Annotated in this window: 41 protein-coding genes (2 of these 41 only partly in view); 26 read left to right on the top strand and 15 right to left on the bottom strand. The window is 36.8% G+C overall.

The window, feature by feature from the left end; genetic code table 11:
- Positions 1–797 carry the 3' portion of an SGNH/GDSL hydrolase family protein gene (locus V7S76_RS04170; protein WP_459508788.1) on the top strand. 22 nt of this gene lie to the left of the window's left edge, so only the last 797 of its 819 coding nucleotides appear in the window; its start codon lies off the left edge, out of view; its stop codon occupies positions 795–797.
- 8 nt (positions 798–805) lie between these two features.
- On the top strand, positions 806–1,708 hold the full coding sequence (locus tag V7S76_RS04165; protein ID WP_459508787.1) for a PIG-L family deacetylase: 903 nt from the start codon (positions 806–808) through the stop codon (positions 1,706–1,708).
- Here the strand turns inward: V7S76_RS04165 and V7S76_RS04160 are convergent.
- Positions 1,662–4,523: a sulfatase-like hydrolase/transferase gene (locus V7S76_RS04160; RefSeq protein ID WP_459508786.1), complete on the bottom strand. Its 2,862-nt coding sequence runs from the start codon at positions 4,521–4,523 to the stop codon at positions 1,662–1,664. The two genes, V7S76_RS04165 and V7S76_RS04160, sit on opposite strands and share 47 nt — an antisense overlap.
- A 146-nt stretch (positions 4,524–4,669) precedes the next feature.
- Here V7S76_RS04160 and V7S76_RS04155 point away from each other — a divergent pair, with 146 nt between their 5' ends.
- From V7S76_RS04155 to V7S76_RS04140, 4 genes are all read left to right on the top strand, one after another.
- Positions 4,670–5,023, top strand: a complete 354-nt coding sequence (locus V7S76_RS04155; protein WP_459508785.1) for a hypothetical protein — start codon at positions 4,670–4,672, stop codon at positions 5,021–5,023.
- Positions 5,024–5,084: 61 nt separating this feature from the next.
- Entirely contained in the window at positions 5,085–8,018 is a 2,934-nt protein-coding gene (secDF, locus tag V7S76_RS04150; RefSeq protein WP_459508784.1) for a protein translocase subunit SecDF, read from the top strand.
- A gap of 124 nt (positions 8,019–8,142) precedes the next feature.
- Entirely contained in the window at positions 8,143–9,591 is a 1,449-nt protein-coding gene (locus V7S76_RS04145; RefSeq protein WP_459508783.1) for an APC family permease, read from the top strand.
- 111 nt (positions 9,592–9,702) lie between these two features.
- A complete protein-coding gene (locus V7S76_RS04140) occupies positions 9,703–11,295 on the top strand; it encodes a peptide chain release factor 3 (RefSeq protein WP_459508782.1) in 1,593 nt (530 codons plus the stop codon).
- 524 nt (positions 11,296–11,819) lie between these two features.
- Here the strand turns inward: V7S76_RS04140 and V7S76_RS04135 are convergent.
- From V7S76_RS04135 to V7S76_RS04120, 4 genes are all read right to left on the bottom strand, one after another.
- Complete coding sequence (locus V7S76_RS04135) at positions 11,820–13,217, bottom strand: Gfo/Idh/MocA family protein (RefSeq protein ID WP_459508781.1); 1,398 nt, start codon at positions 13,215–13,217, stop codon at positions 11,820–11,822.
- Between the two features lie 64 nt (positions 13,218–13,281).
- Positions 13,282–15,726, bottom strand: a complete 2,445-nt coding sequence (locus tag V7S76_RS04130; RefSeq protein ID WP_459508780.1) for a glutaminase family protein — start codon at positions 15,724–15,726, stop codon at positions 13,282–13,284.
- 21 nt (positions 15,727–15,747) lie between these two features.
- Positions 15,748–17,046: a purple acid phosphatase family protein gene (locus V7S76_RS04125; RefSeq protein WP_459508779.1), complete on the bottom strand. Its 1,299-nt coding sequence runs from the start codon at positions 17,044–17,046 to the stop codon at positions 15,748–15,750.
- Positions 17,047–17,149: 103 nt separating this feature from the next.
- Positions 17,150–17,608, bottom strand: coding sequence for a DUF6174 domain-containing protein (locus V7S76_RS04120; RefSeq protein WP_459508778.1), 459 nt, complete (start codon positions 17,606–17,608; stop codon positions 17,150–17,152).
- A 120-nt stretch (positions 17,609–17,728) separates the two neighbouring features.
- On the opposite strand from V7S76_RS04120, the gene V7S76_RS04115 reads away from it, so the two are divergent.
- The 13 genes from V7S76_RS04115 to V7S76_RS04055 all read left to right on the top strand — a co-directional run bounded on the left by V7S76_RS04115 (position 17,729) and on the right by V7S76_RS04055 (position 35,385).
- Positions 17,729–18,673: an alpha/beta fold hydrolase gene (locus V7S76_RS04115; protein WP_459508776.1), complete on the top strand. Its 945-nt coding sequence runs from the start codon at positions 17,729–17,731 to the stop codon at positions 18,671–18,673.
- A gap of 363 nt (positions 18,674–19,036) precedes the next feature.
- A complete protein-coding gene (locus V7S76_RS04110; RefSeq protein WP_459508775.1) occupies positions 19,037–20,308 on the top strand; it encodes a flavin-containing monooxygenase in 1,272 nt (423 codons plus the stop codon).
- A gap of 6 nt (positions 20,309–20,314) precedes the next feature.
- Positions 20,315–21,097 (top strand): alpha/beta hydrolase, encoded by a 783-nt coding sequence (locus tag V7S76_RS04105; protein ID WP_459508774.1) that lies wholly within the window; start codon positions 20,315–20,317, stop codon positions 21,095–21,097.
- A 197-nt stretch (positions 21,098–21,294) separates the two neighbouring features.
- Positions 21,295–24,318, top strand: a complete 3,024-nt coding sequence (locus V7S76_RS04100) for a SusC/RagA family TonB-linked outer membrane protein (RefSeq protein WP_459508773.1) — start codon at positions 21,295–21,297, stop codon at positions 24,316–24,318.
- Positions 24,319–24,331: 13 nt separating this feature from the next.
- Entirely contained in the window at positions 24,332–26,008 is a 1,677-nt protein-coding gene (locus V7S76_RS04095; RefSeq protein WP_459508772.1) for a RagB/SusD family nutrient uptake outer membrane protein, read from the top strand.
- 105 nt (positions 26,009–26,113) lie between these two features.
- A complete protein-coding gene (locus V7S76_RS04090) occupies positions 26,114–26,944 on the top strand; it encodes a metallophosphoesterase family protein (protein WP_459508771.1) in 831 nt (276 codons plus the stop codon).
- 23 nt (positions 26,945–26,967) lie between these two features.
- A complete protein-coding gene (locus V7S76_RS04085; protein WP_459508770.1) occupies positions 26,968–28,620 on the top strand; it encodes an amidase in 1,653 nt (550 codons plus the stop codon).
- Positions 28,589–29,497, top strand: coding sequence for a PIG-L deacetylase family protein (locus tag V7S76_RS04080; protein WP_459508768.1), 909 nt, complete (start codon positions 28,589–28,591; stop codon positions 29,495–29,497). Before V7S76_RS04085 ends, V7S76_RS04080 begins: the two co-directional genes overlap by 32 nt.
- An 8-nt stretch (positions 29,498–29,505) precedes the next feature.
- Positions 29,506–30,813, top strand: coding sequence for an ethanolamine permease (gene eat / locus V7S76_RS04075; protein ID WP_459508767.1), 1,308 nt, complete (start codon positions 29,506–29,508; stop codon positions 30,811–30,813).
- A gap of 5 nt (positions 30,814–30,818) precedes the next feature.
- Entirely contained in the window at positions 30,819–32,174 is a 1,356-nt protein-coding gene (locus V7S76_RS04070; RefSeq protein ID WP_459508766.1) for a glutamine synthetase family protein, read from the top strand.
- Between the two features lies 1 nt (position 32,175).
- Positions 32,176–33,324, top strand: a complete 1,149-nt coding sequence (locus tag V7S76_RS04065; protein ID WP_459508764.1) for an iron-containing alcohol dehydrogenase — start codon at positions 32,176–32,178, stop codon at positions 33,322–33,324.
- Between the two features lie 2 nt (positions 33,325–33,326).
- Positions 33,327–34,019: a gamma-glutamyl-gamma-aminobutyrate hydrolase family protein gene (locus V7S76_RS04060; protein WP_459508763.1), complete on the top strand. Its 693-nt coding sequence runs from the start codon at positions 33,327–33,329 to the stop codon at positions 34,017–34,019.
- A 1-nt stretch (position 34,020) separates the two neighbouring features.
- A complete protein-coding gene (locus tag V7S76_RS04055) occupies positions 34,021–35,385 on the top strand; it encodes an aldehyde dehydrogenase family protein (RefSeq protein ID WP_459508761.1) in 1,365 nt (454 codons plus the stop codon).
- 117 nt (positions 35,386–35,502) lie between these two features.
- On the opposite strand, the gene V7S76_RS04050 is transcribed toward V7S76_RS04055, so the two are convergent.
- Positions 35,503–36,633: an acyltransferase family protein gene (locus tag V7S76_RS04050; protein ID WP_459508760.1), complete on the bottom strand. Its 1,131-nt coding sequence runs from the start codon at positions 36,631–36,633 to the stop codon at positions 35,503–35,505.
- A 323-nt stretch (positions 36,634–36,956) separates the two neighbouring features.
- Here V7S76_RS04050 and V7S76_RS04045 point away from each other — a divergent pair, with 323 nt between their 5' ends.
- Positions 36,957–38,345: a hypothetical protein gene (locus tag V7S76_RS04045; protein ID WP_459508759.1), complete on the top strand. Its 1,389-nt coding sequence runs from the start codon at positions 36,957–36,959 to the stop codon at positions 38,343–38,345.
- A 12-nt stretch (positions 38,346–38,357) separates the two neighbouring features.
- Here V7S76_RS04045 and V7S76_RS04040 read toward each other — a convergent pair whose 3' ends face one another.
- Positions 38,358–38,651 carry a hypothetical protein gene (locus tag V7S76_RS04040; RefSeq protein ID WP_459508758.1) on the bottom strand — a complete coding sequence of 98 codons (294 nt, stop codon included), beginning with the start codon at positions 38,649–38,651 and terminating at the stop codon, positions 38,358–38,360.
- 94 nt (positions 38,652–38,745) lie between these two features.
- Between V7S76_RS04040 and V7S76_RS04035 the strand changes: the two genes are divergently transcribed.
- On the top strand, positions 38,746–39,792 hold the full coding sequence (locus tag V7S76_RS04035; RefSeq protein WP_459508757.1) for a helix-turn-helix transcriptional regulator: 1,047 nt from the start codon (positions 38,746–38,748) through the stop codon (positions 39,790–39,792).
- A 5-nt stretch (positions 39,793–39,797) separates the two neighbouring features.
- Here V7S76_RS04035 and V7S76_RS04030 read toward each other — a convergent pair whose 3' ends face one another.
- Positions 39,798–40,307, bottom strand: coding sequence for a Rieske 2Fe-2S domain-containing protein (locus tag V7S76_RS04030; protein ID WP_459508756.1), 510 nt, complete (start codon positions 40,305–40,307; stop codon positions 39,798–39,800).
- Positions 40,308–40,355: 48 nt separating this feature from the next.
- Between V7S76_RS04030 and V7S76_RS04025 the strand changes: the two genes are divergently transcribed.
- From V7S76_RS04025 to V7S76_RS04015, 3 genes are read left to right on the top strand one after another with little or no spacing between them, the layout of a single operon-like run.
- Entirely contained in the window at positions 40,356–42,143 is a 1,788-nt protein-coding gene (locus tag V7S76_RS04025; protein WP_459508755.1) for a DUF1800 family protein, read from the top strand.
- A gap of 1 nt (position 42,144) precedes the next feature.
- Positions 42,145–44,253, top strand: a complete 2,109-nt coding sequence (locus tag V7S76_RS04020) for a DUF1501 domain-containing protein (protein ID WP_459508754.1) — start codon at positions 42,145–42,147, stop codon at positions 44,251–44,253.
- Entirely contained in the window at positions 44,250–44,966 is a 717-nt protein-coding gene (locus V7S76_RS04015) for a hypothetical protein (protein ID WP_459508753.1), read from the top strand. Before V7S76_RS04020 ends, V7S76_RS04015 begins: the two co-directional genes overlap by 4 nt.
- Positions 44,967–45,089: 123 nt before the next feature.
- On the opposite strand, the gene V7S76_RS04010 is transcribed toward V7S76_RS04015, so the two are convergent.
- The 4 genes from V7S76_RS04010 to V7S76_RS03995 all read right to left on the bottom strand — a co-directional run bounded on the left by V7S76_RS04010 (position 45,090) and on the right by V7S76_RS03995 (position 50,459).
- Positions 45,090–46,289, bottom strand: a complete 1,200-nt coding sequence (locus V7S76_RS04010; protein WP_459509053.1) for a PQQ-dependent sugar dehydrogenase — start codon at positions 46,287–46,289, stop codon at positions 45,090–45,092.
- Positions 46,290–46,890: 601 nt separating this feature from the next.
- Complete coding sequence (locus V7S76_RS04005; protein WP_459508752.1) at positions 46,891–47,127, bottom strand: hypothetical protein; 237 nt, start codon at positions 47,125–47,127, stop codon at positions 46,891–46,893.
- On the bottom strand, positions 47,085–48,296 hold the full coding sequence (locus tag V7S76_RS04000; RefSeq protein WP_459508751.1) for a BaiN/RdsA family NAD(P)/FAD-dependent oxidoreductase: 1,212 nt from the start codon (positions 48,294–48,296) through the stop codon (positions 47,085–47,087). The genes V7S76_RS04005 and V7S76_RS04000 overlap by 43 nt, the downstream gene beginning before the upstream one ends.
- 9 nt (positions 48,297–48,305) lie before the next feature.
- Positions 48,306–50,459 carry an alpha-galactosidase gene (locus V7S76_RS03995; protein ID WP_459508750.1) on the bottom strand — a complete coding sequence of 718 codons (2,154 nt, stop codon included), beginning with the start codon at positions 50,457–50,459 and terminating at the stop codon, positions 48,306–48,308.
- A gap of 65 nt (positions 50,460–50,524) precedes the next feature.
- Here V7S76_RS03995 and V7S76_RS03990 point away from each other — a divergent pair, with 65 nt between their 5' ends.
- Positions 50,525–51,256: an LOG family protein gene (locus V7S76_RS03990; protein ID WP_459508749.1), complete on the top strand. Its 732-nt coding sequence runs from the start codon at positions 50,525–50,527 to the stop codon at positions 51,254–51,256.
- An 11-nt stretch (positions 51,257–51,267) separates the two neighbouring features.
- Here the strand turns inward: V7S76_RS03990 and V7S76_RS03985 are convergent, their stop codons facing one another.
- Both V7S76_RS03985 and V7S76_RS03980 read right to left on the bottom strand, forming a co-directional pair.
- Complete coding sequence (locus V7S76_RS03985; RefSeq protein WP_459508748.1) at positions 51,268–51,861, bottom strand: gluconate 2-dehydrogenase subunit 3 family protein; 594 nt, start codon at positions 51,859–51,861, stop codon at positions 51,268–51,270.
- Between the two features lies 1 nt (position 51,862).
- Positions 51,863–53,590: a GMC oxidoreductase gene (locus V7S76_RS03980; RefSeq protein ID WP_459508747.1), complete on the bottom strand. Its 1,728-nt coding sequence runs from the start codon at positions 53,588–53,590 to the stop codon at positions 51,863–51,865.
- Between the two features lie 139 nt (positions 53,591–53,729).
- Here V7S76_RS03980 and priA point away from each other — a divergent pair, with 139 nt between their 5' ends.
- Positions 53,730–56,219, top strand: a complete 2,490-nt coding sequence (gene priA / locus V7S76_RS03975; RefSeq protein ID WP_459508746.1) for a replication restart helicase PriA — start codon at positions 53,730–53,732, stop codon at positions 56,217–56,219.
- Between the two features lie 896 nt (positions 56,220–57,115).
- Here the strand turns inward: priA and V7S76_RS03970 are convergent.
- A protein-coding gene (locus tag V7S76_RS03970) for a glycosyltransferase (RefSeq protein WP_459508745.1) crosses the window boundary here: on the bottom strand, positions 57,116–57,671 show its final stretch. The gene runs 1,271 nt beyond the window's last position; 556 of the gene's 1,827 nt are visible here — the last part of the coding sequence; its start codon lies beyond the right edge, outside the window — the gene reads right to left on this strand; its stop codon occupies positions 57,116–57,118.

The following is a 57,671-nucleotide window of genomic DNA, read 5'->3' as shown; positions in this document are numbered from 1 at the left end:
CCCTATTTTGGGGTATTCAATTTTCTTTTGTCGAGCCTAAAGATATTACTTGGGTGGCCATCGGTGATTCAATTACTTATTTAAATGATCATCCAAATGAAACAGGTAATCGAATTAGTAAAGGATATCTGACTCTTCTAACTGAGAAAATGCCCAATGTACATTTTTTGAATCAAGGCCATAATGGCTGGACAGCCATTAAAATTGCTACGGAAATTGAAAAATTGGGGATACAAAAAGCTGATGTGTACACCGTATTTCTTGGGACCAATGATTGGTGGGGAGGCAAACCTTTAGGGACTTTAGCTGATTATCAAAATAACACTGGAATAACGACCGTTAATGGAGCTTTTCGAGTGATTATTGATAAATTGAAAAGTTTAAATCCGAATGCGAAGATTATTTTAATGACACCCATGCAACGTGTTGATTTTGTGTACATCAATAATTTCAAAAACAATGCTTATGGGTCCTACAAAGACAAAAATGGACAATTTTTGGAAGATTTTGCCAATTCGATTGTTTCCATTGGAAAATCAGAGCAGATAGCTGTGGTAGACTTGTATCACAATAAGAAATTGAGCCATAAGAAATTGGTCAAATTTAAAAGATTAAAAAATCCACAAACAGGAGAGTACCAAAATTATCCTTATCCAGAATTTGTCAATATTCCGTTTGATCCAAGCAAAGACGAATATCCTTATCCAATCGAATCCATTCAAATGACATACGATGGTTTACATCCTTCAGATGAAGGATACCGAGTAATTACCAAAGCTTTATTAAAAGAATTTTAAATTCAAAAATGATGAAAACGAAAATTGCAATTGTAGGAATTTGCTTATTTTTCACACATATATTGTTCGCACAAGGCCCGAAGGTACTTGTCGTGACCGCCCATCCAGACGACGAAACGGGTTTTTCGGTTACGATGTTTAAGATTACGCATGAAATGAAAGGAATTGTGGACATGGCAGTCATGACAGATGGGGGAGGTGGATTTGCGGATTCACAATTGGGAGCCATGTATTATGGATTAAATTTGACAGATTCAGTGACTGCCCGAAATCATCTTCCTTTATTGAGAAAACAAGAAATTCTAAACGCAGGTAGGATTATGGGTGTCCGAAATATGTTTTATATGGAACAGCCTGACGATTGGTATTCGACTGATCCAACTCCCTATATTTCTGGCAAAAATTGGGATATACCCTATGTAGAAAGGCGTATGGATAAAATTTTGGATGATGGAGATTATGATTTTGTCATTACGATGCTTCCACACGTTGGGCAACATGGACATCATAAAACAGCGGTTTTGATGGCTTTGAGAGCAGTGAAACGTTTCAACGGTGCTAAAAAGCCTATTATTATTGCGGGTAGTCCAACGACATTACAGTCAAAACCAATGGAGTTTACCATGTTGGAAGGATTTCCAGAAACAAAAATCAAGAAGGATGCCCCACAATTTGTGTTGAATCGGGCATTTAAATTTAAGGAAAATGACAAAGTCAGTTATAAAATAGTTGCGGATTGGGTCATAGCAGAATACAAATCGCAAGGGGCGATTCAAGAGGGCGGAATTCACAAAACGGATTTAGAAATTTATCGCTATTTTGATATGAATGATGCCAGCGGAATTTCTAAAGTTCAAAAACTATTTAATGATTTAGCGAAGAGTGGTTTTGCAGCACCTCCCATTCCTTGATTTTTGCAGTTTGATGTTCTTTTGTGACGATTGCATCCAGTTGGGGAATTAATTCAGCATGTTTGGATGCAATATTCATACGCTCTTTCGGGTCAGTTTCTAAATTGTAAATTTCCCAAGGTGCATTTTTGTCTTTTTTGAGGTTGGATTTGACTGCTTTGAATTGGTTCAAGCGGATGGCGATTTGGCCAGATTTTTCCGGAAATTCAAAGTACAAGTAATCATGTAATTTTTGATTTTCTTGGTTAAGTAAACTGGGTAAAAAAGATAGTCCATCTGTTGGAGGGATGACTTGATTTGTTAATTCTGCCAATGTGGCAAGTACATCATATTGAGTAGATGGCTGGTGATTTATTTGTCCTCCAGGAATTACTCCTGGCCATCTGACAATCATAGGCTCTCTAATTCCGCCTTCATATAAATCTTGTTTTCTACCTCTTAGACCACCCGTGCTTTGAAAAAATTCGGTGTCTACACCGCCTACATCAAATGTGGCGCCATTATCGCTTGAAAAAAAGACGATTGTTTGATTATCTATTTTTTCTTTTTTTAATGTTTCTAGAATTTTACCCACTTGTAAATCCAGGTAGGATATCATTCCTGCGTAGGTCGCTTTGGGGTGTTTGGTTGGTACATAACCTTTTTGACCTAAATATACACTGTCTGGGAAGGCCGATAAGTAGGGTGTTAAGGCTTCTTCAGGAACTTGCAAAGAGAGATGAGGCAAGGGGAGTGGAAGATATAAAAAGAATGGTTGATGTCTATTTTGATGGATGAATTGGATGGCTTTTTCTGTCATTTTATCGACGACATATTCTTTACCTTTGAATTGGTCAAAATTCACTGAGACCATATTTTTTTTGCCTTGGTATTCATGAACATAGACATAATCATTTTTTAAGGTATCCCATTTTCCATTTTCCCAAAGGTGGGTTGGGTAATAATTATGTGCTTGTTTTTGGTCTAATAATCCATAGAAATAGTCAAATCCTTGTTTATTGGGATTTCCTGTCCCATTCGCCATACCCAAACCCCATTTTCCGATGGCGGCAGTTTGGTAGCCTGCATTTTTCATGAGGTGGCCAATGGTGAACGTGTTTTCTTCCAAGGGCATTTGTCCTTTTTCCATTTCGTCAGAAAATCCTCCCAATTCGAAATTTCCTCTAATTTGAGAATGTCCTGCGTGCTTGCCAGTTAATAGCATACATCTCGCAGGAGCACAAACCGGAGCTGAGGTATAGTGCTGAGTAAATTTAATGCCCTGTTTAGCCATAGCATCCAAAAATGGTGTTTTTATTAGCTTTTGCCCATATGCGCCTAATTCGCCGTATCCAAGATCATCCGCGTAAATGTACACCACATTGGGTCTTGCCATTCGGCCAATTTCTCTATTTTCTTTTCCTTTGATTTGTTTTAATTCATCCCCTAATTCTTTTCTGGCTTCGTCGGCTATTTGCAATAATTCCTGTAATTTTTCAGGGTACTTTTTTTGCACGTCATAGCGTTCTCCGGGATCTCTTCTTAGATCATATAAACCTTGGGGGACAGAGAAATTCTCATTGACCTCTCCGGCAAGTCCGTCATTGGCAGGTAAAAAACCTTCGTAGGTTCGTCCAGGATGGGGAAGTACTAATTTCCAATTTCCTAGTCGTACGGCTTCTAAATTATTTTTTCGATAATAGTATAAGAATTTTTTTCGAGGTTCGGCTTGATTATTTCCTGATAGGATGGGCCATAAATTCACACCATCAATTTTCTTTTGGGGTAGATAGGAATTTGTTAAATACGCTATTGTGGGTAAAATATCTATGTTTGCGGCCAATTTATTGGATAGTTGTCCTGCTTTAATCTTTCCTTTCCAATAGGCAATAAAGGGAACTCGTTGCCCTCCTTCGTAGGTAGTTCCTTTTCCTTCTCGTAAGCCACCACTAGAGCCCGCATGGTTTCCATAATTTAGCCAAGGGCCGTTATCACTCGTAAAAATAACTAGGGTATTTTCCTCTAAATGATGTTTTTTGAGCGATTTCATTATTTCACCAACCGACCAATCGATTTCCATTAGTACATCACCGTACAAACCTTGTTCGCTTTTTCCTTTGAATTTGGAAGAGGCATTGATGGGAACGTGGGGCATCGAATGAGGTAGGTAAAGAAAGAAGGGTTGGTTTTTATTTTTTTCAATGAATTGAATGGATCGTTCTGTTAGTGTTTGTGTGATTTTGGATTGGTCTTCTAGCGTGCGTAAGAAAATAGAAGGTTCATTGCCTTCATAGATGGACAAAGTCGGCAAATCTTGTTTATAGGCACCTAATTTAGTGATGGGTTTGCCTTCTAAATCCACTGGCCACATATCATTGGAATACGGAATACCGACATATTCATCAAAGCCATGTTGCAAGGGGAGAAATTCTTTTTTATCGCCTAAATGCCATTTACCAAATATCCCGGTCGCATAACCTTGTTTTTTAACTATTTCAGCGATGGTTTCTTCATGGGGATTTAATCCTACCGGAGAATTGGGAAATAAAGCACCTGAAATGCCGATTCGGTTTGGATAACATCCTGTAAGAATTCCTGCCCTAGATGCACTGCATACCGCCTGTGCAGATAGGAAATTCGTTAATTTGATGCCTTTATTGGCTAATTGATCAATTTCAGGAGTTAAATAATTCAATGCTCCGAATGAACTTAAGTCGCCATAGCCTAAATCATCCATAACTATTAAGACGATGTTGGGTTTTTTAGGTTGAGGTTTTTGGGCAGATACTAGGAACGACGAAAGCAGAATGCTGAAACAGTAGATCAGATTTTTCATTTTCAAATAGGTTGTCAAGTAAACGTTACGTTTAGAGGCACTTAAATTAAATAAAACAATCAAATAGTCAAATCTTTTAATTAATCGAATCGCTCAAAAACAAACATTTGTTATTTAATTAAAATATCCTATTTTTGCTATCCAATATGCAAAAGAAGATCAATATTTTTCGCCTAATCATGTTTTTGCCCGTCCTATTTTGGTTGGTCGCAAAGCCGATTACGGTATCTTCCATGCATGGGAAAGTAGTTAAAACGGAAAGTCATTCCAAATCGACAAAGCAAAAATCGGCTCCTCAAGCTACTTTTTATGCCGAGCAACAAGTTTATCAAGCCTGCGCTCAATTAAGTGTCGATTTTCCATCCGATTGGACTTTTAATCAAGTTGTTATTTCTTTCTTTTCAGAAAAGTTACATCAGATTAAATTGCCCGTTCCGATTCACAGAACTCAATTATTGAGCATTTTATTTACCCAATTTATCGCCACTCTGGCACCTTGATTTTGATTGATATTCTGATCAATCATTATTTCTTATTTTAAATTTCATTAATTTTTTCAAAATGCGTTACAAAAGTTTTATTGTATGGCTGAGTACAATTATTTCAGCACTATGTATTTTCTTCCTTTCTTTTACTTGGAAAGCGAGTGATTTAAGAGATCAAGCAGTTCAATATGCAACGGCAAAAGATGGCAAATATGATCCTGCCAAAAGATTACATTTTATTGATTCTTTGTGGAAGCAACCTGTTTACCTTGGATTTACCTTTCAAGAAGTAACAAATTATGCCTTACATAAAGGTCTAGATTTAGAAGGTGGTTTACATGCTGTTTTAGAGGTTTCTCCAGTTGAGATTTTGAGAGCACTTTCAGGAAAATCGAATGATCCAAATTTTGAAAAGGCATTGGCACAAGCAAGTTTAGCTCAAGCTACTTCGACAAAACCTTTCAATGAATTGTTTTATGAGGAATTTGCGAAAGTGGCACCTACTCAAAAATTAGCATCTGTCTTCGCTAATTCAGTGAATAGAGGAAAAATCAGTTCTTCTTCATCTGATTCAGAAGTTCAACGTGTGATTGATGCTGAAATTGATGGAGCGGTTGATCGTGTATACAAAATCATTCAAGCTCGTATTGATAAATTTGGTGTAGCGAATCCGAATATCCAACGTTTACCAGGTTCTAACCGTATTCAAGTGGAATTGCCAGGTGTAGATAATCCAGAGCGTGCACGTAAATTATTGTCAGGTGCTGCGAAATTGGAGTTCATCGAATGCTACGAATTGAATGAATATGGTGCAGGTTTGAACGTATTAGGTTCTATTTTAGAGCGTGAAGAAAAGCAGCCAGCTGTTCAGGCAAGTGCTGCCACGACGGCTGCTAAAGATACTACAGCTAATTCATTAGGAAATCAATTGGCTGGAGCTGCGAAGAAAGATTCGGGCAAAGCGAAAACAGATACTGCCGCAGGTTCTGCTTTAACTAAATTGTTTTTACCAATTGGAAATGGTTTAGGTGTATACAGAAAAGATACGGCGCGTGTCAATTCATTGTTCCGCCGTGCTGATGTGAAAGCATTATTTCCATCTAATTTATCATTTGCTTGGGCTGCGAAAGGTATTCCTGCTACCAATGGAGATGAAATTTTAACTTTAGAAGCTTTGAAAAAAGGAGAAGGTCAAAATGCTCCTTTGGAAGGTGATGTAATTACAGATGCTGCTCAAGATTATGATCAAGCAGGTCGTGCAGAAGTAACCATGTCAATGAATGGAACTGGCGCACGTATTTGGAAAAATTTGACAGGTGCAAACGTAGGTCGTCGTATCGCAATCGTATTAGATGGTTATGTGTATTCTGCTCCAGTAATCAATGGTGAAATTCCAGGTGGACGTTCTTCTATCTCAGGTAGTTTTACGGTTGAGGAGGCGAAAGATTTAGCGAATGTATTGAAAGCAGGTAAATTACCAGCTCCAACGCGTATTGTGGAAGATGCCTTCATTGGTCCATCATTGGGAAATGAATCCATCAATCAAGGATATATGTCGATGGGCTTAGGTTTATTGCTAGTCATTATTTTCATGATTGGTTACTATGGTTCACCAGGTTGGATGGCAAATTTATCGTTATTATTCAACGTATTCTTCATTGCGGGTGTGTTGGTGCAAATTCAAGCAGCCTTGACATTGCCAGGTATCGCAGGTATCGTTTTAACATTGGGTATGGCGGTTGATGCCAACGTATTGATTAACGAACGTATTCGAGAAGAATTACATGCCGGCAAGGGGCTATTAGATGCCATCAATGTAGGTTATGAAAAGGCTTTAAGTGCGATTTTAGATGGTAACATTACAACGGTTTTGGTTGGGGTGATTTTGATCATTTTCGGTTCAGGATCGGTTAAAGGATTTGGTGTTACGCTTTGTATCGGTTTGGTTACATCGGTATTTACAGCCGTTTATATTTCTCATATATTAATTGATTGGATGGCAAAACGTGCAATCAAAGCGGGTAAAGAGAAAGAAATGACTTTTGAAACATTTATTTCTAGAGATTTATTCAAAGGAATGAATTTTGATTTCATCGGAAAACGTAAATATTCGTATTGGTTCTCTTGGATTTTGATCGCAGTTGGTGCTATTGTTTTATTCATTCAAGGTGGATTTAATTTAGGTGTTGATTTCAAAGGTGGTCGTTCTTATGTTGTGGAATTTGCACAACCAGTTGAAGCAGGCAAAGTGAAAGACGCATTGAAAGATGATTTCAAAGGAGTAGGTTCAGAGGTTAAGACGTATAATGGTTTAAGTAAATTGAAAATTACGACTTCTTATTTAGTAGAAGACGAATCAATAACGGCCAATAATACAGTACGTACTGCCTTAGAAACTGGATTGAAAGAATTCTCTTCTTCATCTCCTAAAATTGTTTCTGAATCGAAAGTGGGAGCTACCATTGCGGATGATATTTTGACGCAATCATTCTTGTCTATTTTCTATGCGTTAATCGCGATCTTCATTTATATTTTGATTCGTTTCCGTAAGTGGCAATATTCCTTAGGTGGTATTGTAGCCTTGTTACATGATACTTTGGTCGTATTAGGTACGGTTGGAATTGCTCGTTTATTTGGATTTGAATTGGAAGTTGACCAAGTATTTATTGCAGCTGTATTAACAGTTATTGGTTATTCCATCAATGATACGGTGGTAGTATTCGACCGTATTCGTGAGGAAATCGGGGTGAATCCAGACTTAGGAAATAAAGAATTAATGATCAAAACCATCAATGAATCCATTAACCATACGATGTCTCGTACGGTCATGACGGCAACTACGGTATTCTTGGTAGTTACGGTATTATTGGTTTTTGGAGGTGATGTATTAAGAGGATTCTCTTTTGCCATGTTTATTGGTGTGGTATTTGGAGCTTATTCTTCTATTTTCGTAGCTGCACCTATCGTTATCGATTTTGGTACTTCTACTAAAGAGCAGAAGAAAAAATAATTATTTAGGTATTAGTTGTTAGTTATGAGTTATTAGTGATACATTTTCTTAATTGTATTTTTAATCATAACTAATAATTAATAACTAATAACTGATAATTAATAACTTATAACTAATAAAAACTATGAACAACAGTATTTGGAGAAAAAAACCGATGCATATGTTTGAGCAAGACATTCAAAAAAGTGAGCTCAAGCGTGTATTAGGTAAATGGAGTTTAACCGCAATCGGTATTGGAGCAATTATCGGTGGTGGAGTATTTGTATTAACAGGTACAGCAGCACATTTTCATGCGGGTCCAGCTTTGGCGATATCTTTTATCATTGCAGGTGTAGGCTGTATTTTTGCCGCGCTGTGTTATGCAGAATTTGCAGCCATGCTTCCTGTGGAAGGTAGTGCTTATGCCTATGCATATGGTACGGTTGGAGAATTATTCGCTTGGATTATTGGATGGGGATTGATTTTAGAATATGCCATGGGTGCCATGACGGTAGCTGTAAGTTGGTCGGGTTATTTTAATAAACTACTTCATCTCTTTGGGGTTCATCTACCTGAGAATCTTACAAATGATCCTGTATCCTTTGGAGGAGCTGCGGTTAATTTACCTGCTTTGCTCATTGTTTGGTTTGTAACTTGGATTTTGGTTAAGGGTATCAAAGAAGCAGCAAGTGCTAATAACATGATTGTAATTTTGAAAGTTGCAGTGATTTTGTTTGTCATCATCATGGGTGCCTTTTACATTGATGTCGCTAACTGGACTCCATTTATTCCTGAGCAAACATTGGTTGAACATGAAAATGGAGAAATGTTACCAGCTTATGGTTGGGGAGGTATTATTTCAGGTGCATCTGCTATATTTTTTGCTTATATCGGATTTGATGCAGTTTCAACCCAAGCGGGAGAAGCGATTAATCCAAAGAAAGATATGCCTTTTGCAATCATTGCTTCTTTGTTGATTTGTACCGTTTTATACATTGCGGTTTCCTTGGTTTTAACGGGGATGATGAATTACAAAGATATCACGGGGGATGCTTTAAAAGCTCCCGTTGCCTTTGCCTTTGATGTAGCTGGCCAACCTTGGGCAGTTTTTGTTATTACTGCAGCAGCAACAGCGGGTTTATTGTCTGTAATGTTAGTAATGATGTTAGGCCAAACACGTGTATTCTTAGGAATGGCGAAAGATGGTTTATTGCCAAAATTCTTCGCTGAAGTTCATCCAACATTCAAAACGCCTTGGAAATCGACTATTTTAGTAGGCGCAGTTGTTTCTATTGTAGCTGGATTCACTCCAATTTCTTTATTGGGTGATATGACAAGCTTTGGTACATTATTTGCCTTTACAATGGTTTGTTTAGCCGTTTGGATTCTTCGTTTTAGAGATCCTAACCGTGATCGCCCTTTCAAGGTTTCGGGTTTAAATATTGTTGCCCCGTTGGGAATTGTAGTCAACACATTTCTAATTCTTAATTTAGGCCGCACCGCACAAATTTTTGCTTTGGCATGGTTGGTGTTTGGATTGGTGGTTTATTTCTTATATGGCAGACCAAAATCTCATTTAAATACAAGAGAGTAATTCAAATTACTTTTGGTTGGGAGCCGATGCGAAAGCATCGGCTCTTTTTTTATCTTTTAATTACCCCTTTTTTGGCTTATTTTTGCCTTTTGATTTTTTAAAATACAAGCAATGAGTAAAATCGATCTTGAAATTGCCAAAAGAAGAACCTTTGGAATTATCTCTCACCCCGATGCCGGAAAAACGACACTAACCGAAAAATTATTGCTTTTCGGAGGTGCCATTCAAACGGCAGGGGCCGTTAAATCCAATAAGATTAAAAAGGGGGCAACTTCCGATTTTATGGAAATTGAAAGACAAAGAGGTATTTCGGTGGCCACCTCTGTGATGACTTTCGAGTACAATAATTTAAAAATCAATATTTTGGATACTCCTGGTCACAAGGATTTCGCTGAGGATACCTATCGTACCTTGACAGCAGTTGATTCGGTTATTTTGGTGATTGACTGTGTCAAAGGGGTAGAAGAGCAAACAGAACGGTTAATGGAAGTTTGTCGGATGAGAAAAACTCCTGTGATTATTTTCATTAATAAAATGGACCGAGAAGGTCAAAATCCTTTTGATTTATTGGATGAATTGGAGCAAAAATTATCGATTCAAGTTAGACCTTTGACATGGCCAATCAATATGGGTTCTAATTTCAAAGGCGTTTATCATTTATTGGATAAGTCGTTAAACCTCTTTTCTGCCAATAAAACGAAAATAGAAAAAGAAGTTTATTCTGTGGATATTGATTCATCCGAATTGGACACAAGGGTAGGAGAAAGGGATGCCAATCAATTGCGAGAAGATGTTGAATTGATCGATGGTGTTTATGAACCGTTTAATCGGGAAACGTATTTGGCAGGAGATATTGCACCTGTGTTTTTTGGTTCTGCCGTGAATAATTTTGGGGTTCAAGAACTATTGGACACCTTTACTCGAATCGCTCCACCCACTCAACGCAGAGGAACAGACGTTCGAATTGTAGAACCCAATGAAAAGAAATTTACTGGATTTGTTTTTAAAATACATGCTAATTTAGATCCTAAACACAGGGATCGTATTGCGTTTTTGAGAATTTGTTCAGGAACTTTTCATCGAAATACGTTTTATCAACACATTCGTTTGAAGAAAAATGTTCGTTTCTCGAATCCATATAACTTCATGGCTCAAGATAAAGAGGTGGTAGATGAAGGTTTCCCTGGTGATGTAATTGGTCTTTACGACACGGGTTCTTTCAAAATTGGAGATACCTTGACTGAAGGTGAAGTAATGAATTACCAAGGTATACCTAGTTTTTCACCGGAGATATTCAAAGAATTGATTAACCTAGATCCTATGAAATCCAAACAATTGGAAAAAGGAATTGATCAATTGACCGATGAAGGTGTAGCCCAATTATTTACTCAACCTCAATTGGGTAATCGTAAAATTGTGGGTACGGTTGGTGATTTGCAATATGAAGTTATTCAATATCGTCTAGAACATGAATATGGTGCAAAATGTCGATTTGAGGGAATGTCTGTTACCAAAGCTTGTTGGATTACGGCAGAGGATCCTAAGAAACTACAAGAATTTGTGCGCTTAAAGGGTCAGCAAATTGCACAAGATAAGGACGGAAATTATGTCTTTCTGGCCGAATCAGATTGGATTCTTAGAATGAATCAACAGAATAATCCAGATGTTCAGTTTCACTTTACCTCGGAATTTAAACTTAATTAGGAAAAAAGAAAAAGGTAAAAGGTAATTGGTAATAGGTAAAAGGTAATAGGTAAAAGGTAATAGGTATTAATGCGAATTAAGGGTTGAACTTTCTAATTATTATTTCTCTTACTTTATGACTTTGGGTTTCGACTCAGATCGGTGGACGCTATTTATTCTTTTTTTGAACTTATAAATGAACTTGCGGTTAATCCGACGAAAGAAACGAAATAAATTATGAATTTTAAAAAATGCTCATAATTCATAATTCATACCTCATAATTAAACTGATTCGTCTTGGATTAACTGGCAGAAAATAAGTTTTTTTGTTTCCTTTTTTTCTAAAAAAGAGAAATGCCTTAGAAAATGAATTAGCCAATAAATGGCATTTATAGGTAATAGGTAAAAGGTAATAGGTAAAAGAGAAAAGAGAAAAAATGTTCTAACTAACTGAAATTACCTATTACCTATTACCTTTTACCTTTTACCTATTACCTAATACCTTTTACCTATTACCTTTTACCTATTACCTATTACCTAACCCCTTAAACCTTATAATACTGCTCCCAACCTTTTCGCGGTTCAGCGCCAACGAGTAATTGATTCGCTAATTTATTATTGGTGATTTGTTTGGTGTTACGGTCAAATAACAATTTGGTGTTTAATTTTTGAGCCATTACACCTAATGAAAAGACTTGACTTAAAGGTCCAGCAATTTCAAATCTAGAACGAGTTTGTTCCTTGCCCATGCAGCCTAATAGGAAATTGGCATAATGGTTAGATGGACTTTTCTGTACTTCAGGCAATAGTATGTCTTTTCCTTTATCTCCTAAAATGGATAGTGTTGAACCATGTGAACCACCTTTGAAGGTAAAGTCTTTTCCATAAATGATTTTTCCTGGGTTTAATTTAGCAGGTTGAATTTTTCCATTGCTTGCTGGAGGTATATTCGGATCTAATTCATTTACCCCGTAATTTTCTGGCACTGGTGGAATATTATTGATTCCATCATACCAGGTTATATCCATGGCTGGCATATCTTTTCTTGCAGGGAATTTAAAATTGATGGTAGAAGATTGTGGATAGAAAAATCCGTTATGTCCTTCTGCTTTCAACATATTGATTTCTGTAGGTAATCCTAAATCCAAAAACTCATGGGCTGTATCCATGATATGAGCACCCCAATCGCCTAAGGCACCTAAACCAAAGTCAAACCAACAACGCCATTGTCCATTGACTAAATCTTTGTTATAATCATGGTTTTGAACCACGCCATGCCAAATATCCCAATCCATTGTACTTGGTATACTTTCTTTTGGTGGGAAACTTTTGATATTCGTATCCCAACCATGCCATCTTCTAGCCGAATTCATGTGGGCAGTCATGGCCGTGACATCCTTTATGATTCCAGCCTCTTTCCAAGCTTTGAATTGAAAATAGTTGGCTTCTGAATGTCCTTGGTTACCCATTTGAGTAACTAATTTTGGATTTTTCTTGGCCGCTTTCATCATCAATTCAATTTCATTGAAAGTTCTAGCCATCGGTTTTTCTACAAAAACGTGTTTACCTAAGGCCAAGGCCATCATGGTAATAGGAAAATGAGAATGATCAGGTACGCCAACTGCCACCGCTTCAATCTGACTTCCCATTTTATCAAACATTTGTCTGAAATCCTGAAAATGAGGTACATTCGGGAATTTTTCGAGCACTTTCAAAGTTTGAGGGGCTCCCATATCCACATCACACAGCGCAACTATATTGGCTAAACCTGTGTTGAATAAAGACATGACATCCGATCCTCCTTGATTTCCAATTCCAATACAGGCTAAATTAACTTTTTCACCGGGTTGTTTTCCGATAAAAAATGATGGCATCGCAGATGCTGCCGTAAAAATGGCTGAATTTTTAAGGAATTCCCTTCTCGAATTTTGTGTAGGTTTCATATTTTAAGACTTGTTTGTACCAAAAGGACTTTTGTTCAATTATTTACTTGAATTTTCATAACGTTTACGGTTTCCATTTGTTTCCCAAAACTTTGATGAAAAATCCACCTACCACACTTCTCGCTTGAAATCCAACTTGTTTTCCATCCTTTGTTTCATACCAATCACTAAATGGAACTCGGGTAGGTGTTTCATTCATAAATTTATAAATGGGATCAATGAATGCTTCGAACTCTTTATTGTTATCGGTTAGTGTTGCTGTCCAAATAATCCAATCATTTTTAGTATAGGTTTTTCGGCTATCCAAAGGCAAACCAAAAGCATTTTGTTTTCTTAAATAATAAGCGATTTCTTTTTCATACACCTCTTTTGGAAATAATTGAAGGCCCAATAATTTGTCCCAAATTAAATTGTATTTCTGACTCCACGTGTTGTTTTTGTTGAAAGTCAATGCATAATGATCCCCTTCATCTGCCATCATCATCCATTTTTTTACATAGTTTTGAGCTATGCTATGCAAAGAATCTGCTGTCTTACTATCGCCTAAATTTCTAGCCATTTGAGCATAAGATCCGATTCCATTGATGGCTTTAATGGATAAGTTTGCATTTCTTTCTAAATGTCCGGCAAAATCATCTGTACATAATTGATTGGCTGGATCTAGACCATCTTTTACCAAAAAGGAAACCCATTGAGTTAAGGTTTTCCAATGAAGTTTTGCAAAGGAGGGATTACTTTCAGCCTTACAAATGGCTGCAGTTAAAATAATCATGTTTCCAGCCTCCTCCACAGGCATATCTTCCGGATAGGTTTGTCCATTGGCCAATGGGTAAGTGCCAATATCATGTGCCGGGAAAGGTTTTTTCCATTGGCCACTTTCACTGTAATACATCAATGGTGCCACCATTCCTTTTAGTAAGGCAGGATTATACACCAAGCTCAAAGGTGCGGATGGGTAGGTGACATCCACCGTCCAAATAGATCCATTGGAGAAATTTTCCTTTTGCGGGAATAGGACTTCATCATTGGCGCCACGTACCAATTTATGTGCCGCCAAAGATTGTCGATAAGCCGCCACACAAATTTCGGCATATTTCTTTCCACCTGCCTGTAGCGCATCTTGGTAGATTTGCTGATCAAATTTATCGCATGTTACTTTGATTTTTTCATATTCATTATTGGCCACACTCAATAAATTCTCAATTTTTCCATGGTTCTTAACCCACCAAGCTTTTAAATCTTTTTTGAAATATTGAATGGAATTGATGTCGTCATAGGCCAACATAATCATACTCTTGCTGGCTTTTTTACTTGAAATCCCCTTCCATTGACTATTTAAATAATTTTTTTCCTCAGATTCATTGGTCTTATTGCTCGATTTCCCTTCCGCAATTTGTAACATACTTTTGCTCGATTGGGTAGTCAAAATTTGATTTTTTTGAGCACTCGCCAAATACGCATATCCCCAATCGATTCTCACATCATCTCCTTGTTTACCTAAGATTTTTTGTGTTTTGGTACCCGATTTTAGGTAATTGACATAACCAAATTGACCTTGTGTAATAACCAATTCTTGTTTCATATCCATTCTTGCCACATCGGCAGCCATGGCAAAATTAACTTCCGTGGTATGTGTTTTTTTGTCTTTGGAAATTACTTCGAAGCTTACATAGGAAACAGGTCTCGACAAAAGGTCTAAATCTGATGCAACTAAAGGAGAAAGGAATTGAACACTTAATTGAACAGGTCCACAATCAAAAACATATTTGCTTTGTGTGGCCGTGATATTCACTGATTTTTGATTCGCTAATTGGATTGATTTACCTTTTTTTTGTTGTGCCAAACCAACATCCAACCAGGCATTTCCTCTCGGATTAATGCAATGTAAGGCCAACAGATTTTTGCCTTTTTTGAGAAGTTTTTTGAATTCATCCGACAAAGGATAATTTTTCACTTTTGAGGTATGACAATCTTTGCAATCATAGATTTTTGTTCCATTTAAATATACCTCGACATCATCGTCATGACGCAATTGCAATAACAATTGTTCAATGGATTGATCATATATCTCAAATGTTCTTCTCACCCAAATGCTTTTTGAATTCCATGCAGTTGAAAAATCATTTCCCCAACCTTTACCAAAAGGCATTTTTCCTGAGAACCAATTTTTAGCATCAAAATTTTCCATCATCCAATTTTGCCCAGGATCGGATTCGATAAATTGACATTCAATGGGCGAACTGAATTCCGCTACGGCTAGGACGCTTTCTGTGGGTACAGGCAATTGGCCTAAAAATTGATATGTTTTGTTGTCTACTTTGATAAAGCCCAAAAGCGATTGTTCATTGCCCGTCCAATGTTTGGTGGAACTTGAATTTAACTGGTCGCTAAATGACCAAATACTGAAATAGGGGTCATGCGTGATCAAAGGATAAGCGGGCATTTTTTTTACTTGGCCCAATAGGGAGTAGCCCGCAAACAAGATTGCGAGGGTTAAAATTCTTTTCATAATTCAATTCAGGTTTAGCTTTTATTTTTTTTGGATGGAAAATTGGTCCAATACTTTCCCATTCGATGCAATCCATTTAGCCATCAAGGTTCGATTTTTGATATCAAATATCATGGATCCACCTTCTTGATTGTTGGAATAGATAGCAGCATTTAAGGGATATTCTTTTTGTTTTCCTCCTACTTTTCCTCCTGATCCACAAACAACATATATGACACCCTGTCCATTATTATCTACTACATATTTATTTTCTCCTTTTTTGCTTTCGACGATATGTTTATTTGGGTCAAAGGATTTATTTAATTCGGTATGCCCTTGCAGCGCATACGTTCGTTCGTATACATGACTATGTCCAGCAATGACAACGTCCACTTTGTATTTTTCAAAAATGGGGGTCACATTTTTTCGCATTAAAATAAGATCCTTTTCGAAGTCGGAATCATGCGAACCTTTGGTGTAGGGTGGTTTATGGAAATAGGCAATCACCCATGGCAATTTATTGGCCTCTAGATCTTTGATTAACCATTCTGCTTGAGCACCCTTGCCGTCGAATAAATACGTTCCATCTGTATTCATTTCTTCTGTATTCAGGGAAATCAAATGCACATTTCCATAGTCAACAGAATAGTAGGATTCGGTGCCGGAGGGTACCCCACCTGTTTCTCCTTTGGTAGGAAGGGTGAAAATTTGAAAGTAAGGAGGGAGCGAAGAATCATGTTTGCCCGCATAATCATGATTACCTGGTGATGGATAAAGTGCTGTGTTTTGCAAGAAATCTTTTTGATATATATTAAACACATTTTGTTGATACTCATCATCTTTTCCGTTGTTGTAGGCATTGTCGCCTAACCAAATCCAAGCATCAGGTTTCTTGTCGCCAACATAGTTTATTAAGGCATCTTTGACCAACTTTTGATTTTCGGTTCCTGCTCCAAAATCGCCTAATGCCCAAATGCGGATGGCTTGTGTTGATCCTGTTTTTGGAATGGTTTTGATGAATTGTTCCGAGGAGGCTGCTTCTAGTTTTTCAGTACTCCCGATGGAATAATAGTATTTTTGGTTGGGACTTAAATGATGAATTTCTAGTTCATGGTCGATTACTTTTGCTTCATTTTTGACGATCCTATTTTGTTTATGTAGTTTTTCGCCTACTGTAATTTGACTTGAACTAGGTTGATCCGTTCTCCATCGAATGACTCCCGACGTTTGGGTGATTTTTTGAACATAAGGTCCACGAATGATGGCAGGATTCTGAGCTACTAAAGAGAATGCGAAGAAAAACATACCTAATAGGAGTATGCTGATGGTCCATTTTTTCATAAGGAATAGAATACTAATTTTTACATGCAAGAAAGTACTTTTATTTAGAAATGTTATCCTTTTCAAAATAAATTCAAATCAATTTTGATCAGACTTGATGACCTTACTTTAATTCGACGAAACCTTGGTATTGATATGCAATTTCTTCGTCAGCTATATTTTGATTAATGTCAATCGATACAATTGTTGGAATACCCCGTTTATCATACTCGATCTTTGCTAGAAATGGTTTTGCTTTTAAGGTGCTTTCTAAAAAAGTATAGAGTTGATCAATGGTTTTCAAGTTTTTCCAATCTTTCGAATCGACGTATTGCTTTAAATCGATATGATAGACGGACTCGATAACCTTATTTTTGACGGTTAATTTGTATTTTCCTGAATCGATGCAGTAACAATATTTGACATGATCTACGGAATATGATTGAATATTTTGTGATTCCCAAACGGCTTTTTGCTTACGCATTTCGATTAATTCCGGGCTTTCTTTGATAGAAATAGACTCTTTAGCAGAACATGATATAAGGAGAATGGAAAAAATAAATGAGTGAAATAAGGTTTTCATAAAATTAGTGCATTTATAGTATCAAAAATAGTTAAACAATATGAAGTGCCATTGGTTTAGTTAGTTTATTTTATTTTAAAATCTTTAGCTTTGAAATTCTTTTTTTAAAATAAACCTATTATGATCAAATTCTTGAAAATTATCGCTTGGATTTTAGGAGTTTTACTTAGTTTAATCCTTGTTTTTTTATTCATTGCTGGGGAAAGGGACTTAAGTTTAGAAGAGTTAAAACCTAAATACGTTAACGCCGAATCGGAATTCATGCCTATAATGGGTATGAATGTACATTATAGAGATGAGGGGAATCCAACCGACAGCATTCCTGTATTATTGATTCATGGTATGTCTTCTTCGTTGCATACATTTGATTCTGTTGCCCTTGATTTGAAGAAAACTCATCGAGTTATTTCATTGGATTTACCCGCATTTGGTTTAACTGGACCGAATCCTGATAATACTTATTCCTTAGATTATTACGCACAATTTTTGGAAGAGTTTAGAAAAAAACTAAAAATCAATCAGTGGTCTTTGGCAGGTAATTCATTGGGTGGTGCCATATCGTGGAATTACGCAATTAATTTCCCTAAGAATGTTCATCGATTGATTTTAATTGATGCCGCGGGTTATCCTAAATTAAATGAAAAAGGATCATTGGGATTTAAAATAGCTTCAACTCCTATAATCAATAATTTGATGTTGTATGTGACGCCTAAATCCTTGGTCAGAGCAAGTTTAATGAGTGTTTATTTTGACCCAAAAGTCGTAACAGACGCCCAGGTAGAACGTTTTCATGATGTTGCAATTCGGGAAGGAAACCGTGCAGCGGCTTTAAGTATTTTTAAAAGTGGATTTAAAGCCGATTACAAAAAAATAAAATCCGTTACGGCACCTACTTTGATTTTGTGGGGAGATAAGGATAATTTAATCGATGTAGCAAATGTACAATCGTTTCAAAAAGATATAAAAAATAGCAAGGCTGTTATTTTTCCGAATGTTGGTCATGTTCCTATGGAAGAAATACCGCACCAAGTTTCAAAAGAAATCAATCAGTTTTTATTGAATTGAGCATGTTTCGTAGCATTATCATTTTAATCACTTACTTGGATATGTATCATTATTTTTTTTGGCAATCTGTAGTAAGGTATAAGGTATAGCTCATGTTTAAAGCGAACAAAATTGGTATGACAAAGAGCTAATTCGGCTGTTATTGATGAAAAAAATCAGTTAAATGATTTATAAGATAAGTTTAGTGTTTGGGAATACGAATAGATTTTTTTAGGGGAAGCAGGTCCCCTTACCCCCTGCAATTTATACGTAAAAAAGTTCAGTTGTTTGATAAAATGGCTGTAGAATAGTTGGATTAAAATCGGGGATTTATTTTCCTATTGTTAGTGCTTAATTTGTTTTCAACCCTTAAATCACCTGGATATGAAAAAAGTGTGTGTCATCGGTGCTGGACCTTCGGGTATTACCGCTGCTAAAAATCTAATCGATGAAGGTCATCAAGTGAAAATTTTCGACTTGGGATCTGAAGTAGGAGGCAATTGGGTTTTTAGTGAAAAAGTCGGTCATAGCTCCGTTTTTGAAACGACACATATTATTTCTTCTAAAACCTTAAGTCAGTATATGGATTTCCCTATGCCTGATGATTACCCAGATTACCCTTCTCATTGGCAATTGGCTAGTTATTTCCAATCTTATGCCAAGCATTTTCATTTATACCCACATATTCAGTTTCATACGCTCGTGGAAAATTGTGAACTTCAAGAGGATGAAACTTGGAAAGTGACGACTCAAGTAAATGGTGTTCAGACGACAGAAAATTTTGATGCTTTAGCTGTTTGCAACGGACATCATTGGCTTCCCCGAATGCCTGAATATTCAGGAAAGTTTACGGGAGAATGGATGCATTCACATGATGTTAAAAAGTTTTCTTATTTTCAAGGAAAACGGGTGCTGGTCATTGGTGGTGGAAATTCTGCTTGTGATGTAGCGGTAGAGGCTAGTCGGGTTGCAAAGAGCGTTGATCTTTCGTGGAGAAGAGGCTATTGGATTGCACCCAAATTTTTGATGGGGAAGCCAGCTGATGTGTACAATACTCAAATTAATTTCTTGCCTCGTTGGCTATGGGCCAAACTATCAGCGTTGAGTTTATTTATTCGAAATGGGAAAAATTCTTTGTATGGATTGCAAGAACCAGATGGTCCTCTTGGTTCTCATCATGTCACCATTAACGAAGATTTGTTTTTTACCATCCGTCATGGAAAGATACAACCACAAAACGATATTGATTATTTGGATGGCTCCTCTGTCGTATTTAAAAACGGACAACAAAAGGAGTTTGATGTGATTGTCGCATGCACGGGTTATATCATTAGTCATCCGTTTTTTGACCAAAATCTAATTGATTATTCAGAAGGAGAGGTGCCACTTTACTTGCGAATGATCCACCCTAAAATTTCAAGTTTGTATTTTATAGGCTTATTTCAACCTTTGGGATGTATTTGGCCGGGTTCTGAATTGCAGAGTAAAATAATGGCTAGAGAATTGGCAGGAAAATGGAAAAGGCCAGTAGATATGCAAGCTGCTATTCAAAAGGAATTAATGAATCCTGATTATCAACAAATCAATACGCCTAGACATACCATTACCGTCGATTTCCATCAATTTAAAAATCGACTTTTGAAACAACTAAACTAGGTCAAAATGAAATTGGAATTGATTTCGAAGGTTCAAGAAAAGCCAAAAGCCCAAATCATTTTTTTGCATGGGGCATGTTTAGGTACCTGGATTTGGGAGAAACATTTTATGCCTTATTTTTTCGAAAATGGTTTTAATGTTCATGCCTTCAATTTCAGAAATCATGGAAAAAGTGATGGGATTGGTTCATTGCGCTGGAATAGCATTCAAGATTATGTTGAGGATTTGGAACAAATTATTGCTTCATTAGAAGGTCCAATTATCCTGATCGGTCATTCCATGGGTGGCATGACGATTCAACACTATCTGAAAAATACGGATTCAAAAGTAAAAGCGGCCGTTATGCTTTGTGCGGTTCCCCGTCAGGGTGTTTGGAGTTTAATAGGTAAATTATTGCTAGAACATCCTTTGAAATTTTTGGAATCTACCTTAAAAGCATCTTGGTTACCCATTTTGCAACATCCTAAACGTCTCAAGCAACTAATGTTACGCAAGGATTTTCCAGAATCTGAAATTAAATCGGTACAAGCCAAATTACAAGATGAATCCTTTTGGGCATTTTTACAAATGCTTTTTAATCGGCCCAAAGTGCCTCAAAATCACATTCCCATCTTGGTCGTAGCAGGTGATGAAGATTATTTATTCCCTGTCTCGCAAAGTCTTTCTTTGGCGAAAACCTACCAAGCTAAATCGTTTATCTTAAACCAAGGTTCACATTCTTTGATGATGGAAACTGATTGGGAAAAGGCAGCGGATCAAATCTTGGAATTTTGGAATGATTTGTATTAGTTTAAAATAGTATTTTTTCAATAATTAATTTTATTTCCAATAGTTAACAATTTCTTCATATTGAATTGTTTTAAGAACATTACTTTTGTTTCTGGTTAAATGTTGTTTAAATTTCGAGGATCGTAACTTGGATTTCAAGCTACATTACACCATTATAAATTATTTCTAGTCAATTTATTAACCCCAAAACTTTTATTATGAAAAAAAAGTTACACTATCAGCTTGGGTATTCTGAAAAAAATACCCAATTCCTGAAGCAATTACGAATATACTTATTCGTGGTTTTAGGAATTTTTGCTCAAACTGCTTTTGCACAAAATTCTGTCCTGCCTATAACAGGTCGATTGTACGATTCTAAGACAAACGAACCTTTGATCGGTGGTAGCATTGTTATTAAAGGAACTACCAAAGGAGCGAGTACGGATGCCAATGGTAAATATTCCATTTCAGTTCCAAGCAGCAAAACCGTTTTGGTTTTTAGATATGTTGGTTACAATGCTACGGAAGTAGAAGTTGGATCCAAAAATGTTATTGATGTTGCGTTGGTTTCCGCATCCTCTGATTTAGCTCAAGTTGTCGTAATGGGTTATGGTACCCAAAAACAAAGAGACGTTACAGGCTCGGTAAAATCAGTGAAAAGTGAAGCCTTTAATAAAGGTATCATCAACTCACCTGAGCAATTATTACAAGGAAAAGTGGCGGGTGTGAATGTTACCTCTGCCACTGGAGAGCCAGGCGGAACTCAAGGTATCACCATTCGTGGTCCAGGTGGTTTGCGTACAGGAAGTACCCCATTATTTGTGATTGATGGATTAGCCTTGGATAATTCAAGTACAGGTGGTGGAAATCCATTGAATTTCTTGAATTCCCAAGATATTGAAACCATTGACGTTTTAAAAGATGCCTCTGCAACTGCCATTTATGGGGCAAGAGGTGCAAACGGTGTGGTTTTGATTACCACGAAAAAAGGTAAAGCGGGCGTTTCTACAATGGACTTTTCTACTAGTTACGGTTTTTCTACGATCGCTAATCCGCTTCCTGTTTTATCCGCTTCAGAGTTTCGTAAGCAAGTTCCAGCCAATGGCGGTACATTAGAAGATTTTGGTGCTAGTACCGATTGGCAAAGCCAAATTACTCGGACAGCTTTAACCAAAAACCACAATTTGTCATTGAGCGGTGGTGCTAATAAATTGACTTATTTCGCTGCTTTTGGTGCACAAATGCAACAAGGTATTTTGAAAAATAATCAATTGGATCGTTTAACTGGTCGTATGAACTTGAATCAAAAATTTTGGGATGATCGTTTAGTCATTGATGCTAATTTGAATTACTCCAATACAGTGAATGAAAGACCAGCGATTGAAGGTTTATTAGGAACTGCATTGTCGAATAACCCAACTTTACCTGCTTTTGAGGCAAATGGAACTACACCAGCTAAATTTTTAAACGCTAGTAATCCATTATTGACTTTGAAATTGTTTAAGGATGTTAATACAACGAATAGATTCATCGCTAATATTTCTCCTTCATTAAAGCTAGCGAAAGGTTTGGTTTATCGTTTGAACTATGGTTATGATAATTCTACGTCAGTTAGAGATGTTCAGTCTTTAGCCAACATGGAGCCTAAACAAGATGGTCGTTTGGATACTTACAATACAAGTAATAAAAATGAATTGGTGGAAAACTATTTGACTTATGACAAGACCATCGGTGATCATTCATTTACTGCTTTGATTGGACATTCGTTTCAAAAAATTCAATATACATGGAGAACTTGGAGCATCAATAAATTCCCGATTGTTCCGACAGAGCCAATTTATAATCCAGGTATTGGTCAAGAGTTAACTTTAGCCACCAACAAACCAGGAGGAAGCGCATTCATCAATGAATTGCAATCTTTTTACGGACGTTTGAATTATAATTACAAAGACAAATATTTGGTAACAGGTACCGTTCGTGCCGATGGTTCATCTAAATTTGGTGCAAATAATAAGTACGGTATTTTCCCTTCCTTCTCATTGGGATGGAGAATTTCAGAAGAAGATTTCTTGAAAAATTCGACGGCCATCAGCAATTTAAAATTACGTGGAGGTTGGGGTAAAACAGGTAACCAAGAAATTCCACCAAAAATTACACAACCTTTGTTTACCGCATCAGTTAGTGGTTCAACCTCTTATCCATTGGATTTAACTTCTTCTTACCCTGCTGGTATTACCTATTCTCGTTTGGCGAATCCAGATATTCAATGGGAAGTTTCAGTTCAATCGAACATCGGTTTAGATTTTGGTTTCTTAAACGGAGCATTGAACGGATCAGTTGATTATTTCCGTAAGGTTTCGAACAATATCTTGTTAGAGGTTATTCCTGCTGATCCAGTTCAACCAGCAACTTCTGTTTGGACGAACGTAAACAACATGGAAATTGTGAACAGTGGTTTAGAATTGGATTTAGATTATAAGTTCCAAACTCAATCTGGCATGAAGTTTAATGTAGGAGGTAACTTAACGTTAATTAAAAATGAAGTAACAGGTTCTCCTTATACTGTTATTCCTTCTGGATCAGCTTCAGGTTCAGGTTTAACTTCAGCGACTATTAATGGTTACATTAACGGACAACCGATCGGAACGTATTTCTTAAAAGAATTTATTGGATTTGATGCCAATGGAGTTAGCGTTTATGCGGATACAGATAAAGATGGTATTGTAACAGATAAAGATCGTATCGCAGCGGGAACGGCATTGCCGACTACCCAATACAACTTCTTTTTGAATACTGCTTACAAAGGATTTGATTTATCACTTCAATTTAATGGTGTATCAGGAAACAAAATTTATGATAACACAGCCAACTCTTCTTTCTATAAATTGAAGATTGCTAAAAATACCAATGTAACGCCAGTTTCATTTGCAGATGCTAAGGAATCCATCAATAACGCTGCACCGGTATCGACTCGTTATTTGAAAGATGGCTCTTTCTTACGTTTGAACAACTTGTCTTTAGGCTACCAATTTAATACAGAAAAATTGGGCATTAGTAAATTTATTTCTAAAGCTCGTTTATCCGTTACTGGACAAAATTTATGGGTGATGACGAATTATGATGGCTTTGATCCGGAAGTGAACAAAGACAACTCCATCAACGGAGTTTTATCTTATGGAATTGACTATTTAAGTTATCCAAAAGCGAAATCTTTCATTATTGGTTTGAATCTAACATTCTAATTTTTTAATAAAAATGAAAAACTTGAAAAAAATAGCAACTTTAACATTAGCCGTTTTCGCTTTGGCGGGATGTACTAATTTAAATGAAACTATCCTAGACGAATACAACGCAGCTGGACTTACAGATAAGCAAGCTGCAGATGGTATGATTGCCCCAGTTTATGCAGTTCTACCCACCATTTTCCAACATACCACTTTATTTGCTTTACAGGAAATTTCAACGGATGAAGCAATCTTACCTTATCGTGGTGGTACAGATTGGGGCGATAATGGTATTTATCTTTCCTTGCATAAGCATGAAACAACAAGTACAGATCCAAATGTGAGAAATACATGGAATGCAATTGTAGCAGGTATTTCTCGTAGTGTAACTGCAATCAATTCCTTGAAATTAAACAAGGATGCGTCTTCAAAATTGTATTTAGCGGAAGCTCGTGGAATGCGTGCTTACTACAATATGTTGATGCTGGATTTGTTTGGATTGTCATTGTCTAAAGAAGATTTAGGAGATGTTTCCTCTATTCTTAGAGGCGATCAAGCCATTGAATACATCAAAAAAGAATTATTGGATATCGAACCTGTTTTAGAAACAGCTACAGGACCTGGTCGTTTAACCAAAGCTGGAGCTTGGGGTTTATTGGCAAAATTACATTTGAACGCCAGCGTTTGGAGAGATATTTATGCTGCTAAACATACATTCAAGTCGGAAGACATGGATAAAGTTATCGAGTATACAGATAAAATCATCAATTCGGGTTCTTACAACTTATCCTCTGATTATTGGGATATTTTCTCTAGCAATAACCATGGCAACAAAGAATTGGTATTTGCTGTCGATCAACGTTTTGATTTGAACGGACATAACCGTATGTCATATTTCTCATTGGCGAATGATCAACGGCCTTTGCCTGCATATCCAGCAGCGAATGGTACCGATGGTCCTGCTATTACTTCTGATTTTTATCAATCATGGGTTTCAGCTTATGGTTCAGTAGATCCAGCTGTTGCAGATCCTCGTTTTTACAAACAAAATATCAATCCAGATATTGAATGCGTTGATGCTGCATCTTATAGAATTGACCGTGGTATTTTAAGAGGTCAACAATATGGCTTGGTTTATTCTGGGGGTGCATTTGTGAAATGTCCAGATGGGAAAAACAAAGTTGGTAAAATCTATAACACACGTGGTAAAGCTCCTTTTCCTCCAGTTGTTCATACCGAAAAAGTAGATTTCTCCATCGCAGGAAGTGATTACAGCACAGGATACCGTGTAGAAAAATATGAATTTAGTCAGAAATCAGCCTCTGGTCGAAACTTTGGTGAGGCCGATTTAGTAATTGTGCGTTTAGCAGATGTTTACCTAATGCGTGCGGAAGCTAAATTGAGAAAATCGAATGACGTAGCTGGAGCTTTGGCTGATGTGAACAAAGTTCGTTTATCTCGTACTTCTAACTCTGCAGCAAGTTCATTATCAACCATCAATTTAGATTTATTATTGCGTGAACGTGGTTTTGAATTCTATTGGGAGTTACAACGCAGAACGGATTTGATTCGTTTTGATAAATACGAAGATGCATGGACAGAAAAATCTAATACTGACAAGAATAAACGTGTTTTCCCAATTCCTCAAACTGCGATTGATGGGGCATCTAACCTAACAGGTTATATGAAACAAAATGCTGGTTACTAGTAATTTGTTCAATCAAGGTGAAAAAAGTGGCTACAGAAATGTGGCCACTTTTTTTTGCTTTTAAGCCTTATTTTACTTAATTTCTACAGAAATTTTGAACCTATTATGAATAAACAAGCTACCAGTAGAAGAGCCTTTCTTCAACAAATTTCGTTTGCATCTTTGGTTTTATTAAGCGGAGAGGTGCGTGCTTTAGCCTCCTCAGATGTAAATGCCTACAAGAAAAAAGTCAAATTACGATTTGTCGTAGCGTCTGACGCACATTATGGGCAAGATAAAACAGCCTTTGAAGAATATATGCAAAGGGCGGTCCAACAGATCAACGCGTTTCATCAAAAAAGTAAATTGGATTTCTGTGTCATGAACGGCGACATCATTCACAATGATAAAAAGTGGCTTCCTATTGCTAAATCAGAAATGGACCAATTTTCTATGCCTTATTTTGTTACAAGGGGGAATCACGATATGGTAACACCTGAATATTGGAAAGAAATTATTCAAGCTCCTTTGAACCATGTCGTTGATCTGAAAAATGCCACTCTTATTTTAGGTGATACTTCCAATGAAAAAGGAGAATACCTCTCGCCTGATTTGGTCTGGTTGAAAGAAAAGTTGGATGTATCCAATACATCCAAACCCGTCTTTCTTTTCTTGCATATCCCTCAAAATGATTGGACCAAAAATGCCATTCAAAATAAACCATTTTTCGACTTAATAAGTAATTACAATCATATAAAAGCCGTTTTTCATGGCCATGAACATGATCAAGATGGCGTAAAAATGTATGAGAAAATTCCATTTTTATTTGATGCCCACATTGGGGGTAATTGGGGAACCCAGTATCGAGGTTTTCGTGTTGGGGAATTATTGGAAGATGGCACCTTCTTAACTTACATGATGAATCCAACTGAAAAAATGAATGAAATGAGCTTTTGAACTCATAAAAATCTAAATCATCCATGATGAAATTCTTTACCCTTTGCTTTTTTTTACTTGTTTCAAGTCTTTCTTTTGGTCAACAAAAGAAAATCACTCAACAAGATTTAATAGGAGCCAGTGCCATATTTGATCTTCAAATGAGTCAACCCGAATTGGACACTTTGCTTTCTGATGTGCAGGATAATTTATCGGTCATTCAATCTTTGCACACTCAAAAATTACCGAATCAGGTACCATTGGGTATGTGGCAAAATCCTTTAGTTCCTGGATTGAAGTTGAATAAATCTCAAAAAAAAATAATTTGGTCCAAAGTGTCATCCATTTCTTTACCCAAAAATAAAAATGATTTGGCCTTTTTTTCCATTCCGCAATTAGCTTTTTTGATAAAATCGAGAAAGATTTCTTCCTTAGAACTGACGCGCTTTTTTATTCAGCGAATCAAAAAATACGGAGATACTTTGCAATGTGTCATTTCTCTGACAGAGGATATTGCACTTCAGCAAGCTAAGAAAGCGGATAGGGATTTAGCCAAAGGTATTTATCATGGACTGCTCCACGGCATCCCTTATGGATTGAAAGATTTGTTTGCTGTCAAAAATACCAAAACGACTTGGGGTGCTGCGCCTTACCAAAATCAAGTTATTCAAGAAGATGCTTTTGTGTACCAAAAATTGCAAAAAGCCGGTGCAGTGTTGATTGCTAAATTTACCTTGGGTGCTTTGGCCATGGGTGATTATTGGTACGGCGGAAGAACCAAAAATCCTTGGAATTTAACATCAGGTTCTTCAGGTTCCTCTGCTGGGTCGGCTTCTGCCACGGTGGCTGGATTGGTTCCTTTTGCCATTGGTACAGAAACCTATGGTAGCATTGTTTCACCCTCGACAGTTTGTGGTGCTACCGGATTAAGGCCTACTTTTGGTCGGATTAGTCGAACTGGCGCCATGGCTTTAAGCTACAGTTTAGATAAAGTTGGACCTATTTGTCGATCTGCTGAAGATGCTGCAATTGTTTTCAACTACATACGCGGAACGGATGGTATGGATCAAAGTGCCATCGATGCACCTTTCAATTATGATGCCAATTTGACTATCAAAAAATTGAAAGTAGCTTATGCAAAGAATCTTTTTGATGAAATAAAAGACAGTACCGCCAATGATTGGAAGGTTTTAGCATTGTTAAAAAAATCGGGCATAAATGTAATTCCGGTAGAATTTCCAGCTTCAGCCTATTCATTCAGTATCATGGATTTGATTATCGGTGCCGAATGTGCTGCCCAATTTGATGAATTAACCCGCTTCAATATAGATGATCAATTAACTCGCCAAGGAAAATACGACTGGCCCAATCAATTTCGGACAGCCCGTTTTATCCCTGCAGTAGATTATATCAATGCACAAAGACACCGTTATCTGCTCATGAAAAAAATCAACGAATTTTTTCAATCGTATGATGTAGTAATTGCACCCAGTTTCTCTAAGCAATTACCCATTACCAATTTGACGGGTCAACCCGTTGTTTGCGTTCCATCTGGGTTTTCAGGTAAGAATCAAACTCCCACCAGTATTAGTTTTTTGGGGAATTTATATGAAGAAGCATCCATTTTAGCTTTTGCTAAGTATTATCAACAATTAACATCTTGGGATGAAAAACATCCTCCATTATTTAACAAATAAACCTATGAGAAGATTTCTGCTTTTATGTGCGATTCTATGTGCTGCGGGGAAAATGTATGCCCAAAATCGCCCTTTGCAAATTATGATGATTGGTGCCCATCCAGATGATTGTGATATCAAAGCGGGTGGTACTGCTGCCTTATTTGTTGCAATGGGACATCATGTAAAATTTCTTTCCGTGACCAACGGAGATGCAGGTCATCAGTCGCAAGGTGGAGGCATGCTAGCCAAACGAAGAATAGCCGAAACCCAAGAAGTTGCTCGACGTTTAGGAGTGACCTATGATGTGTTGGATAATCATGATGGAGAATTGTTGCCGACTTTATCCATTCGAATGGAGATTATTCGGAAAATTAGAGAGTGGAAGGCAGATGTTGTATTCGCACCTAGAACGAATGACTACCATCCTGATCATCGTTATACAGGAGTATTGGTTCAAGATGCAGCGTTCATGGTGGGCGTGCCTAATGTGGCACCTGATGTAGAACCCTTACGTAAAAATCCTGTATTCCTCTATTTTCAAGATAATTTCAAAAAGCCTAATCCCTTCCAGCCGGATATTGCAGTTGATATTACCTCCGTGATTGATAAAAAATTAGCAGGAATGGATGCTCATCAATCGCAATTTTATGAATGGCTACCTTGGATAGGGAATTATGAAAATGAAGTGCCTACTGATCCCGCAAAACACAAAGAATATTTATTGTCAAAACGTGTTCAACAACCCAATTCAGAAGTAAGAAAATCCCTAGAAAAATGGTACGGGAAAGAAAAGGCTGATCAAATAAAATTTGCGGAGGCATTCGAAATATGTGAATATGGTTCACCGGCATCCTTGGAGGATATTAAACGATTATTTCCCATGTTAGGTAAATAGAAATTATCATGGCAGAACAACTCAAGAAAGTATTAAGTCCACTCATGCTTTGGGGTTTGGGCGTTGGTTACGTTATTTCCGGAATGTATTTCGGGTGGAATTTAGGTTTGAAGGAAGGTGGCACTTTGGGATTAGCCATTGCAACCGCTATTATCATTGTTCTTTATGCCTGTTTTACCTTTTCCTATGCGGAATTAGCTTGTGCCATTCCAAAGGCAGGCGGTGTATTCGACTATACCAAAAGAGCTTTTGGGAATCAATGGGGATTTATAGCGGGAATGGCTCAAATCATTGAATTTGTTTTTGCTCCTCCAGCCATTGCATTTGGTATTGGCGCATATTTCAATTTATTTTTTCCCGATATCCCTATTTTAGTTATCGCCATAATCGCATATGTGTTATTTACTGCTTTGAATATGTATGGGGTAAAAGCTGCTGCTACGTTTGAATTACTCATAACCATCATTGCTGTAGCAGAGATTTTGATATTTGCTGGAGTTACCTTGCCAAGTTTTCAATGGGTCAATTTAACTCAAAATCATTTTCCCAATGGATGGTCGGGTGTATTTGCCGCATTACCTTTTGCCATTTGGTTTTTTTTGGGAATAGAAGGCTTGGCCAATGTGGCGGAAGAAGCACAAAATCCACAAAAAGACATTCAAAAAGGTTTTTCTTCGGCATTAATTACGCTTGTCATTCTTTGCATAATTGTTTTTATCGCATCGGTAGGTGTAGGCGGTTGGGAAAGTGTGGTTTTTAAAAATGGAATAGCTGGTGAAACGTCTGATTCACCATTGCCACTTGCCATGGGACAAATTGTGGGTTCCAATAGTTTATTGTTTCATTTATTGTTAACGGTCGGGTTATTTGGTTTAGTAGCCTCCTTTCATGGTTTGATTTTAGCTTCAGGTCGTTCAACTTTTGAATTTGGTAAAGTTGGATTTGCGCCTGCTTTTTTAGGGAAGATTCAGGCTAAATTTCAAACCCCCGTCAATGCACTTTTGTTGAATATGCTGTTGGGTATCATTGCCTTGTTTACCAATAAAACCGCTGAAATAATTACTATTTCGGTCATGGGGGCACTGACTTTGTATATATTCGCTATGTTATCCATATTGAAATTGAGGCGTTCAGAGCCAAATCTTCATAGGCCATTTAAAACGCCTTGGTATCCTTTGGCACCAATTTTAGCTTTGGTGATCGCAAGTGTTTCTTTAGCATTCATCGGATTTAACAATGTTAAATTGTTGATAATTTATTTATCAATTCATATTATTTGTTTTCTTCTTTTTAAATTGTTCTTTCAAAAATCATAGAAAATATGACTGAAAATGAAATATTGAATTACGTTGCTTCTCATCCTAGTAAAAGGGTGAAATTGGCATTGACAGATATCGATGGAGTGTTGAGAGGTAAGTATGTCAGCAGTGATAAATTTTTGTCAGCCCTTGATTCCCATTTGGGGTTTTGCAATGTGGTTTTTGGATGGGATATGGCAGATGTTGCCTATGATAATTCGGTTTATACGGGATGGCATTCAGGCTATCCAGATGCTCCTGTTAAAATTGATTTATCTACTTTTAGGAAGATACCGTGGGAAAATGATCTGCCTTTTTTTCTTTGTGAGTTAATGCATTCCAAAGAAAATTCAGCTAACGTTTGTCCCCGAAATGTATTAAAGTCGGTCATTGCGGAAGCGGATTCCATGGGATTTACTCCTTTTTTTTCACAAGAATTTGAATGGTTTAATTTTGAAGAAACTCCTCAATCTGTCAATGATAAAAATTTCCACCAGTTAAAATCCCTGAGTCCAGGCATGTTTGGTTATTCCATTTTGAGGAGCACCTTACGAAATGATTTTTTTCAGGCACTTTTTGATCAATTGAGTGCTTTTAAGATTCCCATTGAAGGTTTACATACCGAAACTGGTCCAGGTGTTTACGAGGCAGCAATCACTTATTCGGGTATATTAGAAGCCGCAGATCGGGCGGTTTTGTTTAAATCATCTGTCAAAGAAATTGCCTATAAACATGGTATCATGGCCACTTTTATGGCTAAATGGGATGAGAATCTTCCAGGTTGTAGCGGACATGTTCATCAAAGCCTTTGGGATAAAAAGAATGAACGCAATTTGTTTCACGAATCAGGTGCGAATAACGAAATGAGTGCCCTTTTTGAACACTATATGGCTGGTCAATTACATTGCTTACCCTATATTCTTCCTTTGTTAGCACCTACAGTGAATTCATTTAAACGATTGGTGGAAGGGGCTTGGGCACCAACGACTTTAACTTGGGCCATTGATAATCGAACAGTAGCGTTAAGGGCCTTGGCAGGAGGTAAAAAATCTACTCGACTAGAAACGAGAGTCGTAGGGTCTGATGTAAATCCTTATTTAGCCATGGCAGCCTGTTTGGCAAGTGGCTTATATGGAATTAAGCATAAATTGAAATTGCAAGAACCTAGTTCAGGCAATGGATACGAAGATTTATCGCATGGTCGCTTACCGGGAAATTTACAATCCGCCACGCAAGCCATGAAAGATTCCCCCCTTGCGAAAGAACTATTTGGAGCTGAATTTGTTGATCATTTTGTAGCGACTAGAGAATGGGAATGGAAACAATATAGCCGAGTAGTTAGCGATTGGGAAAAGAAAAGATATTTTGAAATTATATAAGATGGATTTTACACAAATTAGACAATTTAATTTTCCCACCATCATTCGATTTGGGATTGGAGCAGTAAAAGAACTTGCGCCCTATTTACAACTAAACGGTTTTTCTAAGCCCCTCATTGTTACCGATCCGGTGATTGCTGAATTGAGCTTTTTTCAATCGATAAAAAATGACCTTATTGCCAATAATATCTCGGTTGAAGTGTTTTCCAACATCCACAAAAATCCAGTTAAATCTGATGTGTATGCTGGGACGCAAGTTTGGGATCATACAGATCGCGATTGTGTCATTGGAATTGGTGGCGGTGCAGCTCTAGATGTGGCGAGAGCCATTGTTTTGCAGGTCAATCACCGAGAAGATTTATTTAAATACGATGATTTGATTGGTGGGGATGTTTATGTAACCAATGATGTGCCTCATTTTATGACCATTCCAACTACCTCGGGCACGGGGAGTGAAGTAGGTCGTTCCGCCATTATTGCAGATGATTTGACGCATCAAAAAAAGATTTTATTTTCTCCAAAATTACTCGCTAAAATTGTATTTGCTGATCCAATGTTAACCATGGATTTGCCGGCGTTTGTGACGGCAGCCACAGGAATGGATGCTTTAACGCATAATATGGAAGCGTATTTAGCGAAAAATTTTCATCCGATGTGTGATGGAATTGCTTTGGAAGGAATGCGTTTGGTTTCTGAATCCTTGGTGGAGGCGGTTAAAACCTCAAGTGTAGAATCTCGTTCTAAAATGCTTTTGGCATCCATGATGGGTGCAATTGCATTCCAAAAAGGATTAGGAGTGGTCCATTCCTTGGCCCATCCATTATCTTCTTTGTTGGATACTCACCATGGCTTGGCCAATGCAGTCAATATTCCATATGGAATGAAATTCAATATAGCAGGTTTTGAAGATCGCTTTGCTCGGATGGCACAAAGTTTGTCATTGAAGGAGCATAGTGGTGATGCGGTCGTGAAGTATTTATTTGATTTGAATACACAAGTGGGTATTCCACATCGTTTAAGAGATATTCAGGTGAAAGAGGAGCATTTGGATACCTTGGCTCAATTGGCTTTGGAGGATTTTGCACATCCCAATAATCCTAAACCGGTTTCATTAAGTGATTTTAGGGCTTTATATAGAGAGGCATTTTAAGTATGATTCGCATTGGAATTACTACATCTGATACTAATTTTCAAAATTATCCATCATGGATAAAAGGAGAAGATATGGAAATCATTTTTCTCTCTTATGTAGAGGAAAATTTAGTTGACATATTAAAATGCGATGGTATTGTGTTAACAGGTGGGGTAGATTTACATGCTTCTTTGTATGATAATACAAGAGTCGATTATCCCAATTCCACTGATTTCAACCTCAAAAGGGATGAATTTGAAATGAGTGTTTTTCGAATTTCAAAGGAAATAAAATTACCCGTATTGGCGATTTGCAGAGGTTTGCAATTGGTGAATGTCGCTTTGGGAGGAGATTTAATTCAGGATTTACAAGAGTCAGGTAAAGCCAATCATCGAAAAATGAACGGGGTAGATGGAATGCATTCCATACAAGTGGAAGAACAAAGTTTACTATTTGCTATTTCTCAAAAATTAAATGGACATGTCAATTCAGCACATCATCAAGGAATTGGTCGATTGGCTGAGGATTTGCGAATTTCAGCTTGGTCAGAGGACGGTGTTGCTGAAGCAATTGAATACCAAGATTGGGAATCAAAACCTTTTTTATTAGGAGTTCAATGGCATCCCGAACGATTACAAATAACAGAATCAATTGAAAGCTTTTCCATGAATATTCGACGAACGTTTTTGGAAGCAGCTTTGAAAAAAAAATAATATGAAAATCATCAATCCCGCCACCGAAGAAACCATCCAAGAAATTCGCGTCGATTCTGAACAAGATTTGATAGCGAAATTTGAAACTTTGCAAAATGCGAAATCGGAATGGGCAAAAATCTCCATCGACTCACGGGTTACGATTGTCCACCGTTTTATTGAGTTGCTCAAGGAAAATATAGAGGAATTATCTTTGATTTTGACCTCTGAAATGGGAAAACCTTTGCAACAGAGTCGCAATGAAATAAATGGTGCCAGTGGGAAAGCTTTGTGGCTGGCTGACAATGCATCTACGTATTTGGCCGATGAAATCATGTCGGTTTCGGATCAAATGCAGGAAAAAATTAGCTATGAGCCATTGGGAGTTGTTTGTAATATTTCTGCTTGGAATTATCCCTATAATGTGGGTGTGAATGTATTTATCCCTGCATTATTAGCAGGTAATTGTGTGATGTACAAGCCATCTGAATTTACGACCTTAACGGGATTACAAATTGATAAATACCTCAAATTAGCAGGAGTACCTGAAGGAGTTTTTCAAGTGGCTGTTGGTCAAGGGGAAGTTGGTCGGTTTCTGCTGGATTTGCCATTTGATGGTTATTTTTTCACAGGATCTTATCAAACAGGTAATTTTATTTATGAAAAAGTTGCCGAGAAAATGGTGCCTTGTCAATTGGAATTAGGTGGCAAAGATCCTGTTTATGTAACAGACAATGTACAAGATGTGAAATCGGCTGCCATAGGAATTGCTGATGGGGCGTTTTATAACAATGGGCAAAGTTGTTGTTCGGTGGAACGGATATATGTCCATGAAAAAGTTTATGATGAATTTCTTGAGGCATTTATTCAAGAAGTGAAATCATGGAAAATAGGTTCTCCATTGGAAGAAGGAGTTTATATTTCAGTCCTTAGTCGTGAGTCGCAAATTGACTTTTTAAGTAATCAAGTGAAAGATGCGGTGGAAAAAGGGGCTACGATTGAGGTGGGAGGTTATGCCATTTCAGGAAGAGGATATTATTTCCAACCGACTGTTTTGACCCATGTGGATCACCGCATGGATGTCATGAAAGCCGAAAGTTTTGGGCCCATCATTGGGATTATGAAAGTTCAAACGGATCAAGAAGCAATTGCTTTGATGAATGATACCATGTATGGTCTCACAGCTGGAGTTTATGCGAATTCAGAAGAGCGGGCAACGTCAATTTTGAAGCAAGTCAATGCGGGATCCGCCTATTGGAATTGTTGTGATCGGGTAAGTGCTGCTTTACCATGGAGTGGGCGAGGTCACTCTGGATTTGGTTCTACGCTTTCTCATATGGGTATTCGTGCTTTTACGAAACCCAAGGCGTATCATTTGAGGAAATGAGTTTTTTTAGGTAAAAGGTAATAGGTATTAGATATTAGTCTTTAGTTATTAGTGTTTAGTGAAAGTTACCTATTACCTATTACCTTTTACCTATTACCTATTACCTTTTACCTAATTTTACACACTCAAAAACATATTTTTCTTGTAGAAGAAATACAAAAAGCACCATTTAATTCCAAGGTAACAAATCGCTAGAACGACCATGCTATAAGGTTCTGAAAATAATTGACCAAGCCAATGGAACAATCGATCCGTGGTGAATTCCCAATTAATGAAGGCATTGGATAAATAAATTAGAATGGAATTCATGCCAATTACTTTGAAAAAGAAGGCCCATTTTCTGTACTCTAACACATCAATGATGTAATAAAAGATTGATAAAAAGACCAAACTAATTCCACCTGCTTGTAAGACAAATGAACTAGACCAAATATTTTTATTGATAGGGAAATCCAAATTCCAAATTTGAGCGAACAGGATGAAGGCTACTCCAGAAACAAATAAATAGACACTTTTCTCTTTTCCAGATTTATTATTGTTCTTCAAGAAGTTTCCCGTGATAATGCCCAATAATCCTGTTGCAATGGCAGGAATGGTGGAGGTTAAGCCTTCTGGATCATGATTGCCTTTGTATAAACGACCTGGCATCAACAAACGATCTAAATAAGAAGCGAAGTTGCCTTCTTGAGTCAAATCTCCCATTGGAAAGCCTGGTGCCGAGTTAAATTTTAACATTAAGTAGTAAAAAATCAAAATTCCGCCAAACCAAATCATTTGAAAGATATTCTTTTTGGTATACAAGAAAATGATATTGGCAAATAAATAGCCTAATCCAATTCTGGCTAACACGCTTCCAAATCGGATTTCCTCGATTGGTTTAAACTCTAGTCCGTTGTTGTAAATGATTCCCAAAATGACTAAAATAAGTCCTCTTTTGATCACTTTAAGCAATAACTGTTCCCTTGTTTTTCCTTTTTCTAATTCTCTGCCCAAGGCATAGGGAGTTGAAACTCCTGCCATGAACAAAAACATAGGGAAAATTAAATCATACATTCGGAAGCCATGCCATTCTGGGTGACTCAATTGATAGGCAGCTGCTTCCCAAAAAGTGGATCCTGTTGCCTTGGCAATTAAATGGACAATTTCTTCTGCCCCCATGATCCAAAACATATCGAAACCCCTTAAGGCATCTAATGAATAAAGTCGTTTGGATACATTCTTTTCTTGTAAATTTTCTGAGATAGTCATGTTAACATAGGTTGTTGCGCTTGCAAGTAAAGAATTTTTTTTGGAATTTTTATTTCGCTCTGTTTGGACTTAAAATTTATATTTTAGGCAAGCAAGCCTATAAATAATGACAAAAATGACCGCTAAATAAATTTATTCAATATTAATGGTTGAATTAAATTCGAAATTCTATCAAAGCATTAACTTTATAAACGGTTTTGAATTTTGAAACACACATGTTCTATTTTTTGCCAATTGAATTTTTAGGAATTATTGATGTTAGCATATTGCTAGAATTTTTGAAAAAAAATATCTAGCAATTCTAACATCATTGGATGTTGAATATGTTTTCAAAAAGATTTGTAGTTTTTTTTATTGGTTTTATTTTTCTGAATTTTTCGATTTTTTCTCAAGAAATTTTTGACAAAAATTCATTTACTATATGTGATTTACATACCAGGTCCATTTACGAGGTCGACTTAAAATCTCAAACATTATTGGTTTTCCGAAAGGATGGTCTCAGCGAAACAGTTCCAATTACGTTTGAAAATTTCAATTTTGATGATTTGCCAGAAGTCGTCAATGTTCGTTCATTTAGAATAAATAAGCATCAATTTTACATCAGTGTGACGGGAACAGGTTTGGTGTATGACTTGGATTTGAATACTAGAGTTTTAAGGCGGATTGATCGAACGTATTACCGGGGCTATAATTTTTCGCCTATCCAGTTTCTTCGCAAAGATACCTTGTATTCCTTTGGTGGAATGGGTTTTTGGCATCTCAATAACGTTTCTACTTATTATTCCAAAAACAATAATGAATGGGAATATTATTTTATTCCTAATTATGCCAAACTAGGCCCTGAAAGATTTTTTTCTAATTTAGGCGGATACAGTAGTTACAAGGATAAAATTTATGCAGCGGAAATAAACGATCCTTATCAAGAATTGCCTTTGACTCCAATTTCTTTTTTTGAATTTGATTTTGCAAGCAAAAAATGGAAATTGTTGGGCCGATTGGAGAAATTGGACGCGGGATTTACGAATGCTAAAATGATCGTTGCGGCTTGGAGTGGTCAATTCTTTATCTCCAATAATTTTGTTTTTGCCGATCCTGAAACGAACAAAATGTATCAATATAATGGTAAAGACCGTGCTTTATTTACCAATAAAATCAAATGGATATCAAAAGGTGATTATTTGTATTCCTTTCAAAAACAGAATTATTTGAAGCATTATAAATTTAGCGTGTTAGATTCTATTCATGTGGATTCATTACTGAAAAGCAGTGTCTATTTGGGTAATTTTTATCAACCCATAACAATTTGGGATCAAATTGATTATCCTTTTTACTCCTATCTCTTTTTATTTCTGATCATTTTTGTTCTTGTCGTGATGATTTTGCGAAAAAAACAGGAGGATGAATCAAACGCTAAATCGAAAAATTTGGATTTGCCCGAATATAGCCTTGAATTTCTAAGCTTTATCTTAAACCAAGAAAATAATATTTGTACAACCGAAGATCTCAATAAAATTTTACGTTGTAGCGATAAATCCATCGAAAATCAGCGACAAATACGTTCTAAGTTTATTTCTACCTTAAATACCTGCATTGAAAATATGTACAATTTGCATGAGCCCATATTACGTATTCCTTCGGAATATGATAAACGTTTTGTTAATTATACGGTTTCTCCACAAGCGGTTAAGATCATTGGACAATTGGTTAAATAACCTAAGATCCATTTATTCACCACTATTAAGTTGGTAAATACAGCCAAAGCTTAAAAAACTGAAATGGATAATTCCTAAGGAAATATAAAATTGATGTGCATTTTCAATTCCGATGAATTCATAGGGAGTTAATAAGATCAACAAAGTTATGATCGAAAGTAGATGGGTGAATAAGTATTTCCAGGCTTCTTTTTCCTCATAACTTTCTCCAGCTTTACATAAATTACTAATTCCTTCTGCCGCAAAATCGTATAATAAAACAATCATGCAAGTACTCATCCAGGTTTTTAAGTTTTTGTGTGTCATCTTTTTTTTCTTTTTGAATACCCAAAACTAGCATAGTTGTTCGCCAAATTGTGGCGGTTTACTATTTTTCTTATCTTGTGAAAAAAAACGAACAATGAATGCTTTTGAACGAGTTAAAGAGTTGAATGATTTGCTTTTACGATCTACATTTATCGTTTCTTTTGACGCATTTAAAAGACATTTAGAGCAAAATTTTGATGTGTTCGACTATAGTGAACGTAGTTTTAGTAGGGATATAAGAGACATTAAAATTCGATTAAAAGAGCGATATCCTACTTTGGAAGAAAGTCATGGTGAATTATTGCGATACCACCGATCGGGTAACTATTATCAATTTATTCGTTCTGATATCAGCGCTTTTCCTAGTTTTTCAGAAAAGGAATTGAATAAAATTGCATCTGTCATTGATTTCAATAAACATTTATTTACGGATGGACAAGGTTCTGGGATTGTCAATAAATTACGTGCGATTACTTTAGAGAATAATTTGTCGAAATTTCATCAGTTATTGCCTTGGACCGCCATTCAATTGGTCAAAGAAGGGGAGCGCTCTGGTGCTGATTATTTGAATCAAATAATCGAATATATATATGCTCAGCAAATTATTGAGATTACCCATCAAGGAATTTCTACCACCTCGACCTTGAAAAAATCCACTTGCTTACCTTTAATGGTCAAAGAGTATAACAATGGCTGGTACACAGGTTGGTATGTCTTGTTATATCAAATATCTGATTTAAGTAAAGTGATTAAACTAGATTTGGACCATGTTATTTTGTACGCTTTGGATCGAATTATTTCGATCCAGCCGATTGCCTCCCAACAAACTATTCGAATTCCTTATGGCTTTAATCCAGCGGATTATTTCAAAAATATGATTGGTATTTATCGGAATGGCAGAACAAATGGCGCAATAAAAGTTCAACGTATAGTGATAAGGGTTCAGAAATCAAGTTGGATGAGTAATTATATTCAAAAATATCCGATTCATGATTCGCAGACTATTATTGACAATACGGAAAATGAAATGGTCATTGAATTTCAGTTAGAAATCAATCAAGAGCTCATTAATTTTTTATTCAGGTATTCAAAGGAGTTAGAAATAATTGAGCCTTCAAAGCATATTTTGGGATTGGAATAGCGAATTTATTTACCATCTACTTTTAAGATATTTTTGAAAATTTTGGTCGGGTATTTCATTAAACCCCCAGATAAACTCCCCGAGTTGCAAGATACGACATTCGTTTCAGTGATATTAAAGGTATTAAAATGGTTATTGCATTTAAATCGATTGTTTTCAAATGTCCATGAACCTTTTACACCTTGATGAGGACAACAATTGTCAAATGCTTTGATGGTATTTGCATCTGTCCGAATCAGCAAAATTCCTAGATCGAGTAAATTGGAAAAATCTAATAACTTATTTAAATTTGAAAAGTTTTTGTGAGCTAAATCGATGTAAATTAATTTGTTTTCAGAAAAATAGCCATCATTGTTGAATAAACTAGCCACCCTCATAAATTCTTTTTCTTCCTCCGATGTGGTGGGAGTGGGTTTTGAGGGTTCTTCGTTGTCTTTAGAGCAATTGGTAAATAGTACCAATTGACTAGCAACAAGGATCGGACATGCTTTTTGAATAAATGATCGTCGTTTCATAAAATCTTATCACGCAAATTAACACTAAAATTATTGATAAATAACCGCATGTCCATTAAAACAGATTTACCAAATTCAAAAAAAAGTCCTGATTTAGTTGAATTATTTCGAAAGGAAAATGTCAATTTTCAGCAAATTGGAATGACCACTCAGAGTGTTTTAAGTTCCTCAAAAGGGCTAAATAAATACACAGGAGAATTTGGGAAGGCGCAAAAATATCATCTATTAAATAGAGCATTGATTGGCTTTAGCTATAAATCCTATCAAGAAATAAAAAATTTAAATTTGGATCAGAGCATCGCTTTGATTCTTACTCCACAAGGAGATCTTGATCTTCCCATTAATGATTACTACGAAGAATTTTCCGATAACGTTGAATTAACCAAATTTGATGTGCCCAAAGGAAAGCCATGGGTGACAGCAAAGGAATGGACTCCAGATAATAATCAACTTTCTCAGTACCGAATCAATTCATTGAAATCATGGTTGATGAAACAATTCGTTCATCAAAAAACATCGATTCATTGGAAGCTTGTTATAATGTTTCATAATTTATTGGTAACCTCCATTCAAAACGGAGGAGTAGCAAAAGCTGCCTATCAATATTTCGCAACTTTATACAATGGTGCATTTGGCGATTATAAAAAATTGATTTGGCAGATTACCTTGGATCCGGAAATGTTGATGTATTTGAATGGTAATCAAAATAATAAAAATAATCCTGACGAAAATTATGCTCGTGAATTACAAGAATTATTTACGGTAGGGAAGGGCCCGAATTCAAAATATACTGAAAGTGATGTGTCTGAAATGGCGCGTTTATTAACGGGCTGGTATTTTAATTATGATTATGGAGTGAAGAATGATGGTGAAATTGTTTCTGAAATGGGCATGTGGAATCATGATACAGGGGATAAGCAATTTTCAGAATTCTATGGAAATAAGAAAATCAAAGGTGCACAGGATTTATCTGATACTCCCCGTGAGTTGCAAGAAGCGCTTGATATGATTTTTGCTACTGATGAATTGCCATTATACATTTGTCGCAGAATCTATGGTTTTTTTGTTAATCCCATGATCGATGAGACGGTAGAAAAAAATATCATATCTCCGCTTGCTAAAATTTTCAAAGAAAATAACTTTCAAATTGCACCCGTTCTGAAGGTGTTGTTGAGCAGCGAACATTTTTACGATACCATTTTTTACAATTCACTAATTAAATCGCCTTTAGATTTTGTGATTGGAATTGGTAAAGAATTTGATTTGCCTTTGTTGAATGAGAATAGGATTAAAATTCCTAATGCAGAAAATGACTTGTTTCTTGAATATAGAAAGTACGCACATTTTCATAACCAAGCCAATAATTTGGGGATGAATGTCGGTGACCCGCCTAACGTATCAGGTTGGCCAGCGTTTTATCAAGCTCCTGCCTACGACATGTTTTGGATAAATTCAGAAACCATTATTAAAAGAAGTCAATATACTGATTCCTTATTCAATTGGGGAAATTGGGTGTATTACAACAATAGCAATAAAACAGGTTTACAGGTTCGTGTGGATAGTGCTGATTATATTTCAAGATTTTCCAAACCTGGAGATGTGGATATGTTGATCAATGAATTGGTTGATCGTTTGGTTGGAGTTCCCATCAGCGCAGCAGATAAAGCGCAAATTCGATTTAAAATCATGCAAGGTAATTCCAATATTAATTATTGGACAAATGCTTGGGATAGTTTTAATGGCAATTCTAGCAATGAGAATCGACAAGTCATTCAAAACCGATTAGCAAATGCCTTTGGTTATATTTTTCAATTAGGAGAAACGCAATTGTACTAAGATGGGACAGATAAATAGACGCGATTTCTTGCACAATATGGCCCATTTGGCAGCCTTGCCAAGTATTTTACCGAACTGGGGTTTAGCACAATTATTTGATCAAAATTCTGCTTTATCTAGCACGGCAGAAAGAGATAAAATTTTAATTATTATTCGTTTAGATGGAGGAAACGATGGTTTAAATACAGTTTTTCCTTTAGATAAATACGAAAATTTAAATAAGGTGCGTTCCAAAATTTTGATGGAGGAGAAAAAAATTATCCCTATTAAATTTGGTAGTACAGGTTTACATCCTGCTTTGGAAGGATTTAATTCTTTGATCAATGAGGATCGATTGGCCGTCATTCAATCGGTCGGATATCAAAAGCCCAATTATTCGCATTTTCGTTCATCTGATATATGGATGACGGGTTCGAATGCGGATCAAAATTTATCAAGTGGTTGGATGGCTCGATATATCGAATCTCAGCACCCTACTTATCCACAGGCTTATCCAAATGCTCAGTTTCCCCATCCTCTATCCATTGAAATTGGTTGGCAATCCACCTTACTTTTTCAAGGTCTAAATTCGTTTACAAGCTTAATTTATAATAATCCTGAACAGTTTTATAAATTAATGAATCCTTTTACGAACACTTACCCTGCCACATTGCAAGGTTCTAAGTTGGCTTACTTGCAATTGATAGGAAAACAATCGCAAGTGTATGGGCAAATTGTAAAAGACACCTTTGCTAAAGGTAAAACCGCTTACGAATTTCAGAACAACGAATTGGGTAATCAAATGAAAATTGTACAGAAATTAATTTCTGGGGGTTTGAATACTCGCGTTTATATGGTTCGAATTGGAGGTTTTGATACGCATAATCAACAAATTGATTCTGCTGATAAAACCAAAGGTCAACATGCTTCCCTGTTGAAACAAATCAATGATTCGGTGATAACCTTAATGAAAAATTTGGATGCGGAGAATATAGGTGATCGTGTGGTGGGAGTAACGATGTCTGAATTTGGTCGAACCGTCCACGCCAACGGTAGCTTAGGAACCGATCATGGTACCGTTGCACCGATGTTTGTATTTGGTAATGCAGTAAAATCGGGTGTTGTGGGTACCAATCCTGAGATTCCGAGCGATTATAAAATGAATTACGATTTACCTTTGCAATTTGATTATCGTCAGGCATATTCATCCCTACTGAATCAATGGTTAGGTTCCAGCAAAGCCAATAATCAGCAAATTTTGTATCAAGAATTCACTCCGATTCAATTGATCAAACCAGCATTTGTTGATTCCGATAATGATGGAGTAGCTGATATTTATGACAAATGTCCAGACACACCTGCCGGTACGATTGTTGATGTGACGGGTTGTGCCATTTTTACGATGCCCAATAATAACTACACCATTGAATTATTATCCTCTACTTGTGTAGGTTCCAACAATGGAGCATTGAAAATAGCAGTCGCCAATAAATCTTATAACTATTTGATTTCTATATTGGGTCCTAATAAGTTTAGCAAGGATATCAACATTCCGATAGGTTCAAAAGAAGTTAGTTTGAATGGTTTGAACTCAGGAATGTATTCCATTCAAATTAAAATTGAAAATGTAGCGAACTATCTCCAATCCTTCGATGTGAAAGTGGTTGAGCCAGATCCTATCAAAGTAAATTCAAGTGTGGATACAGATAAAAAATCCTTGTCGCTGAATTTATCTGGTGCTGATGAATACATCGTACATTTAAATGATGTAGAAACGCAAGTGACTGGAAGTAATTGGAAAGTGAATTTATCTTCCGGATTAAATATTTTACAAGTGAGTACCCAACAACCTTGTCAAGGTATTTATAAAAAAGAGATATTTATTTCGGAAAATGTAACATGTTTCCCGAATCCAAGCCCTGGACCCGTAAAAGTTTATGTGACCGGTTTAGACGAAAAAGTGGGTGTTCAAGTATTTAACTCTTCAGGTCATCAGTTGTTTTTGGCGGAAAAAGAGGTTAATTCTGAACGATATTTCGATCTGGATTTAAGTGCCATGGTTTCAGGTTTATATTTAATACAAGTCAAGTCAGCCACTGTTAATCAAATTTGTAAAGTAATTAAGTTATGAGAAAATTAATCTTTAGCTGCTGGCTAGTCGCCAATTTAATCTCTTGTAGCAAATCAAATGATTCGATTACTCCTGCACCTGCGCCAGTCGATTTAAATCCGCCAGCAGCCGTTAGCCTATTAAAGCCAGATAACAGTAGTATATGTTTAGCAGGAGAAAACAGTAGTTCATTTAGTAGTGATGTTTTGTTTTCTTGGCAATTATCTTCTAATGCAGAAAGCTATGATTTGGAAATAAAGAATTTGACAAATAATTCGGTAAGTACTCAAAATGTAAAAAGTGATCGGGCAACGGTGACTTTATATCGAGGAGTTCCTTATTCTTGGCAAGTAGTTTCAAAATCGAGCAAAACAAAGCAGACCTCTGTTAGCCCAACTTGGAATTTTTATTTATCTGGAAATGGAATTACACAATATGCTCCTTTTCCTGCAACAATTATTTTTCCAGCTTCAGGTGCAACGGTTTCAGCTAGTGCTGGAAAAGTGAATTTACAGTGGTCGGGTTCAGATCCTGATTCGCCCAATTTAAGTTATGAGGTTTATTTGGATACTCTTCAATCCAAAGTGGAAAAAAGAGAAACAACAGCCATCAAAACGACAGCTTCAACAGCTTCTGCTTCTGTGGTTTCCAATAAAGTTTATTATTGGGCTATTAAATCAAGCGATGGTCAATCAAGTACGCCTACAATGGTGTATAGTTTTAGAGTTAATTAAGTAGAAAAGAGAAAAAGAGAAAAGAATAAGAAAGACAACCTAAAAACATAGCATTTTTTTTGAGATGGTGCCCAATGCCATCTTTTCTCTTTTCTCGTTTTCTCTTTTCCCGTTTTCTCTCTCTTATTTGTAACTAATTTTCCAAACAGTTCCACCCAAATCGTCGCAAACATAAAGAGAGCCATCGGGTCCTTGCGCTAATCCACAAGGTCTATGTTGAATTGGGCCGGTTGGTTTAGCTAAATCAACTCCGGAGAAATTATCTGCAAAAATCTCCCATTTGTCAGAAAGCTTGCCATTCACAAAAGGAACAAATGCCACAAAATAACCTTTCTTTAATTCGGCAGATTGTCCATGAAATGCCACAAAAGCGCCATTTTTATATTTTGCAGGGAACATGTTTCCCGTATAAAACATGATATCATTGGGGCCTAAATGGGCAGGAAAAGCCACGGAAGGATTAACAGCAGTTTCACCGCCTGTTTTTTTGCCATCACCTCCATATTCAGGAGCCAAAATTTTCTTCTTTTGAAATTGATCGTAATAAGTTTGAGGCCATCCACCATCATCACCGTCTTTGAATTGGTAGATTGTCTCAGCAGGTATAATTTGACTTTGCTCTGGAGTGTAATATTGTGGATAGAAATCATGGAAAACGCCTCTTCCATGAGCAGTAGCAAATAAACTGTTTGTTTTAAAATTCCAGGCTTGTCCAACAGCATTTTTAATTCCTGTCACATATCGATGTCCATCTTTAAATGTCTGATTCAATTTTGTAACGTTGAATCTCCAAATTCCACCTGCAGAGTCCAACAATGTACAAGGAACCATGCCTTTTCCAGTGCCTTTTACCCGACACGCATCGTTGTCAGAGCCGATGGTGATGTATACATTTGATTTATTGTCGATGGAAAAGGTTTTCGCATTGTCTCTTCCGTGATCCATCAAACCATCTACAATATTTTCTGGTTTTTCTACATCAATAACCTCTTCCTTTTCATTTAATTTGTAACGGTATAAACCTTTGTTGGAGGAAGCATAAAGAAATCCATCCTTTAGCAAAATCCCTGTTCCGGTAAAATTTCCAAACAAGGTTTTTTCATCCATGGTGCCATCTTTGTCCGTGTCTCTTAGACGGTATATCCCTTTTCCATCCTTTAACTTGGATAGTTTTACATAAATATCACCGTTTTTTCCTACGGTTAAATGTCTGGTTGCACCTAACTCAGTTGCTAAAATTTCAGCTTTGAATCTTGCAGGTAATTTGATAGATTCATCTAATTTGGGTGTATCATTTTTCATAGCGAACAAGTTCGTTGCCATGGATACCAATAACGAAAGTCCAAGTATTTTTTGGTAAGTATTTTTCATAGACAGGTTTTAGATTTGTTAAATTTAATTCCAAAAATGAAAATATTTATCCTGATATCCAATTTTTACCTTTTACCTCAGCCGAGGTGGCTACCTTTAAATATCAAATGGAAGAAATGATCGAGAAAAAATTGGTTAATGATGAAAAATATAAGTTTTCATATAGTTATTATCCTTGCCATTTTTTATGGGGTAATGGGGCCCCTTACCCCCTGCAATTTAATGGTTAAAAAGTTCAATTGTTTGATAAAATTGTTTTCAAAACTATTCGCACCGCTTTTGACTTCGGCTCTGCTTAAAGAATGGCTATTTAACACACAGCTTACCTCAACCCCCATGGCGCCTTGTGTCCTTGAAAATTAAAATAGTTAAAAGGATAGGGAAAAAATCAGTTATTTGAGGAAAAATATAAGTGTTCATTTAGGTATTTTCCTTACCATTTTTTATGGGGTAATGGGGCCCCTTACCCCCTGCAATTTAATGGTTAAAAAGTTCAATTGTTTGATAAAATTGTTTTCATAGTTACGCTCAACGCACTGGACTTCGACTCCGCTCATCCAACGTTCTCTTTTCCGTTTTCTCTTTTCCCGTCTTCTCTTTTCCCGTTTTCTCTTTTCTCGTTTTCTCTTTTCTCGTTTTCTCGTTTTCCCGTTTTCTCTTTTCCCGTCTTCTCTTTTCTCTTTTCCCGTTTTCTCTTTTCCCGTTTTCTCTTTTCTCTTTTCCCGTTTTCTCTCCTAACTACATCACCTAACCTGCCGCATTTTTCCCTGCAATCCACGCGGTAGTCCAAGCAGCCTGAAAATTAAAACCTCCCGTAATTCCATCGATATCCATAATTTCCCCGGCGAAATACAATCCCGGACAAATTTTACTTTCCATGGTGTTGACTTCAATTTCTTGCAAATCGACTCCGCCTGCGGTAACGAATTCTTCCTTGAAGGTGGTTTTGCCCTTGACTTGATACCGGTCATTGATTAATGTATTGACCAGTTTATTGATATTTTTTCCATTTAAATCGACCCAGCGAGTGGCAGGAATGATCTCGTTTTTCCCTAAAAGATATAACCAAAGTCGGCTAGGGAAGGGGAATGGATTCCAATTACTTAACATTTTTCCACCATGCTCTTTGATGTTTTGTTCGATCAAAGTCCTTACATCTTGTTCTTTCAATTCATCTAACCAATTGACTAAAATTGAAAAATCATAAGTCAATTCTTCCAAAATTCGAGCTCCCCATGCGGATAGTTGTAAAATGGCAGGACCACTCATACCCCAATGTGTCACTAATAAAGGTCCGGAACCCAATAATTTTTTCCCCTCAATTCGAACTTTGGTTTTTTCAACCACAATACCCATCAAATCTTTGATGTTTTCATTCGGCATGTTGAAGGTAAATAAGGAAGGTACAGGAGATATAATTGGATGCCCTAATTTTTCCATCCATTGGAACTGAGATAATTTAGACTGCCCTCCGGCTGTGATAATTACCTTATTGGCAAAAACTTTCGAGTCTTTTAAGGTCAATTCAAAACCATTTTCTACCTTCTCTATTTCTTCTACTCCATGATATAAAAATACATCAATGCCTAATCGATAAGCTTCCGTTTGAAATAAACTTACAATCGTTTGAGAGTCATTCGACTCCGGGAAAATACATAAATCAGGGTAGGTTTTTAAGGGTACTTTTCTTGACTCAAACCATTCTATGGTTGATTTAGCATTGAATTGTTCAAAGGCTTTTCTAAGAAATTTTTCACCTCTAGGGTATTTTTCTGACAATATTCGATTATTGAAAGTGGCATTGGTCACATTGCACCTTCCCCCTCCAGATACCTTTACTTTTGCCAAAACTTTGCTGGTTTTTTCAAAAATTTGAACCTCTGCTTTGGGATTATTTTCTTTTGCGTTGATAGCAGCAAAATATCCTGCAGCTCCTCCTCCTATGACGATTATTTTCAATTTGATTATTTAATTTACTACAAAGTAAGTAAATGAATTGGCATCTAACTGAACTTTTAGCTCAATATCTTTTTGGGCATTCAATTTTACTGTTGTTTTTTCTCCGTTTTTGTTGGTTACATGTGCGACTTTTTCAATTCCGGTGTAGTAAAGAGGGACTTTAATCGTTCTTTCTATTTTCTCATCTTTGGGATTATACAACATGATAAAGCCCTTATCTTTCAATTTGGGATTCACATGAATAAATCCGTCCCAATCTCTTCCATCCGCTCTGCGAAGTTGAATCATTTCCGAATTTAAAATAGCTCGATATTTCTTATACCAATTAATCGTTTTTACGACTAACTTCTTGGTTTCCTCCGTATCATATAATCTGGGTCCTCGGTAACAAGCTTGCACTCCAGCACCATAATATTGGATCATCAATTGCTCATAATCTTTCAAATGTTCACTTAATGGTTCTAAAACAGCTTCTGGTCCGCCGCCTTGGTATTTGGTTAAGGGCACAAATCCCCAACTCATACTGGCATTTTTTTCTATGGTCCCGTCATGTATATTTTGTCGATTCAATATTTTTTGTTGTTCACGAGAAAGTGAAAAATTGACTTCCCGATAACCAATCGCTATTTTATGAGTGCCATCCAAAAAATACCAATCCGGTGCATTGATGTAAACCCCTTTTTCATTTAACCAATGGTATAATTCTTTTTGAATTTCCATTTGCCTCCACTGGGAATCCTTTAAGTTGCGGTGTCCTGGATGAGTAGTTGAAGCACATACATCACCAGGGTATGGGCCATCATTTTCCCAAATATCAAATCCCGTTTCGGTGAAGAATTGTTTGATTTTATCTCGATAATCCAATCCCCATTTACTTCCAAAACAAGGAGCATTTCCAAAAAATGCACCACCTGTTTTTCCGGTTTTGGGGTCAATGACATCATCTTCTTCGCTGATTTTCCGACTACTAAATAGTGAATAACCTCCTAAAAGAATCTTTTTTTGATGCGCATAATCAGCTAATTTTTTCCATTTGGATATATTTTCTTTGGAGTTATTTTCCATGTTTAAATGACTACCAAAACTTAAAATGACTGCTTCATAACCCGTTTCTTCGCATTGGTCAATGGCATTGATAACCTCTTGGTCATTTTTACTAACCAAATGCATAAATATGGGATTTTGAGTGGTCCAAGGCGCAATGGTTTGATACATTTTCCGAATGGCCAAACCACGTCGCTGACGATCATACGTGTCCATTAATAATTCATGTGTCCTAGGCGAATGAACAATTTCTCCCGGTTTTAAATCAATACCAGGCGCTTTTTCGGGATAGACTTCTAGCAGGCAAGGAGTTTCAAAATTATAATTGACTTGTGAGGTATAATTGGGTTCAACATTCCAATGGGTAGTTTGGTCACTGATGTCATACCGCATGGCATTATTAAAAGCATAATTGGTTTCGACGTAAATGCCATGTTGTTTTTTCATTTCTTCCGGTTTACCGACTACCGCACTTTCCTCTTCAACCAAACTCAGCACCTCATTTACCACTCGGTCAATCTCAAAAACTTGATTGGATTTATTTTCAATACTGACCCATTTCACGATCAATGGTAAATGATCGATGATTTCATAATGGATGTGAACAATTAAATCCTTTAATTCAGGTAATTTGGAAGCAAAATGAAAAATGACATGTTTACCTGTTGCTTGCTTTAGATTACTCGCCCAAGTGGTATTTTTCCATTGAATAAAAGGTGTTTTATCTTGCTTATCCCAACCAATAAATTGAAAATCTTCTTCATGCGAGGTGAAATTTCCTAACCATTGTGGTAATAAATAAGCCCGTTCTTTTTGTCCATGCAAGCCACCAATCTCATAGGATTTACCGTTGATGGTTATTTTCGCCTCTGCTTGAATCGCACGAAGTAATTGTTGCTGGTTCGTCAAATTTAAGTAATCCGTACAAACTAAATTGGGACCTTTGTAAAATGTTCTTCGGACTAATCCGTTATCTAAAATGATGTACTTTTCATTTTCGATAATTTTCGAATTTTCCGAATTGGGATAAACGAGATAATCCTTTTTTGGATCGGAATATTGGGCATGCAAGATATTTATGCAGCCAATGCAAAGTAAAATTAGGTAAATAGGTTTCATCTGTTTAAACAAATTTTCGATTGAAAGTAGGAAATAATTTTCTAATTTGATGTAAAATAATTTTTATGGAAGTAAATAGTGATGTTGAATTTTTAAAAGGGCCACGATCTAGATGGAAAGAATTTACCTTCTCTTTGGAAGTATTATTTCAGTTTATCAAAGGATTCCGAAATTTACATTTTATCGGCCCATGTATCACCATTTTTGGTTCTGCACGCTATCCAGCTGGACATGAATATTATGAATTGACAAAGGAAATGGCGAGTAGATTATCAAAACTAGGTTTTGCCATCATGACTGGTGGAGGGCCTGGTATCATGGAAGCAGCCAATAAAGGTGCTAAAAACGGCGGAGGATTGTCATTAGGATGCAATATCGAATTACCCTTTGAACAAAAGCCTAATCCGTTTTTAGATAAAATGGTGAATATCAAATACTTTTTCGTGCGGAAAGAATTACTACGCAAATATTCAACGGGCTTTGTAGTCATGCCAGGTGGCTTAGGGACTTTGGATGAGTTTTTTGAAGTAATTACCTTGATTCAAACGGGTAAAATCCAACATTTTCCTGTGGTAGTCATGGGCCTTGATCATTACGAAAAAATGATGGATTTTTTGGGCAAATTGGTGGATGAAAAAACAGTAGGCCCTTCTGATTACGACCATATTTTATTCACAGATGACATTGAAGAAGCTTTAAAGCATATTCAGTTTTACTCGAGTAAGAAGCGTTCTCTAACCAATTCAGCTCAAACTCCTATTTGGATTTTGGGTGAAAAGAAAATCTTTAAAAAGTAGGGAGAAAATCCCTACTCTGTCCAATTGTTTTCTCCCTTATATGGCATACAAGGTAAATATCTTCCAGGAACGGGGTCATAAACTAACACTTCCTTGCCAATTTTTTCAGAGGTAAAATAACCCATCAATACAAGGCTTTTTACTTTTCTGAAAAAGGTGATGGGTTCAGGTTTTTCGACCAATTCGATACCCCATAAATTGGGTGCGAAGTGTGGCGATTCTTTGTCCAATTGAACCAATATTTTTTCTTTATCATTTTTGTCGCAATTCATGAATTTTTTTCCAAATTGTTTTTCACACAACTCATCTAATTCTTCAATCCCTTCTGCGAATTCTTTTTGCTCATTTTCATTCATCACCTCTTTGACCATCTTATCGATAAATTGTGGAACACCGACTTCTTTCGCTCCGGGTGTTTTGGTTTTAGGACAAATCGTTTCCGCTATTTCTGCGATGGTATTGGCTTGGTGATTGTCGAAAAATACGGGTTTCCAAGAGAATTGGGCCTCTTCTTGACAAGAACTTAATAAACTCGAAATCGTTCCAACAGAAAGGCCGTAGCCTAAAAATAAACTGGTCTGACGAATATATTCTCTGCGATCCATCTTATAAATTTTTACGGTTTAGTTCATTGACAGCATGATCGACGGCTCTTGCTGTTAAAGCCATATAAGTAATGGATGGATTAACGCAGTTTGCAGAAGTCATGCAAGCGCCATCCGTGACAAAAACATTGGGTACTGAATGGACTTGATTGAATCCATTTAAAACAGATGTTTTAGGGTCTTTACCCATTCTTGCTGTCCCCATTTCATGAATCCCATTTCCCAATCCGCCTACATTATCAAACATTTCAATGTTTTTAAATCCAGCATTTTCCAACATTTCTGCGGCATCCGTTTTCATTTTCTTACGCATTTCCCATTCATTTTTTTTCAAACCTGCGTCAAAAACCAATTGTGGAATACCCCATTTGTCAACTTTGTCTTTGCTTAAACTTACTTGGTTTTCATGGTAAGGTAAAACCTCCCCAAATCCCATAAGTCCCATGCTCCAACCTCCAGGTTTCATTAAAGAATCTTTAAATTGCTCCCCAACGCCCACTTCTGAATTTCCTCTTCCCCAATCCGCTCTACTGGAATTAGCTCCTTGGTAATCGTAGCCCCTTAAAAAATCTGCATTTTTACTTTGATCATTGATGTTCACATATTTGGGAATAAAAATTCCCGTAGGCCTACGTCCTTTGTAAAATTGATCTTCCATGCCATCGAAAGTACCTAAGGCTCCTACATGATAATGATGATCCATTAAATTATGGCCCAATTCCCCACTATCATTTCCTAAACCATTGGGGAATCTACTTGATTTTGAGTTCAATAAAATTTGGGTACTTGCCAAGGTTGAAGCACATGAGAAAATGATTTTGGCAAAAAAATCGATTTCTTCATGGGTGGTGGCGTCCAAGATTTTTACTCCAATGGCTTTATTGGATTTTGGGTCCAAAATGATCGAATGCACCACGGAATTTGGGCGAATGGTAAAGTTACCTGTTCGGTTAGCTGCAGGTAAGGTCGCCGAATTGGAACTAAAATACGCACCATATGGACAACCACGGCTACATCTATTTCGGTTTTGACATTGACTTCTCCCTAAATCCAAATGCCATGGTTTGGCTTCTGTTAAATGTGCGACACGACCTATAGTGACATATCTGTTGTTTTGGTAATTGGATTGAATCTTTTCTTTGAAATGTTTTTCCAAACAATTCAATTCCATTGGAGGTAAGAATTCGCCATCTGGCAAATGGTCTAATCCCAATTTTTCACCGCTGACACCCACAAATTTTTCAACATAGGAATACCAAGGGGCGATATCTTTGTACCGAATGGGCCAATCCACAGCGATTCCTTCTCTGACATTTGCTTCAAAATCGTAGTTGGACCAACGATATACATGTTTACCCCAAGTCAAAGACCGCCCCCCCACATGATTCCCGCGAATCCAATCGAAACGCTGTTTTTCTTCATAAGGATTTTCTAAATCGTTGGTAAAAAAATGCTTGGTAGATTCTCCTACAAAACCGCTTCTAATCTGAATGTGATGCTTTGCCCGATCTTCAGTGCTTAGGGCTCCTCGATGCTCCATATCCCAAGCATCTTGCATCATGGTCGGATAATCATCAATGTGATTAACCATTCGGCCTTTTTCTAAAACGAGTGTTTTTAGTCCTTTTTCACAAAGTTCTTTGGCTGCCCAGCCGCCACTCATACCCGAGCCAATCACAATGGCATCATAGCGATTACTGGTATTTACATTGATATTTAATTTTGCCATTCTGTACGTAAGTCAAATAGGTTTTCTTTGGAAGTTTGAAAATAGAAAAATTAACTCTATAAACTATTCATCACTTACCAATTATTTTAATCTTTGAATCAATTTTTTTTACTTTTCTTTGTAAACTCAATTTTTCAAGATGTCATTGTTGGATTCAGAAGAGTCAACCTTATTTGTCGATGTGCTTTTGCCGCTGCCCATTCCAAGGCATTTTACCTATCGCGTTCCGAGGGTTTGGAATGAAAATATGCAGACTGGTATCCGTGTTGTTGTGCCTTTTGGAACTTCGAAAGTCTTGACTGGTTTAATTCTGGATATTCATACCCATCCACCAAAAAACTATCAAGCGAAATACCTATTGGAAGTTTTGGATGATAGTCCTTTGGTGACCATGGCGCAAATTAAATTGTTTCATTGGGTTGCAGAGTATTATTTGTGTTATCCAGGTGAAGTATTCCAAATCGCTTTGCCTGCTGGATTGAAAATATCAAGCCAATCCAAAGTTCAATTAAATCCTTCTTTTGATGACCAAGATTTGCTCAATGAAAAGGAAATACTTGTCCAACAAATGTTGGAAGAAAAAGGAGCTTTGGTTTATGATGAAATTGCCAAAATTGCCGATGTGAAAAGCCCTTATCACATCATTAAATCCATGGTGGGGAAAGGTGCAATTTTGATTTTTGATGAATTAAAAGATCGATACACCCCAAAAGTAATTCGGAAAATTCGACTTTGTCAGGAATGGCAAAGCAATGAAAAATTATTGGAGCTCATTAAGCTTCTGGAAGATAAACCCAAGCAAATCGCCATTTTGTTGCATTATTTGCGTTTTATTCCGGTTCTTCGTCAACCTGAATTGAATCAGAAAGGATTAGAGAAATCCAGCTTTTCAGAAGGAGAGTTATCGGAAAGTTCCTTGAAAACCCTGATAAAAAATCAAATTTTTGAATCTTTTGAAGTGATTATTTCCCGTTTTGGGTCGGATTCAGACGATTTTGAAGCCAAGACAGTTGAACTCAATACTCCTCAACAAAAGGCCTATCATTCCATCTTGCAGGAATTCCAACAAAAAGACGTCGTTCTGTTGCATGGCATTACCGGAAGTGGAAAAACAGAAATTTACATCAAATTGATCCAAGAAGCTTTAGCCAATGGGGATCAAGTCTTATATCTTTTGCCCGAAATTGCTTTAACTACCCAAATTGTCATCCGACTCAAGCGTATTTTTGGCGAGCAAGTGGGTATCTACCATTCGAAATTCTCCGATAATGAACGTGTGGAAGTTTGGAAATCGATTGTAGAAGGTAAGTATCCTTTCGTGGTGGGCGTTCGCTCATCCGTTTTTTTACCTTTTTCAAGCCTTGGTTTAATCATTGTGGATGAAGAACATGAATCTTCTTTTAAACAGCAAGATCCTGCACCTCGTTATCATGCGAGGGATGTAGCAATGGTGTTGGCCAAAAATCATGGAGCCAAAGTTCTATTGGGTTCTGCTACACCATCCATCGAAACCTATTATCAAGCTAAAGAAGGAAAATTTGGATTAGTCAAATTGAAAGAACGATTTGGAACTGCTCAATTGCCAAATATTGAACTCATTGATACAAAGTCGGCAGCGAAAATGAAACAAATGACGGGTGGATTTTCACTTGATTTATTAGAAGTTTTGAAAGGGAATTTTGCTAAAGGTCAACAGAGTTTATTGTTTCAAAATAGGAGGGGCTATTCGCCTTATTTGCAATGCCAAGATTGTGATTGGATTGCCACTTGTACCAATTGCGATGTTAGTTTAACCTATCATTCCAAAGATCAAGAATTACGTTGCCATTATTGTGGCTACAAAGAGGGTTTGTTGAGAAGATGCGCCGCTTGTGGAAGTACCCAATTGAAAACCATGGGTTATGGCACGGAAAAAATCGAAGAAGAATTGCAATTGCATCTTCCGGATGCCCGTATTGGCCGAATGGATTTGGATACTACACGTTCCAAAACCGCCTTTAATTCTTTGCTTTCAGAAATTCAATCCGGTAATATCGATGTCATCGTGGGAACTCAAATGGTGGCCAAAGGGCTGGATTTTGAGGGACTATCAACAGTTGCCATTTTTGATGCGGATAAGTCGGTCAATTTTCCGGACTTTCGAGCTCATGAACGAGCATTCCAGTTAATGACTCAAGTGGCGGGTAGGGCAGGAAGACGAGAAGAACAAGGACAGGTTTTCATTCAGACCAATCAACCAGGTCATCGAATTTTCGAATTTATCTTGAACAATGATTTTGAATCCTTGTACGATGAAGAAATCAAAGAAAGGGAAGGATATCATTATCCACCCTATAGTCGACTCATCAAAATAATCATTAAACACATAGAAGCTTCTGTGGTGGAACAGGCTGCTAAAGAAATGGGGCATAGGTTAAAAGCTACCTTTGGCCATGGCCGAGTACTCGGACCTGAAAGGCCCTTGATTGAGCGAGTACGCAATCAATTCGTCATGGAAATTTTGATCAAAATGGAAAAAGGCCTTGCTTTGGCCAAATTCAAAACTTTATTACGAGATGAATTGGACGAAATCAAAACCTCTAAAATTTTCAAAGGCGTCAGTGTGGTGTTGGACGTAGACCCGAATTGAGGTAATAGGTAATAGGTAATAGGTAAAAGGTAAAAGGTAATAGGTAATAGGTAAAAGGTAATAGGAAATAGTGCGAATTCAAAGTTGATATTCGTTTTGAACAAATAATCCATTCAGGTTAGACGGATGAAATAATCTTTGTGTCCCTTGTGTTAACACCAAGAGAAAAAAGAAAAAAGTTTTTTTGTTTCTTTTTTTTCAAAAAAAAGAAATACCATAGAAAAAGAATTAGCCAGCAAATTGCATTTTTGTCAAACGAATAAGGGATTAGCAAATACAAGTTCGCTTTTAAACATACGTTTAGAACAGAACCTAATAATAAATTCAACCCTTAATTCGCACTAATAGGAAACTTTAACTAAACACTAATAACTAAACACTAATAACTAAACACTAATACCTATTACCTATTACCTATTAATGCGTATTAAGGGTTGAAATTTCCAATTATTAATCTCTTAATTACCGCTTTTAGCTTCAATACTTCGCCAAGTCCAGTAACCGAGATCGGCGGACGCTATTTATTCTTTTCAGGTCTTATAAATGAATTTGCGGTTAATCCGACGAAAGATTTGAGCGAAGCGGTAGGCGGAGCTTTGACAATGCGCATGGGCGATGTGCGTCAGGGTCAAAGAAAATAGCCGAAAGCGTAGTGAAAATCGGTCAGCTTGCTGATTCGTCTTGGATTAACTTGCGACTAATAAGTTTTTTTGTTTCTTTTTTTTTCAAAAAAAGAAATGCCATAGAAAATGAATTAACCAGAAAATTGCATTGTTGGCCAGGAAAATTGTAATTAAATTTGATTTAGCCACAATTATTAGAAAAGATCCTGAATTTTAGTTTTTAACCCTTAATTCGCATTATTACCTTTTACCTATTACCTTTTACCTAAATCGCTATTTCCTTTTTTTTAGCACCGCTAATTCATGCGCGGTATCGTAATAACTTCTTAAATTGGACCAATCGAACGTATCAGCAATGCTTTCCACACGATTTCTTTGCATGATTCGATCTCTTTGAGATTGTTGCACAAATTTGAATAAGAAATTAGCCAATTGTTCTGCGGCTTCTTGATAAGTTTGCGATTTTCGGTTGACAACTCCCACGCCCCATTGTTCATAATCGTGCATGATTTGCATCATGTAATCACCAAAGCCGGAAAGGTCAGATGTAACCGTCGGTACACCACGCGCCATACATTCTAATGGTGTGTAGCCCCAAGGTTCATAATAACTTGGAAATACTCCTAAATGACAGCCTCTCACAAATTGTCCGTAATCTAAGCCAAACAATGGATTGGTTGAAACAATGAAATCAGGGTGATACACGATTTTTACCTTGTCGTCTGCATTGTTCAATAGATTTGTACGATGCAAATTACGGATGATGTCATCTTCTTGTTTTAATAAATGAGTGACCACTTTTGGCCTGTTTTGCGACTTCCATGTTTGA

It is taken from the genome of Aquirufa sp. ROCK2-A2 (genome assembly GCF_054558485.1).
The sequence above is the reverse complement of the archived record's forward strand: the minus strand, read 5'-3'. Positions and strand labels throughout refer to the sequence as shown.

Excerpts from the sequence above, each read along its gene's own strand:
- V7S76_RS04015 (WP_459508753.1), top strand. The coding sequence starts at position 44,250 with ATGAGAAAATTAATCTTTAGCTGCTGGCTAGTCGCCAATTTAATCTCT.
- V7S76_RS04105 (WP_459508774.1), top strand. The coding sequence starts at position 20,315 with ATGAAATTGGAATTGATTTCGAAGGTTCAAGAAAAGCCAAAAGCCCAA.
- eat (WP_459508767.1), top strand. The coding sequence starts at position 29,506 with ATGGCAGAACAACTCAAGAAAGTATTAAGTCCACTCATGCTTTGGGGT.
- V7S76_RS04065 (WP_459508764.1), top strand. The coding sequence starts at position 32,176 with ATGGATTTTACACAAATTAGACAATTTAATTTTCCCACCATCATTCGA.
- V7S76_RS04100 (WP_459508773.1), top strand. The coding sequence starts at position 21,295 with ATGAAAAAAAAGTTACACTATCAGCTTGGGTATTCTGAAAAAAATACC.
- V7S76_RS04160 (WP_459508786.1), bottom strand. The coding sequence starts at position 4,523 with ATGAAAAATCTGATCTACTGTTTCAGCATTCTGCTTTCGTCGTTCCTA.
- V7S76_RS03990 (WP_459508749.1), top strand. The coding sequence starts at position 50,525 with ATGGAAGTAAATAGTGATGTTGAATTTTTAAAAGGGCCACGATCTAGA.
- V7S76_RS04040 (WP_459508758.1), bottom strand. The coding sequence starts at position 38,651 with ATGACACACAAAAACTTAAAAACCTGGATGAGTACTTGCATGATTGTT.
- V7S76_RS04025 (WP_459508755.1), top strand. The coding sequence starts at position 40,356 with ATGTCCATTAAAACAGATTTACCAAATTCAAAAAAAAGTCCTGATTTA.
- V7S76_RS04140 (WP_459508782.1), top strand. The coding sequence starts at position 9,703 with ATGAGTAAAATCGATCTTGAAATTGCCAAAAGAAGAACCTTTGGAATT.
- V7S76_RS04110 (WP_459508775.1), top strand. The coding sequence starts at position 19,037 with ATGAAAAAAGTGTGTGTCATCGGTGCTGGACCTTCGGGTATTACCGCT.
- V7S76_RS04080 (WP_459508768.1), top strand. The coding sequence starts at position 28,589 with ATGAAAAACATCCTCCATTATTTAACAAATAAACCTATGAGAAGATTT.
- V7S76_RS04135 (WP_459508781.1), bottom strand. The coding sequence starts at position 13,217 with ATGAAACCTACACAAAATTCGAGAAGGGAATTCCTTAAAAATTCAGCC.
- V7S76_RS04090 (WP_459508771.1), top strand. The coding sequence starts at position 26,114 with ATGAATAAACAAGCTACCAGTAGAAGAGCCTTTCTTCAACAAATTTCG.
- V7S76_RS04095 (WP_459508772.1), top strand. The coding sequence starts at position 24,332 with ATGAAAAACTTGAAAAAAATAGCAACTTTAACATTAGCCGTTTTCGCT.
- V7S76_RS04120 (WP_459508778.1), bottom strand. The coding sequence starts at position 17,608 with ATGAAAACCTTATTTCACTCATTTATTTTTTCCATTCTCCTTATATCA.
- V7S76_RS03980 (WP_459508747.1), bottom strand. The coding sequence starts at position 53,590 with ATGGCAAAATTAAATATCAATGTAAATACCAGTAATCGCTATGATGCC.
- V7S76_RS04050 (WP_459508760.1), bottom strand. The coding sequence starts at position 36,633 with ATGACTATCTCAGAAAATTTACAAGAAAAGAATGTATCCAAACGACTT.
- V7S76_RS04145 (WP_459508783.1), top strand. The coding sequence starts at position 8,143 with ATGAACAACAGTATTTGGAGAAAAAAACCGATGCATATGTTTGAGCAA.
- V7S76_RS04055 (WP_459508761.1), top strand. The coding sequence starts at position 34,021 with ATGAAAATCATCAATCCCGCCACCGAAGAAACCATCCAAGAAATTCGC.
- V7S76_RS04115 (WP_459508776.1), top strand. The coding sequence starts at position 17,729 with ATGATCAAATTCTTGAAAATTATCGCTTGGATTTTAGGAGTTTTACTT.
- secDF (WP_459508784.1), top strand. The coding sequence starts at position 5,085 with ATGCGTTACAAAAGTTTTATTGTATGGCTGAGTACAATTATTTCAGCA.
- V7S76_RS04020 (WP_459508754.1), top strand. The coding sequence starts at position 42,145 with ATGGGACAGATAAATAGACGCGATTTCTTGCACAATATGGCCCATTTG.
- V7S76_RS04070 (WP_459508766.1), top strand. The coding sequence starts at position 30,819 with ATGACTGAAAATGAAATATTGAATTACGTTGCTTCTCATCCTAGTAAA.
- V7S76_RS04130 (WP_459508780.1), bottom strand. The coding sequence starts at position 15,726 with ATGAAAAGAATTTTAACCCTCGCAATCTTGTTTGCGGGCTACTCCCTA.
- V7S76_RS04155 (WP_459508785.1), top strand. The coding sequence starts at position 4,670 with ATGCAAAAGAAGATCAATATTTTTCGCCTAATCATGTTTTTGCCCGTC.
- V7S76_RS03995 (WP_459508750.1), bottom strand. The coding sequence starts at position 50,459 with ATGAAACCTATTTACCTAATTTTACTTTGCATTGGCTGCATAAATATC.
- V7S76_RS04010 (WP_459509053.1), bottom strand. The coding sequence starts at position 46,289 with ATGGCAACGAACTTGTTCGCTATGAAAAATGATACACCCAAATTAGAT.
- V7S76_RS04045 (WP_459508759.1), top strand. The coding sequence starts at position 36,957 with ATGTTTTCAAAAAGATTTGTAGTTTTTTTTATTGGTTTTATTTTTCTG.
- V7S76_RS04085 (WP_459508770.1), top strand. The coding sequence starts at position 26,968 with ATGATGAAATTCTTTACCCTTTGCTTTTTTTTACTTGTTTCAAGTCTT.
- V7S76_RS04125 (WP_459508779.1), bottom strand. The coding sequence starts at position 17,046 with ATGAAAAAATGGACCATCAGCATACTCCTATTAGGTATGTTTTTCTTC.
- V7S76_RS04035 (WP_459508757.1), top strand. The coding sequence starts at position 38,746 with ATGAATGCTTTTGAACGAGTTAAAGAGTTGAATGATTTGCTTTTACGA.
- V7S76_RS04030 (WP_459508756.1), bottom strand. The coding sequence starts at position 40,307 with ATGAAACGACGATCATTTATTCAAAAAGCATGTCCGATCCTTGTTGCT.
- V7S76_RS04165 (WP_459508787.1), top strand. The coding sequence starts at position 806 with ATGATGAAAACGAAAATTGCAATTGTAGGAATTTGCTTATTTTTCACA.
- V7S76_RS03985 (WP_459508748.1), bottom strand. The coding sequence starts at position 51,861 with ATGGATCGCAGAGAATATATTCGTCAGACCAGTTTATTTTTAGGCTAC.
- priA (WP_459508746.1), top strand. The coding sequence starts at position 53,730 with ATGTCATTGTTGGATTCAGAAGAGTCAACCTTATTTGTCGATGTGCTT.
- V7S76_RS04060 (WP_459508763.1), top strand. The coding sequence starts at position 33,327 with ATGATTCGCATTGGAATTACTACATCTGATACTAATTTTCAAAATTAT.